Source organism: Streptomyces sp. NPDC042201 (assembly GCF_055582185.1).
The window spans coordinates 1-55540 of record NZ_JBVJDS010000018.1 but is presented as its reverse complement, the minus strand read 5'-3'; the positions used below and the strand labels follow the sequence as shown (position 1 = coordinate 55540).

Here is a 55540-nt window from a genome sequence, read left to right as displayed (position 1 = left end):
AGTCGACGGCTTCGAGGACAAGCTGGCGCTGCGGGGTCAGCCGGTAGCCGCGCTGCCGCAGATCGCTCTTCCAGTCGGTGCTCACCACGCCCCCAGTGTAGGCAGGCGGCCTACTTGAAGAAGGCGATTCCGTCGTCCGGGAGGTCACCGAGGTCCTTGGCCCATGCCGCGACCTGATCCGGGGAGACGACCTTCTTCAGATGCGCCGACATGTACGGCCGCAGCGGGACCTCCGGGGTGGACTTCTCGCCCACCCACATCAGGTCGCTCTTCACATAGCCGTAGAGCCGCTTGCCACCGCTGTACGGACCGGAGGCCGCGGTACGTGCCACCGCGTCGGTCACCAGGTCGATCTGCGGCTTCTGGGCGGCCAGCTCGCCGTACCAGACCTCCACGACGCCCTGGTCGCGGACCATCACGACCTCGACCTTGCGGTCCTTGTCGATCCGCCAGTAGCCGGCCTCGGACTCGATCGGCCTGATCTTCTTGCCGTCGGCGTCGAGCACCCAGGTGTGCGAGACGTACTCGATGAAGTCCCTGCCGTCATGGCTGAAGGTGACTTCCTGGCCGAAGTTGGCCTTCTCGTCACCGGGGAAGTCGAAGACGCCGACGCCCTCCCACTTGCCGAGGAGAAAAAAGAGGGGGACAAGGTCCGGGTGCAGGTCGGACGGAATCTCGATCATGAGAGCAGCTCAGGCGATCTGTAGGGGTTGAGGTGACCGGCGTGACGGACTGGCGCTGGCCCTGGTACTAGCGCTGGCCCTGGTACAGCTTCTTCACGGTCAGACCGGCGAAGGCGAGCGTGCCGACACAGACGAGGACCAGCAGGGAAGTGAAGAAAGCCTCAAGCACGGGGTGCTCCTCGGATGAGCGGGATGAGCGGTAAGGGCCGGGCCCCAGCCTAATGGGTGGGAGCCCGGCCCTCTCGGTGAGGTGCTCGCGGGCGCTTGCCGCCCCTCCGCGGGCCCTCTCCGTCGCTTCCGGCCGCTTCCGGCCGCTTCCCGCTCAGCCGAGCAGCTGGTTCTGCAGGGTCAGCGTCTGATGGAAGGCGACACGGGACGCGCCGCCCTTCTTCTCGTGCACGACCAGCGCGAGGGTGTCACCGGCCAGGACGTACGCCTGACGGACCTGCGTCGCGCCGTACGGCTTGGGCTCCGTGAAGACATACGTCGAGGTCTCCGGTACGCCCCCGGAAGAGGACGCCGGCCAGCTCTCGTCCAGCTCGGTCGTGGGAGCGCCGGCCAGCGGGGCGCCCGCGGTCAGCCCGGCGAGGATCCCCCTGTCCTTGAAATCCTCCGCCAACGCGACCGACTGGAAACGCAGCAGGTAGACGCGTGAGGTCGTGCCGTCCGGCATGGTCCAGCCGCGGGCCGCGATATGGCGTACGGCCTCGTCGCGCAGGCCCTGCCGCAGATCGGAACGCCTGTCCTCGGCGTACTCGGACAGATACTGGTCGGTGCTCACCCAGCCACCGGTCAGCTTCTTGTCGGCGGTCGCTCCTGCGGGGGCGGGCAGCAGCAGCTCGCGCAGGTCGGCGTGGTGGATCTCCGCCGCGTTGCCCTCGGTGAAGGGGCGCGGTGAGCCGGCCGGCAGGGCGGGCAGGGAGAGCCGCGGATACTCCCAGCGGCCGTCGCTCTGGGTGGCGAGCCCGGGTACGTCGGTGCGCTCCATCGCGCTGATGCCGTAGGCCGTGCCGGTGCCGAGGCCGCCGCAGACGAGCACGGCGACGGTCCAGCGGGCGACCGCGCGCAGCACCCGGCGGGGCGGCCGGGGCTGCTGGGGCATCAGCGGCGGCTGGAGGGGTGCGTGGGGAAGACCGGCGGGCGGTGCCTGCCACGGGTTGTCCGACGGCGGCATGGCGGACGGCACGGCGGGCGGCTGCTCGGGCGGCGGCGGCACGGCAGATGCCGCGGGTGCGGGCGCGGGCGTGGGCTCCGGCGCAGGCGTGGGCGTGGGCGTGGGCTCCGCCGGAGGGGTGGTCTGCTCGGTCATACGTACTTCCCCGGGGATGCGATGTGGCCGAGCTGATCCTTCATCAGTTCGGCTACGGCGGACGAGTCGAACGGCTTCGAGCCGTGCGCGATGACGTTGACGGTCAGCTCACCGTCGTACGCCACGCACTCCATCGCTTCGAGATCGACCTTGCTGTCCTTGGGCGCCAGGAAGCACTTGGCCTTCTTGTGGCCCTCGACGGCCGGTCCCTTGCGGGCGCCGGGACGCTGCGACTGCGTCTTGTACCAGTTGTGGACGGCCTCGCGGTCCGTCATCCGTACGAGATAGACCTCGACGACGAGATCGTTCGCGTCGGCGGTGTACGAGCGCGCGGCGAGGCCCTTGATGCCGAGCTTGTCGATCTCCTTGTTCAGCGCGCGGCGCAGCTTGCCCGAGAGGCCTTCGCCGACGGACTTCATGAGCGCCGTCGCCTGCTTGGAGGTCAGCTCACCGTCGTTGCCGAACTCGGCCGTGTCGGGGCCGAGGCGGTAGCCCTCGGGCACCGGCAGCAGCTTCCGGCTGAGATCGGTGTTCGTACGGCCCTTGCCGATGTCCCCGGCCGGATCCTTGCCCGGCTTGGCGTCCGTCTTCTTCCACACGGTGGTGGGAGCGGTCTTGTCGGCCGCGTCGACGGTGGTCTTGGTGTACGCGATCCCGCCACCGATGGCCCCGAGGACGAGGACGGCGGGCAGTACGGTGCCGAGGAGCCGGCGCGCGAGAGTGCCGCGCGGGGCGGCCGGGGCCACGGGCGTGGGCTCTCCTGCGGGCGTGGGCTCTTCCGCAGGTGTGGGCTCTTCCGCGGGCGGCTGTTCCGTCGTCAGCTCCTGCGCCTGACCGGCCGTCGGCTCCTGCGGCGTCGGGGTGTTCGGGTCGTCGTTCACAGGCGCTCCAGCTGCCGCTCGGCCAGCGTCCGGATGTCCTTCTTGCTGATCGGCTTGACGTCGAAAATGTTGATGTCGACCATGACGTCGCCCCGCTGGGCGATGGCACGGGCCCGGTAGAGCGGCATGTAGCCCGCCTCCCGCTTGACCTTGTACAAGTAGTAATGGCCGTTGCCGCTGCCCTTGATCGGCTCGCCGTTGTTACCGGCGCCGTCCTCCGCGTCCGGCATGTAGGAGTGCTGGCTGTCCGCGTGATCGAAGGCGCCCAGGCCCGAGTTGGCCCGGAACTGGACGAGCGAGATGTTCGTGTCGCGGTACTGGCCCTGTGTCCAGGCCACGGCCGCGACCCGGCGCAGATCGGTCCCCGCCAGCTCCTCGAACATGTAGTCCTCGCTCTCGAAGTCGAGGGCATAGGAGTTGAGCGAGACCCATCCGTCATTGATCCAGGGCGTCTCGGTCTTCCGTGCGCCGGAGGGCTTGGCGACCAGCAGCTTGCGCAGATCACCGTCCGTCTTGACCCGGCCGTCCTCCTTGGCGGAGAGCGGCTCCACGCCCTTCCCCTTGGGCAGGGACTTGGCGGGATACGCCAGGCCCGGCTGGGACAGGGCCGCCAGCGGCGTCGGCGGGCGATCGGCCTGGATCGTATAGCCGGTGGCGATCCCACCGACGATCCCGAGCACCGCGGCCGCGGCGATGATCAGCGTCGTACGGCCACGTCTGCGCGGCGGCCGGGCCGCGGCCGGCTGAGGCTCCGGAAAGCCCACCGGCTCCGGAGATGGCTGAGTTTCCAAAAAAGTCCCCCCACGAGACCTGAGGCGCAGATTCCGTTACCTGCGCACACACCTGACCCATGAGAGGAGGGGGTGGTTGTACCGCGGCGGATTACAGTTCGGCATATGCAATCGGCGAAGAAGCTCGTGATCAAAGTGACCGCCGGGGCCGACGCTCCCGAGCGGTGCTCCCAGGCCTTCACGGTGGCGGCGGTCGCCGTGGCCAGCGGGGTGGAGGTCTCGCTGTGGCTGACGGGTGAGTCGGCGTGGTTCGCGCTGCCGGGCCGCGCGGCGGAATTCGACCTGCCGCATTCGGCTCCGCTGCCGGATCTCATCGAGTCGATCCAGGCCGGGGGCCGGATCACGCTGTGCACGCAGTGCGCCGCCCGCCGCGACATCGCCGAGAAGGACGTGCTCGACGGGGTGCGTATCGCCGGCGCGCAGGTCTTCGTCAGCGAGATCATGGCGGACGGCGTCCAGGCACTCGTCTACTGATCCCGCCACGGATCCGGACTCGCGCCACGGATCCCGGCTACAGACCCCGGCTACAGATCCCGGTGGCGGTGTTCATCGGTGGGCGGCTGAGGCGGCCGGGGCGGCGGCTGGGGGCGCTTCTTGCCGTCCAGCTCGTCCCACCACTCGTCGGACTTGGGGTCTCCCGACGGATCGTCCCACCAGCGGTCGTCCTTGCCGCGCGCATTGCCTACCATGGCCGCGATCGGCGGAATGACCATGGCCACCACGCACAGCGCCACCGCGGCCGGGACCGACCAGAGCCGCACGTATGCCCACGCGGAGATGAAGAGGAAGAGGCATCCGCTCATCAGCACGAAATAACGGCGACGGCGTCGCGTGTACATGCCTCCAGCGTACGACTTTCCCGGCCCCCGGCACCCGCCCCCGGACGGCGCGAAGGGCCGCACCCCTTCCAGTGAGCGTCCAACCCCCTGGGGTGCGGCCCTTCGGCCGGTGAGAAACGGACTCAGACCGCGATGGCGACCTCGGAGAGGCCTCCGGTCTGGGCGACGACCGTGCGGTCCGCCGTGCCGCCGGGGACGAGCGCGCGGAGCGTCCAGGTGCCCTCGGCCGCGTAGAAGCGGAACTGTCCGGTCGCCGAGGTCGGGACCTCCGCGGTGAACTCGCCGGTCGAGTCCAGCAGGCGTACGTAACCGGTGACGGGCTCGCCGTCACGGGTCACGGAACCCTGGATGGTGGTCTCACCGGGCTTGATCGTCGAAGCGTCGGGGCCACCGGCCTGTGCTCCACACATACTGTTCAGTCCTCCAGGTCGGGGCGTGATTACTTGTTGGCGCCGAGCTCGATCGGCACACCGACGAGCGAGCCGTACTCGGTCCACGAGCCGTCGTAGTTCTTGACGTTGTCGACACCGAGCAGCTCGTGCAGCACGAACCAGGTCAGCGCGGAGCGCTCACCGATGCGGCAGTACGCGATGGTGTCCTTCGCCAGGTCGACCTGCTCGTCGGCGTAGAGCTCCTTGAGCTCGTCGTCCGACTTGAAGGTGCCGTCGTCGTTGGCGTTCTTGGACCACGGGATGTTGCGGGCGGACGGGATGTGGCCCGGACGCTGCGACTGCTCCTGCGGGAGGTGCGCCGGAGCGAGCAGCTTGCCGCTGAACTCGTCGGGCGAGCGCACGTCGACCAGGTTCTGCGTGCCGATCGCGGCGACCGCGTCGTCACGGTAGGCGCGGATCGAGGTGTCCTGGGCCTTGGCCTGGTACGAGGTGGCGGCGCGCTCCGGGACGGCCTCGACCAGGTCGCGGGAGTCGAGCTCCCACTTCTTGCGGCCGCCGTCGAGCAGCTTGACGGAGTCGTGCCCGTACAGCTTGAAGTACCAGTAGGCGTAGGACGCGAACCAGTTGTTGTTGCCGCCGTAGAGGACGACGGTGTCGTCGTTGGCGATGCCCTTGGCCGACAGGAGCTTCTCGAAGCCCTCCTGGTCGACGAAGTCACGGCGGACGGGGTCCTGGAGGTCGGACTTCCAGTCGATCCTGACGGCGTTCTTGATGTGGTTCTTGTCGTAGGCCGAGGTGTCCTCGTCGACCTCGACGATGACAACCTTCGGGTCGTCGATGTGGGCCTCGACCCAGTCGGCGTCTACCAGGACGTCACTGCGGCTCATTCTGTTCTCCTCCGGGGCAGTATGCGGCGGGATGATGCGGGGGCGGCTTCCTGGCACGGCAGGAGGCCTGCGTACGTCGCGGGGTGGCCCTGAGATACTCGAAGGGCCGGGAAAAACGGGACGCGAAAGTCCCGCTCAGACAGTGCGACAGAGCATGGCGGCGACGCGGCACAGGTCTACTGCCCGCCGCTTCGTGAGGTCCGCCTGTCGCTTCATACGTCCGATCGTAGGGACGTCCCGGCGAACATGTCACCGGTGTGTCGCATGGTGAGACGCGATCATCCACGAGGTGAGACGAAAGTATGGTCGGCCCGGTATTCACCGGCCGTACGCGTGTCCCCGCCCCGCATTCCAGCTGCGGAACGGACGCCGCCGTCTCACCATCCGGCCGTACGGCGTCCCGAGCTACGGAATCGCCCCGTTTCCGCGCGACTTTCCCCGCCTCTTTCCGCCGCCCGGAACCGTCCGTGGCGCGGTGGGTCGCCTCAGCCCGCGAGCGAGACGTCCGTCCCCGTGCCGGAGAAGCGGAGACCGTCCTTGCCCGCGACGACCTTGTCGAGCTTGATGCTCGACGGCAGCCCGTCGATCTTGAGGTCGTAGTTGATCAGGTCCCGCACCTGGTCGTTCAGACCCGGCACCGGCAGCTCGGGAAGCGACTCGGCCCGCAGCCGGACCGTGTCCGCGCCGTCCAGCGTCACCGAGCTGTACGCGGTGACGTTCCGGCCCTCCAGCAGGACCTTGACGGTGGCGGGCACCTCGATGCCCGCGCCCTCCAGCACGTCCGCCAGCGGGCCGGAGACCTTGACCTGCCCCTTGGCGGCCCGGTCAGGTCCCGCGTAGCCGACGGTCGCGCCCTTAGGCGCGGACTGGGCCAGATCCGCGTACGAGATGTGTGCCGAGCCGCTCGCCCGCGCGGCGGTCGCGGACGAGAAACTGCTGTTGATCTTGACGTCCCTGAGCTCGGCCTTGACCTCGCTCACCCGGACCGCGTGGCCGTCCGCGCTGGCGCTGACACCGTCGAGGCTGATGTCGACCTCGTCCAGCGAGGATGCCAGCACCTGGGTCAGGAACGGAAAGCCCTTGATGGAGACCTCGGGCGGGGAGCTCAGCCCCTGGCTCGACCTGACCTTCTCGGCGACCTGCCCCTCGGCGAAGTACACCGCCGCCCGGTCGGCGGCGACGAACAGCCCGCCGAGGACCACGACGAGTATCAGCAGTATTCGCAGTGCGCGCATTGCTCGGTGTCCCCACCCTGGTCGTTCCGGCCCCCTGACGACCGTGAGCGTAACGCCAGTGGGGATGCCGCGTGGCGGAGTGATCGACGTTCGGCGGAGGCGTACGGTTCCCGGCCCCCGCCGTGCTCCCGGTCACCACGCGGGTCGCGGCGCCGGTCTAAGCGCCGTTCGGAGCGCCGACCGAAGCCCCGATCGGAGCGCCGGTCAGGACAGCACGCGGCCCAGCAGACAGACGGCGGGCGCGGCGGCCGTGAGCGGCAGCGCCACCCCGGCCGTCATGTGCACGAAGCGGGACGGATAGTCGTAGCTCGCCGCCCGCAGCCCGATCAGCGCGCAGACGCCCGCGCCCAACCCCAGCAGCGCGCCCTGGGCACCGAGGTCCGTCAGCCCGCCGGCCACGAACCCGGCGCCCGCGCCGGCCAGCAGGGCGACGACGAAGGACACGATCCCCGGCAGCGGCAGCGCACGTGCCACCGTCGTCGCCGCGACCGCCAGCGCGCCGACGACCACCGCGTCCGGCACGGCCGCCAGATGTCCGGTGGCGAGGATGGCGAGCGCCGCGGAGGCGACGGTGGCCATCAGGCCCTGCATCCGCTCGTCGGCGCCGGCGCGGCTGCGCAGTTGCAGGACGACGGTGAGCAGCACCCACACGCCGAGTGTGCCGATGATCGCGGCGGGGCCGTTCTCCTCGCCGACGGCGAGCAGGGCGATATCGGCGGCGATCCCGCCGAGGAAGGCGAGCGCGATGCCCTGCCTGGCCGGCCACATCCCGTTCAGCCGGAACCAGCCGGCCGCGGTGACGGCCTGGAGCAGGACGAGCGGGACGAGCAGCGCGTAAGGACCGATGGCCGCGCCCCCGGCCAGCAGCAGGCCCAGCACGGCGGTCAGCCCGGCCGGCTGCATGCCCGGCGGGATGATCGGCGACCGGCCCTCGGCGCGGGCGCGCTGGGCGTCGGTGATGCGGGCGTTGCCCATGGTGGTGGGCGCGTTGTACCCGTCGACGGGGGCGGCGGCCTGCGCGGCGGCCGGCGCCGGGGCTTCGTACGGAGGCTCGTGCGACGCGGTCACGGGGGCCGGTACCTCCGGGGGCAGCGGATAGGCGCCCTGCGGCGGCAGATACGCGGCGGGGGCGGCGGCGGACCGCTGCCCGTGCTGGGCCGGGGCCTGGCCCTGGGGCTGGGACGGCTGCTGCTGGTACGGCACCTGCTGCGGCTGCTGCTGGTACGGCACCTGCTGCCCCGGCTGGAACTGCACCTGGGGCTGGTACTGGGTGTCCCAGGTCTGGCCCTCCCAGGTCTGCGCACCGGCGTCCTGGTGACCCTGTCCCGAGTGCGCGGGCTCGGACCAGCCCTGGGACGCGCCCGCGTCCTGGTACGCGTCGTAGGGCGACGGCTGCTGCGGCCGCCCGTACTGGTCGTACCGGCCCTGCTGCTCGCCCTGCTGACTCTGCCGGCCCTGCTGACCGTGGTCCCCGTGCTGACCGTACGGATACTGCTGATCGTTGCTCATGCTGTGCGGTTCACCCTCCTGCGAACGGCGGGAGCACCTCGACCGTGCCGCCCTCGGCAAGCCGTACGGTCTCATGGCCACGGGTTCCCACAGGGTCACCGTCGACGAGGAACGAACACCTCTGGAGTACGCGGACCAGCTCGCCCGGGTGCCTCACCCGCGCGGCGTCCAGCGCGCCGGCCAGATTCTCCGCGTCGTACGGCTCCTCCGCGATCCCCGCCGCGGCCTTGGCCGCGGCCCAGTAGCGGATCGTGCCCGCTGCCATAGCCGCACTCCTTTCGTCGGCTCCCATGATGGCCGACGCCCCGCGCGGCCCGGAGACCCCCCGGGTCCTCTGTGCCCTCCGTGCCCTCCGTGCCCTCTGAGCCGTATCAGGCCCTCTGTGCCGCGTCAGGCCGTCCGTGGAGCGTCGGGGGCCGCCGGACGCGGCCGCGCCGCCGCGTCCACCAGCCAGTCCGCGAGACGGGCCAGCAGCGGCTCGTCCGCGGCGTTCTCCGCATGGCCCATGCCCGGCTCCAGCCACAGCTCCGCCGCTCCGGCCGCGGCCAGCATGCGCGGATGGTCCAGCGGGAAGTACGGGTCGCGCTCGCCGTGCACGACGAGCAGCGGCGTCGGCGCTATCAGCGGGACCGACTCGACCGGCGAGAGCGGCACCGGATCCCAGTCCCGGTCATGGATGCGGGTACGGAATCCGTACCGCCCGACGAACCGTCCGGTGGGGCGGGTCACGACCCAGTGCAGGCGCCGCATCGGAGCCGTACCCCGGTAGTACCAGCGCGCGGGGGCGCTCACGGACGCCACCGCGTCGGTTCGCGCCTCTGTGCGCCCCCTGTGCAACGCCGCGTGACGCAGCGCCACCGAGCCGCCCATGGAGAACCCCACCGTCGCCACACCCGGATGGCCCAGGGAGCGCGCCCATTCCACCGCCGCCGCCGGATCGAGGACCTCACGGTCCCCGACCGTGGAGCGGCCACCCGAGCGGCCGTGCCCGCGGAACGAGAACGTGACGACGGCCGCACGCTGCGCGAAGACCCTCGCGGCCCGTCGTACGGCGGGCCGGTCCACCGATCCGGTGAAGCCGTGGGCGACCGCGATCGCGGTGCCGCCGGCCGCCGGGGAATTCCCCGCGAAACCCGCCGTACACGGCTCGTACACCGCCTCGACAAGGACGCCGTCCGCGGTCCTCAGCACCCGGCGCAGGGCGCCCGGTGAGAAAGTGGAAATGGGTGATCTGCGGGATTGACCCTCTGACGCGGAGCACATGTGGGTTATTCTGCTGCGAAGAGGATCCGGGCACCGTAGCCCCCGGGTCCTTTTGTGTTTCCCGTCCGTTGTTACAGACAGATGACACAGACGGAAGACACAGACAGAAGGAACAGAAGGTAAACGCGGACCCCTGGGACGGGGCCCCGTAAGCATCACCGCAGTACAGCAGTGCAAGCAGTGCCGCATACGTCCTCGCAGGGACCGAGGAGGAACCGACGTAATGGGCAAGCGAACCGTGTACGACCACAGCCCCACCCAGGCAGGTGAGCGGCGATGAGTTCTCTGCTGCTCCTGACCAATGCCCTCCAGCCCTCGACGGAGGTGCTTCCCGCGCTCGGGCTGTTGCTCCACAACGTGCGGGTGGCCCCCGCCGAAGGGCCCGCTCTCGTCGACACCCCTGGTGCCGACGTCATTCTGATCGACGGCCGGCGCGACCTCCCCCAGGTGCGGTCGCTCTGCCAGCTGCTGCGGTCCACCGGACCCGGCTGCCCACTGCTCCTCGTCGTCACGGAGGGCGGCCTCGCGGCCGTCACCGCGGACTGGGGCATCGACGACGTGCTGCTCGACACGGCGGGTCCTGCCGAGGTCGAGGCACGGCTGCGGCTCGCGATGGGCCGCCAGCAGATCTCGACCGACGACTCCCCGATGGAGATCCGTAACGGCGATCTGTCGGTCGACGAGGCAACGTACAGCGCGAAGCTCAAGGGACGGGTCCTCGACCTGACCTTCAAGGAATTCGAGCTGCTCAAGTACCTCGCCCAGCACCCGGGACGGGTCTTCACCCGGGCCCAGCTGCTCCAGGAGGTCTGGGGCTACGACTATTTCGGCGGTACGCGGACGGTCGACGTCCACGTACGGCGGCTGCGCGCCAAGCTCGGCCCCGAGCACGAGTCTCTGATCGGGACCGTACGGAACGTCGGCTACCGCTTCGTCACCCCGGAGAAGCCCGACCGGGGCGCCGAGGAGGCCAAGGCGAAGGCCGTCTCCGGGCCGCACCGTACGGACCCCCGGCAGGACGCCCGGCCGGAGAATGCCGAGCAGCCGGAGGACGACCGGACGGCCGCCGGACTGGACGCGGCACACGAAGCCGCCGGGCGGCCTACCAAGCGGTAGATCACCACGCGTAGACTGCCGCGCGTGGCCAAGGTGACGCGGGACGATGTCGCACGACTGGCGGGTACGTCGACCGCTGTTGTCAGCTATGTCATCAACAATGGACCCCGGCCGGTCGCACCGGCCACGCGCGAGCGGGTGGTCGCCGCGATCACGGAGCTGGGCTACCGGCCCGACCGGGTCGCTCAGGCGATGGCTTCGCGGCGGACCGACCTCATAGGGATGGTTGTGCCCGACGCCAGGCAGCCGTTCTTCGCGGAGATGGCGCACGCGGTCGAACAGGCCGCGGCCGAGCGCGGGAAAATGGTCCTCGTCGGCAACTCGGACTACCGCGACGAGCGCGAGGTCCATTACCTGCGGGCCTTCCTCGGCATGCGGGTCTCGGGGCTGATCCTGGTCAGCCAGGGTCCGAGCGAGCGCGCGGCCGCCGAGATCGAGGCCTGGGACGCCCGGGTCGTGCTGCTGCACGAGCGGCCCGAGGCGATCGACGACGTCGCTGTCGTCACGGACGACATCGGCGGCGCCCAGCTCGCCACCCGCCATCTGCTGGAGCACGGCCATCCGTACGTCGCCTGCCTCGGCGGAGTCGAGTCCACGCCGTCGGTGGGCGACCCGGTGTCCGACCACGTCGAGGGCTGGCGGCGCGGAATGCTGGAGTCCGGGCGGTCGGTGGAGGGCCGCCTCTTCCAGGCCCCGTACAACCGCTACGACGCCTATCTCGTCGCGCTGGAACTGCTCGCGGGCCCCGACAGGCCCCCGGCGATCTTCTGCTCCACCGACGACCAGGCGATCGGCGTACTGCGGGCCGCGCGCGAACTGCGGCTCGATGTCCCGGGCGAGCTGGCGGTGGCCGGCTTCGACAACGTCAAGGAAGCCGGCCTCACGGACCCCCCGCTGACCACGGTCTCCTCCGACCGGCCGGCGATGGCCCGGGCGGCGGTGGACCTGGTGCTGGACGAAGGCCTGCGAGTGGCGGGCTCACGCCGGGAACGGGTGAAGCAGTTCCCGTCCGCACTGATCGTGCGCAGGTCGTGCGGCTGCGAATAGGTCCTGTCCGGCCGGTCTTCGTGGGCCGGGGCACGATCGTCATCCGATCCTCATCTCGTAGCGCAGCCGCTGCCGGTGTGCGGGCATGGTCATCTTGTCGAGCTGGATGGGCCGGTCCTCCAGGTCGAGAGTGACGCGGGTCAGGCGAAGCACCGGCTCGCCGGGCTCGATGCGCAGGGCTTCGCGCTCTTCCTCGCCGGGCGTCCGGGCGGACACCTCCTCCCGGACGCGTACACCGACGTACCCCAGCTCGGCGAGGAGCGTGACGGCTCCGCCGGGGATCTTCGCCGTCCCGGCGAGACGCGTGCCGCGCGCGATGGACGTGGGGTAGTACGTGTCCGTCAGCTCACAGGGCAGGTCCTCCAGGAACATCACCCGCCTCCGCACCACGACCGCCTCGCCCGGGGCGAGCTCCAACAGTGCCGCCACCTCGTCCGACGCCGCCATCTCGCCCGCGCCGACGATTCGCTGCCCGCCCCGCCGCCCTCGATCGGCCAGCTCCTGTCCCCACGCGTCGGGTTGGCCCTCACCGCGCGGTGTCAGATACGGCATCGAAGTGCTGACCCATTCGCCGGCGCTCATGACGTCCTCCTGTGCTGCTGGTCTGGTCTTTATCTGGTCTGGTCTCGTCTTTATATGGGGCATACGCGGTTTTGTTGCCCTTCTCAGGGCGTCCTCAGGCTGTTCTCATGCGCGGCGCCGACAGTCGTTTCCATGACCGACTACTACCGCGGCAGCGGCGACGCAGACAGCACGCAGCAGCACCCCACCCAGGGGTTCCAGGGCTCGGCGTACCCGCCGCCGCCCCCGTACGGTCCCAGCATTCCCGCGGCGCCGGCCACCTCGCACCGTCGCGCCAAGCGGCCGGTGGCGCTGCTGGCCGCCGTGGCCCTCGCCGCCGCGGTCATCGGTGGCGGGTCGGCCGTGCTGGTCGGGCAGTACGCCGACAACGGTACGAGCAGTGGTGGCGCCGTCGTCAGCGGGACGACCGTCTCGCAGAGCAGCAAGGGCACCGTCGCCGGTGTCGCCGCGGCCCTCTCCCCCGCCATCGTGGAGATCAACGCGACCGCCAACGCCGGCGAGTCCACCGGCTCCGGCGTGATCATCACTTCCGACGGCGAGATCGTCACCAACAACCATGTGATCGCCGGGGCCTCGTCGATAAAGGTCCAGCTCAGCACCGGCAAGACCTACACCGCGCAGGTTGTTGGCACCGACGCGGACAAGGACCTCGCGCTGATCAAGCTGGAGGGCGCGAGCGGCCTCAAGACGGCCACGCTCGGCAACTCCGACCAGGTGAGGGTCGGCGACCAGGTCGTGGCGATCGGCTCGCCCGAGGGCCTGACCGGCACTGTCACCAGCGGCATCATCTCGGCCCTCGACCGGGATGTCACCGTGGCCAAGGACCAGGACCAGGGACAGCAGCAGCAACAGCAGCAGGGCCAGGGTGGCTGGCCGTTCGAGTTCGGCGGGCAGCAGTTCAACGGCGACACCGGGTCCTCGAAGACCACGTACAAGGCGCTCCAGACCGACGCCTCGCTCAACCCGGGCAACTCCGGTGGCGCGCTGATCAATATGAACGGTGAGATCATCGGCATCAACTCCGCGATGTACGCGCCGAGTTCGGCGGCCGCCGGCGCCGGATCCAGCGCGGGCAGCGTCGGTCTGGGCTTCGCCATCCCGGTCAACACCGTCAAGGCGGACCTCTCCGCTCTCCGCTCCGGCGGCAACAACAGCGCCGGCAACAGCGGCAGCAACAGCTGATCCGACGCGTGCCGCGCGCCGCCGCACCGGGGCCGTGCGACGCTGATAGCACCGGAGCACCACTGGCGCACCGGCTCACCCGTTCCGCCGAGCTGACGAGGTAGAAGCGACATGAGTCCCGCCGAAGGCGATCCCCAGCGGATCCTGATCGTCGACGACGAGCCCGCCGTGCGCGAGGCCCTCCAGCGGAGTCTCGCCTTCGACGGATACGGGACAGAGGTCGCCGTCGACGGTCTCGACGCCCTCACCAAGGCCGCGGCCTACGACCCGGATCTGATCGTCCTCGACATCCAGATGCCGCGGATGGACGGCCTGACCGCGGCCCGCCGGCTCCGGGCCGGCGGATCGAAGGTACCGATCCTGATGCTGACCGCCCGCGACACGGTCGGCGACCGGGTCACCGGACTGGACGCGGGCGCCGACGACTACCTGGTCAAGCCCTTCGAGCTGGACGAACTCTTCGCCCGGATCCGCGCGCTGCTGCGCCGCAGTTCCTACGCGACGGCGACCGGTCACCCGCCCGAGGACGACGTCCTCGCCTTCGCCGATCTGCGGATGGACCTCACGACCCGCGAAGTCACCCGCGGCAACCGGCGGGTGGAGCTGACCCGTACCGAATTCACTCTGCTCGAAATGTTCCTGGCGCACCCCCGGCAGGTGCTGACCCGGGAGCAGATCCTCAAGGCCGTCTGGGGCTTCGACTTCGAGCCGAGCTCCAACTCCCTCGATGTGTACGTGATGTATCTGCGCCGGAAGACGGAGAGCGGCGGCGAAGCACGGCTGGTGCACACGGTGCGGGGCGTGGGGTACGCGCTGCGCTCCGACGCGGGAACCGGCGGGACCGGCGGGACGGGCGGCAGCGGCGGCAGCGGCGTCGGGGCGGGCGGAAGCGGAGGCCCGGAGTGACCGGTCCGGTCAGCCGCTTCCGTACGCTGCCGCTCCGGTCCCGGCTCGCGCTGCTGGTCGCCACGGCGGTCGCGGTCGCCGTCGCCGCGGCGGCCGTCACCTGCTGGCTGCTGACCCGTGCCCAGCTCCGGAGCGAGCTGGACAACTCACTTCAGAACACGTCCGTCCTGGGCGCCGAGGTGCAGGCGGCGCTGCGCAACTGCGCCACGGGCAGCAACCCCGAGACGACGACCACCACCGCGTACCTCTTCATCCAGGTGGTCGACACCAACGGCAACCGCTGCGTCTTCCCCTACTCGGAGCCCGTGAAGGTCCAGGCACAGGACATCTCGGTCGCCCGGCACGTCATCGACGAGTCCCTGCACAACAGCACCACCGAGAAAGGTGCCGCGGTCCGCGTCCACACCGAACGTGTTTTCGTCGGTCCCGGCGCCCAGGCCGCCGTCTCCGTATCGCGTCCGCTCGCCGAGATCGACGCCTCCCTGAACCGGCTCGCCCTGCTGCTCACCGCCGTCGCGGGCCTCGGCGTCGTCGGGGCGGGCGCGGCCGGGCTCTGGGTCGCCAGGGCGGGGCTGCGGCCCGTCGACGGACTGACCCTCGCGGTCGAGCATGTCGCACGGACCGAGGACCTCACCGTCCGTATCCCCGTCGAGGGCGAGGACGAGATCGCCCGGCTGTCCCGCTCCTTCAACTCCATGACCGCCGCGCTCGCCTCCTCCCGGGACCGGCAGTCGCAGCTGATCGCCGACGCCGGGCACGAGCTGCGGACCCCGCTCACCTCGCTCCGTACGAACGTCGAACTGCTCGCGCGCAGCGAGGAGACGGGCCGGGCCATCCCGCCCGACGACCGCAGGGCGCTCATGGCCTCCGTCAAGGCGCAGATGACCGAACTGGCCTCGCTCATCGGGGACCTCCAGGAACTGTCCCGCCCGGACGCCACCGACCCGGGGCCCCTCCAGGTCGTCGCGCTCCACGCCATCGTGGACAGCGCGCTGGAGCGGGCCAGACTGCGCGGCCCCGATCTCGGCATCACGGCGGCGCTGCGCCCCTGGTACGTACGGGCCGAGCCGGCCGCCCTCGAACGCGCGCTGGTCAACGTCCTCGACAACGCCGTGAAGTTCAGCCCGCCCGGCGGGTCCGTGGAGGTCGCGCTGAGCGAGCACGGCGAGCTGACCGTACGCGACCACGGCCCGGGTATCCCGGCCGAGGATCTGCCGCATGTCTTCGAACGGTTCTGGCGCTCGCCGTCGGCCCGCGCGCTGCCGGGCTCCGGTCTCGGTCTTTCGATCGTGGCCCGCACCGTCCAGCAGACGGGCGGCGAGATCGCGCTGCGCCCGGCCGCCGGCGGGGGCACGGTGGCGGCGATCCGTATCCCGGGGGCACCGACCCCGCCGCCGGAGGCTCCCTGAGCTAGGCGAGTCATTCCGAAGTCCCGTGGTCCGGAGCGCAGGGGCGACGGGGGGTGTCCCTTCCGCCGCCCCTGCCCCCGTCAGCCGTTGTGGCGGATCAGCGACTCGACCAGTCCGGCCCGGGTGGCGGGGAAGTCCAGCGGTACGATCCCCAGCCCGCGCCAGCCGCTCGCCTCCGGCCCGTCGAGGAAGGTGTGCACCTTCGGGTTGAGCTGGTCGGAGTTCCAGCGGGGCGGCAGCAGCGCGGCCGTACTGACGTAGTTGATGTACATCTTGCCGGGCTGCTGGGCGGCCTTGCGGAAGTGGGCTTCGATCTTGGGGTACTTGGCGCCGGGCTCCGCCTGGTAGTCGTCCTGGATGTCGAACAGCCCCGCGTCCCCGTACCGCACCCCGGGCAGTCCCCCGTTGTCCGCGAGCAGCACGACCCGCCCGCGCGCCTCTCCGAGGGTGGGCAGGCCGGCGTCGAGCCGGAAGAGGGAGCGCCAGCCCTTGCCGTCGAGGTAGGTATCGAAGATCCGCCGGAACTCGGCGTCGTTCTCCTCGGAGTACTCCTGCTTGACCCGCATCAGCACGGTCTCGGAGGGGTGCGCCTGGAGGAAGTCCCGGCAGGGGCGCAGCACATCGTCGAAGTTGAGGTTCTGGTAGTACGCGGCGTGGTGGATGGTGAACGCGTTCTCGAACGCCCGGCAGCGGACGTCCAGGAAGCGGATGCCGCTGTTCAACTGGTCGGCGATGCTGGTCTCCTGGCAAGCCACCCAGAGCCCGCCGACCCGCGCGCCGGAGTTGTGCGTACCGGGGATGGTCAGCCGCTGCACGGGCGTGGTGTCGGCGAAGCCGCCCATCCAGTCCTGCGGGGCGAGCGCACGGCGGGGCGCGGCGGAGGCGGGCGGCGCCGCGCCGATGAGCGCGGCGCCGGAGAGTGCGAGGGCGCCGGCGAGAAAGCCGCGGCGCGTTGCGGAGTGTGTGCCGGGATGTGTGCCGGAGTGCGTGCCGGGGTGCGGACTCATGTGGGGGGTGCCTCCGTGGCCGTGGGGGGTCAACTGGATCAGCCCCAGGATTATGACCCGTACACATCACACGCGGAAGGCTGCCCAGGGGCGCCGGGCAGCGGGCAGCGAGGGGGCAGCGGGCATGCGAAAGGGCGGTGGGCTCGACGCCCACCGCCCTCCTTCGCCTGACCGGCCGGGCCTTACGGCCCACCCGCCCTACTTGATGATCGTGATCCGGTTCGCGGCCGGCGGGGCCAGCGGAGCCTGCGCCGTGGAGTTCGCCGCCAGGTACGCGTTGAACAGGTCCAGGTCGGACGGGCCCACGAGCTTGTTCTTGCCCTGGCCGAGCACCGCGAAGCCGTCGCCGCCGCCGCCGAGGAACTCGTTCATCGCGACCCGGTACGTCTTCGCCGGGTCGAGCGCCTCACCGTTCAGCCGCACCGAGTCCGTGACCACCCGGGCCGCGCCCGTCTTGGTCATGTCCAGGGTGTAGGTGAAGCCCTTCGAGACCTGAAGGATCTTCGGGGAGGCCTCGTTGGATCCGCTGACCTGCTGCTGCAGCGCCGTGACGATCTGAGCACCCGTCAGGTCGAGCACGTTCATCATGTTGGTGAACGGCTGGACCGTGAAGGCCTCGCCGTAGGTCACCACACCGGCGCCCTCACTGCCGGACGCCGCGTAGACCAGGTCGGACCTGATGCCGCCCGGGTTCATGAAGGCGAGCTGCGCGCCGCCCTTGTCGGCCGCCGTGGTGCCCGCGAGCTGGGCGTCGGCGATCAGATCGCCGAGCGGGGACTCCGGGGTCGTCGCGCCCCGGCCGTTGATGTCCGCGGAGATGAAGCCCTGCGGGGTGTTGGCGATCGGCGCGGCCATCTTGTTCCAGCGCGCGATCAGGTCGGTCATGTCCTGCGCCTTGGGCTGGTCACGTCGGACGACGTGGTTCGCCGACTTGACGCTCGTCCGCACGATGTCGTTGGTACGGCGGTCGTAGGTGAGCGTGGTGTCCGTGTACAGCTTGCCGAACGACGACGCCGACGTGACCAGACGCGGGTTGCCGGCCGGGTCCGCGATCGTGCAGGCGTACGCGTTGTGCGTGTGGCCCGTGACCAGCGCGTCGACCTTCGGCGAGATGCCCTTGGCGATGTCGACGATCGGACCGGAGATGCCGCCGCCGGGCGCCGGGCTGTCACAGTCGTAGTTGTACGAGGAGGAGGCCGGCAGCCCGCCCTCGTGGATCAGCGCGACGATCGACTTGACGCCCTGCCGGTCCAGTTCCTTGGCGTACTTGTTGACCGTCTCGATCTCGTCGTGGAACTTGAGTCCCTTGACGCCCTCGGCGGTCACGATGTTCGGGGTGCCCTCCAGGGTCACGCCGATGAAGCCGACCTTGACGCCGTTCTTCTTCCAGATCGTGTACGGCTTGAGTATCGGCTTGCCGGTCTTCTCCGACGTCACGTTGGCGGCGAGGTAGGGGAAGTCCGCGCCCTTGAACTTCTTCCCCTTCTCGAAGCAGCCCGCCGTCGGGTGGCAGCCACCGTTCTGGAGACGGGCCAGCTCGACCGCGCCCTCGTCGAACTCGTGGTTGCCGACGGCTGTCACATCGAGGTCGATCTTGTTGAGCGCCTCGATGGTGGGCTCGTCGTGGAAGAGGCCGGACAGCAGCGGGCTCGCGCCCACCATGTCACCGCCGGCCGCCGTGATGGAGTACGGGTTGCCCTTGCGCGCGGTGCGCAGCGAGGTCGCCAGGTACTCGACACCACCGGCGGGAATCGCCTTGACCGTACCGTCGGCCTGCGTCTCGTTGACGTTCCCGGCCGAACCGGCCGGCGGCTCCAGGTTTCCGTGCAGGTCGTTGAAGGAAAGCAGCTGTACGTCCACGGTGCTCGGCTTGTGCTGGCCGTGACCGCGGTCCTTGCCGTGTCCATAGCCGGAGCCATGGGCAGCGGCCGGCATCGCGGCGACAAGCGCGCCCACGGTGGCCAGACCGGCGGCGGTGGCGAGCACCCGCCGTGCCGCGCGGTTCTTCTGTGGTGTCGCTGACATCGGTCCCCTTGTGAATGGTGCGTGCGCATGCGCGCGGAGGGTTTGAGAGTCCTGAAAACTCCGGAGCCTGATGAAGGCTGCGAGCGGCAGCCTAGAGTCAACGCGCGTAGCGCACCAGTGGCTGCCGGGTTAACAATGCTTTGCATGAGAACTCGTGACCTTCGGCCGTGAAATGAAGCGCGGCGACGCATTGGGGCGAGGACCACGAAGAGCAAAAAACTCCCGCGCGTGATGAAATGGTAACCGATTGTAATACAGTCGCGCTGTGCAGCTTCGCCCGTAAGAGGGCGTATGAGTCAGGGCTGCCGTATGTGACATCGAGTGAGCTGTCCAAGCTGCACATCACGCAGGCAAAACGCACCGGGGAACGTTCATGGCTCGCCGAGGTATCGGCGGTGGCGCTCCAGCAGTCCCTTCGCGATCTTGATTCCGCCTACAAGAACTTCTTCGACTCGGCCAGAGGCAAGCGCAAATTCCTACGTCGCGCCGAGAAGAAGCTCAAGAGGCTCCAGCGCGACTTTTGCCGGAAGGCCAAGGGATCGAAGAACCGGGCCAAGGCCGGCATCAAGGTCGCGCGGCAGCACGCGCGCGTGGCAGACCGCCGTCGGGACTGGCATCACAAGGCATCCACACAGATCATCCGCGACAACCAAGCGGTGTACGTGGAAGACCTCGCGGCGTCCGGCCTCGCACGCACCTGGCTCGCCAAATCCGTTTATGCCGCCGGATGGTCAACGTTCGTCGCCATGAAGCAGGAAGCCACCGAGACGGTCGGACGACCGTGGCAGGAAACCCCGGCCCTCCGGCCGAGGTAGCACGTCAAAACCTGGTTGCCGTTGGGGGTGGCCTGGCTGTCGTCACGCCGTCCGTATCCCGCTCTCGCCGCGCCTCCGCCGTACCCTCGACGCATGACTGACGCAGCAGCCCGCGAGACCGGCCGGCAGATCCTGACCCTCGACGCGCTCACCCCTGAGCAGGCCGGGGCCGTCCTCGGGCTGCTCGCGGACGCCCATGCCTCGGACGGGGTGCAGGCCGTCTCCGAGCAGGGCCGGCTCCAGTTGCGCGGTGGGCATCGCGAGGGCGTGCGGCACTTTCTGCTCAGCGTCGACGGTGAACTCGTCGGGTACGGGCAGCTGGAGGACACCGACCCCGTCGAGGCGCCGGCCGCCGAGCTGGTCATCGATCCCGCGCGCCGGGGCCGTGGTCACGGCCGGGCGCTGGGGACCGCGCTGCTGGGGGCGTCCGGGAAGCGGCTGCGGGTGTGGGCGCACGGGGGCAAGTCGGCCGCCCGCCATCTGGCCCAGGTGCTCGGGCTGACGCTCTTCCGTGAACTGCGCCAGCTGCGCCGTCCGTTGAAGGCGGCCGCCATCGCCGAGCCGGTCCTGCCGGCCGGGGTCACCGTCCGTACCTTCGTACCGGGTCAGGACGACTCCGCCTGGCTCGCCGTCAACGCCGCCGCCTTCGCCCACCACCCCGAGCAGGGCACGCTGACGCAGCGGGACCTCGACGACCGCAAGGCCGAGCCGTGGTTCGACCCCAAGGGGTTCTTCCTGGCCGAGCGCGCCGGTGAGCTGATCGGCTTCCACTGGACCAAGGTGCACGCCGAGGAGCAGCTCGGTGAGGTGTACGTCGTCGGCATCAGCCCCGACGCGCAGGGCGGCGGTCTCGGCAAGGCGCTCACCGCGATCGGGCTGCGCCATCTGGCATCCCAGGGGCTGCCGACCGCGATGCTCTATGTCGACGCCGACAACACGGCCGCGGTGACGGTGTACGAACGGCTGGGCTTCAGCACGCACGAGGTGGACCTCATGTACCGCACGGAGTCCTGAACCGGCCTGCACGTCGGTAGACCGGCCGACACGTCCGTCGACCGGTCGGCAAGTCCGTAGATACGTGACGTAAGGGGCGGCGATCTTGACGTCGCCCCTTCCTTGCAGCATCCTTTCACTACTTCCTTAGTGAAAGGGTGGTTGCGGGTGATCGAGTACCGCATCGACCGGCGCAGCGGGGTGGCCACCTACCTCCAGATCGTCCAGCAGACCAAACAGGCCCTGCGCCTGGGCCTGCTGGAACCTGGCGACCGGCTGCCCACGGCCCGCGAGGTGGTGGAGGCCACCGCCATCAATCCCAACACCGTGCTCAAGGCCTACCGGGAGCTCGAGCGCGAAGGACTGGCGGAGGGGCGGCGCGGGCTCGGCACCTTTGTCCGGGGCACCCTCGGCCGCGGCTCCGCCGACAGCGCGCTGCGGGCGGAGCTGGCCGCCTGGGCCGACCGCGCCCGCGCCGAGGGCCTGGACAAGGACGACGTGGCCGCGCTTTTCACATCCGTGGTCGAAGAACGCTTCGAAGAAAGCTTCAAGGGGGACGACGCATGACAGCGGCGGCGATCGAGGCGACCGGCCTCGGCAAACGGTACGGAAGATGGGGAGACGGAAAGCGCTGGGCGCTGCGCGACTGTTCGTTCCGGATACCCGCGGGGCGCGTGTGCGCCCTCGTCGGCCCCAATGGCGCCGGCAAGTCCACGCTGCTCGCCCACGCGGCCGGGCTGCTGGTGCCCACAGAAGGTTCCGTACGTGTCCTCGGCACCGACGACCCGGCGGCGGCCCGTACACGCCTCGCGTACGTCGCGCAGGACAAGCCCCTGCACCCGCAGCTGACGGTCGGTGAGACGCTGCGGATGGGCCGCGAGCTGAACCCCGGGCGCTGGGACGCGGAGACGGCCGAGCGTGTGATCGAGGGCGGCGCGCTCGACCACGGCCTCCGGGTCCGTACGCTCTCCGGCGGGCAGCGCACCCGCGTCGCCCTCGCACTCGCCCTGGGCAAGCGCCCGGACCTGCTGCTGCTCGACGAGCCGATGGCCGACCTCGACCCGCTGGCACGCCATCAGCTGATGGGCACGCTGCTGGCGGACGCGGCGGTGAACGGCACCACTGTGGTGATCTCCTCGCACATCCTCACCGAGCTGGAGGACGCCTGCGACTATCTGCTGCTCGTGGACGGCGGACAGGTCAGGCTCGGCGGTGAGATCGAGGACATCCTCACCGCGCACACCCTGGTGACCGGGCCCGTACGCGACCTGGCACCGCACACCGTCGTCGAGTCGCGGGCGACGGGCCGCGGGCTCACCGCGCTGATCCGGCCCGACGGACCGCTGGACGACGCCTGGCAGGCGGCCGATCCCTCACTGGAGGAACTGTTGCTGGCGCATCTGCGCTCCCCCGGCGCGCCGGTCCTGTTCACCCCGAGCGCGGAGCTGCCGGGCCGTGACCGTACGGAGGTGACGGTATGAGCGCGCTGACCTTGCGCGGCCCGGCGTGGGTGGCGGTACGCCAGCACCGGCGCGCGCTGTGGGCGGGGCTGGCGCTCCTGGTGCTCACGATCGGCGTCCAGGCCGCGGCTCGGGTCTGGGTGAATTCGACGGAGGTCACCGGCACCTGCGGCAGCGTGTGGCGCGAGGCGTGCACCGCCTATTCGAACGCGGCCGGCTGGTTCGGCTGGGCGGAGACCTATGGCGGAGGGACCGTCGTCCTGCTGCCGCTGCTCGTCGCGGCGTTCGTCGCGGGCCCGCTGATCGCGCGGGAGCTGGAATCCGGGACGTACAAACTGGCCTGGACCCAGTCGGTGCCGCCCGCCCGCTGGCTCGCCTCGAAGCTCGCCGTGTCCGCCGCTGTCACCGTGGTGGCCACGGCCGTCCTCGTCATCACGTTCCGCTGGACCAGGTCGTATGTCCGGCCCGACTGGATCTTCCCGCGGGGCTGGCACGACGGTGGCTACCCCGCCCTCGGCCTGACCGCCGTCGCCCATGTCCTGCTGGCGGTCGCCGTCGGCGCGCTCGCCGGCCTGCTGGTGCGCCGTACCGTCGTGGCGATGGCCGTCGGCCTGCTCGCCACGGGTGCGGTCGTGGCCGTGTCCGCCTTGGTGCGGCCCTTCCTGTGGCCGACCGTCACGGCCTCGGGCGGGGTGCGGTTCCCGCATGATGCCTTCTTGGTGCAGCAGGGTGTCATCCTCGCCGACGGCAGCCGGATGACCCGCGGGGAATGCTGGGACATCGGACTCTCGAAGTCTCCGTGCGCGAACCCCCCGCGAGACGCGTTCTTCTACGACTACCACCCCGCCTCCCATTTCTGGCCCCTCCAGCTCATGGAGACCGGCATCGTCCTGGCCCTGGCCGCGATCGTCACCGTCGCCGCGTTCCAGGTCCTGCGCCGCCGCCACGCCTGACCCACCCGTCCCGAATCCGGCTCCCCGGGGGTGTCGTACCGCCCCCGGGGAGCCCCGCCCCGCTTTCCTCCACGTCATGTCTCCGTTACCGGCCATTCAGACGACCTTGCGACCCTCTCTGAATGCAGCCCGCTGTGCCCCCCACCCCGAACGGCAGGACCCACGGCAGGATCATCCTCGCCCCTGCTCTCTCCGACGCGCCTGTCGACCCTTCGGCGCGGAAGAATGGGGACATGAGCAAGCAGCCCGCCGAGGTCCCGGTCCAGCAGTCCCAGCCGTCCGTCGGTTTCATAGCCGCCCACCGGCCGCACACGGTCGCCACGGGCGGGTCCGACCTTGAGCCCGATCTCGACGCCGACCTCGACGCGTACGAGGAGGACGCCGGCCCGGACGGCGCGGAACTGCCCCTGGGGCGGTTCCTCGACCGTGAGCGCAGCTGGCTCGCGTTCAACGAACGGGTCCTGGAGCTCGCCGAGGATCCCGCGACCCCGCTCCTCGAACGGGCCAACTTCCTTGCCATCTTCGCGTCCAACCTGGACGAGTTCTTCATGGTCAGGGTGGCCGGCCTCAAACGGCGTATCGCGACCGGGGTCGCCACCCGCTCCGCGTCCGGCCTCCAGCCGCGCGAGGTCCTCGACCTGATCTGGACCCGCTCGCGCGAGATCATGGCCCGGCACGCCGCCTGCTACCAGCAGGATGTCGCCCCGGCGCTGGCCGACGAGGGCATCCACATCATCCGCTGGCCCGAGCTGACCGAGAAGGAGCAGGCCCGCCTCTTCACGCTCTTCCGCCAGCAGATCTTCCCGGTCCTCACGCCGCTCGCCGTGGACCCGGCGCACCCCTTCCCGTACATCTCCGGCCTCTCCCTGAACCTCGCGGTCGTCGTCCGCAACCCGGTCAGCGGCCACCGCCACTTCGCGCGGGTCAAGGTGCCGCCGCTGCTCTCCCGCTTCCTGGAGGCATCGCCGCAGCGGTACGTGCCGCTGGAGGACGTCATCGCCGCCCACCTGGAGGAGCTGTTCCCCGGGATGGAGGTGCTGGCGCACCACATGTTCCGGGTCACCCGCAACGAGGACCTGGAGGTGGAGGAGGACGACGCGGAGAATCTCCTCAAGGCGCTGGAGAAGGAGCTGATGCGGCGCCGCTTCGGGCCGCCGGTCCGGCTGGAGGTCGAGGAGTCCATCGACCCGTACGTCCTCGATCTGCTGGTCCGCGAGCTGAAGGTGTCCGACGCGGAGGTCTATCCGCTGCCGGGGCCGCTGGATCTGACGGCGCTCTTCGGGATCTCGGCGCTGGACCGGCCCGAGCTGAAGTTCCCCAAGTTCATCGCGGGCACGCACCGCGATCTCGCCGAGGTGGAGTCCGCGTCCGCGCCCGACATCTTCGCCGCGCTGCGCGAGCGTGACGTGCTGCTGCACCACCCGTACGACTCGTTCTCGACGTCCGTGCAGGCCTTCCTGGAGCAGGCCGCGGCCGACCCGGACGTGCTGGCCATCAAGCAGACGCTGTACCGCACGTCCGGCGACTCCCCGATAGTGGACGCGCTGATCGACGCCGCCGAGTCGGGCAAGCAGGTCCTCGTGCTGGTCGAGATCAAGGCCCGCTTCGACGAGCAGGCCAACATCAAATGGGCGCGCAAGCTCGAAGAGGCCGGCTGCCATGTGGTGTACGGCCTGGTCGGGCTGAAGACGCACTGCAAGCTCTCCCTGGTGGTCCGGCAGGAGGGCGAGAACCTGCGCCGCTACAGCCATGTCGGCACCGGCAACTACCACCCGAAGACGGCGCGGCTGTACGAGGACCTCGGTCTGCTCACCGCGGACCCGCAGGTCGGCGCGGACCTCTCGGACCTCTTCAACCGGCTGTCCGGCTACTCGCGCCGGGAGACCTACCGCCGGCTGCTGGTCGCGCCGAAGTCCCTGCGCGACGGGCTCGTCTCCCGTATCAACAAGGAAGCCGCGCACCACCGCGCCGGGCGTCCCGCCTATGTCCGTATCAAGGTCAACTCGATGGTCGACGAAGCGATCATCGACGCCTGCTACCGGGCCGCCCAGGCCGGTGTGCCGGTGGACATCTGGGTGCGCGGCATCTGTGCCGTACGCCCCGGGGTCGCCGGCCTCTCCGAGAACATCCGGGTGCGCTCCATCCTGGGGCGCTTCCTGGAACACTCCCGGGTCTTCGCCTTCGGCAACGGCGGCGAGCCCGAGGTCTGGCTCGGCAGTGCCGACATGATGCACCGCAATCTCGACCGCCGTATCGAAGCGCTGGTACGGCTCACCGACCCGGCTCACCGCGCGGCCATCACCCGGCTGCTCGAGGTCGGGATGTCCGACAAAACGTCCTCCTGGCACCTGGGCGCGGACGGCAACTGGACCCGGCACGCCACGGATGCGGAGGGCCAGCCGCTGCGGCATGTACAGGAAATGCTCATAGACGCCCGGAGGCGCCGGCGTGCAGCACCATGAAGTGGACACCGAAAGGCTTATGGCAGGCGAGGTCCTGGCCGGGTATCTGCACTCCCGCGCCGGTGATTTCCTGCGCGGCCTGCGGCTGTACGGCGAGAGCGGCTCGGACACCGCGGCGGCCGAGGCGGCGGCCCGTTCGCTGCGCGGCGCGGCCCGCAGGATCGGCGGCGGCCTGCATACGTTCCGGCCGCTGCTCGACCCGGTCTGGGCCGATCAGCTCCGTACGGAACTGGGCTGGCTCTCCGGCACCCTGGCCCAGGAGCAGGCCTGTACGGCCCGGCTGCACCGGCTCGTCGGGGCGCTGGCGCGGCTCTCCGGGCCGCCCCCCGGCTCCGTCTCGGCGCGCGCGGAAGCGGGGTCCGGCGGTCAGCCGCCCGGCACGCTCACCGTCGGGGCGTCCCGCGCCGGCGCCCTGCTGGAGCGGCAGCTGACGCTCGCCAGGACCCGCGCGCACTCCGCCGCGCTCCAGGCGCTCGGCTCGTCCCGCTTCCACGCGGTGGCGGACGCCGTGGCCGTATTGGCGTCCGAAGTGCCCCTGGCGCCGGTCGCGGCCGCCCCCGCCATCGAGGTGCTGGCCGGTCCCGGCGACAGCACCGAGCGGCAGCTGCTGGACGCGGTGGCCGGGCTGCCGCTGGCGCGCGCCGCGCATCCGTACAACGCGGAGGCGCTGGTCCACGGGCTGGCCACCGCGTCGGACGGCGAGGCGCAGGACGCCCCCTGGCACCACGTGCGCCAGCTGCTGCGGCTGCACCGGTACGCGCAAGAGGTGTGGTGCGCGGGCGGCGCCCCCGATCCGGTGCTGATGGCCGCGGGCCAGGCCCTGGACCGGCACCGCGACGCGGCCGAGGCGGCCGCGGCCGCGGCGAACGCGGCCCGTACACCGCGGATCGCGCCGACGACGGCGTACGCGCTGGGGGTGCTGCACGCCGACCAGCGTCATGAGGTGGAGGCGGCGCGCTTCGCCTTCCAGCAGGTGTGGCAGCGGGCGGCGGCGACCGCGCCGTGACGGGGAACGGGAGCCGGTCCATGCGCGGGGGCGGCCGGACGGACGTGGTGCTCGCGGCGGGCTGTGTGCTCTGGCGCCGCTCGGCGTCCGGCGACGGGATCGAACTGGCCCTGGTCCACCGTCCCAAGTACGACGACTGGTCCCACCCGAAGGGCAAGCTCAAGCGCGCGGAGGACGCGTTGGCGGGGGCCCTGCGCGAGGTGCTGGAGGAGACGGGGCACCACTGCGCGCCCGGGGCCCGGCTCGGCACGGTCCGCTATCTGGCCCAGGGCCGCCCCAAAGAGGTCAGCTACTGGGCGGCCGAGGCGACGGACGGCGCCTTCACCCCGAACGACGAGGTCGACCGCATAGCGTGGCTCGCCCCGCCGGCGGCCCGCGACCGCCTCACGCAGCCCCGCGACCGCCTCCTGGTGGACGCCCTGCTCAACGCGCTGCACGCGACGTAGCGGCCCCGGCGACAACCCGGGCACCGCACGCGACGTAGCGGCCCGGCGACAGCCCGACACCGCACGCGACGTAGCGGCCCGACGCCGCACGCAACGAAGCGCACGCAACGTAGCGTCCTGGCGACAGCCCGTACTGATCAGCCGCCCGCACCCCCGTCCCGCACGCCCCTTTCACCACCCGCACCCCGCCGGAGGCGCCCCCGCACCCAGCTGTCCGGCGAGGTTCACCTTCCGTTCACCCCCCTCCGTCGGCGGCTTCACCTGATCTGCCTAATTTCGGCCTTACACGGTGACCGGCACAGTGCCGCACCAGCCACCCCGACGCACGCCGCCGTAAGACTTCTCGGACCGGCGGCTCTTGGAAGGAAACACCCGAAGTGAAGCTTCAGCGCAAGAACGGGCTGCGCGCCACAGCGCTCGGTGCCCTCGCCGTCTCCGGCGCCCTGGTTCTCACGGCGTGCGGTTCGGACAACAACGCCGGCGACTCCGGCGACACGGGTACGAAGGCCACCGCCGCCTCCAGCGCGGTGTGCAAGGACGCCAAGGGCCAGCTGCTCGCGTCCGGCTCCAGCGCGCAGAAGAACGCCATGGACCTCTGGGTCAAGAACTACATGGCCTCCTGTACTGGCGTCGAGGTCAACTACAACAGCTCCTCCTCCGGTGAGGGCATCGCCAACTTCAACCAGGGCACCGTCGGCTTCGCCGGCTCCGACTCGGCGCTCAAGCCCGAAGAGGTCGCCGAGTCGAAGAAGATCTGCTCGGGCGGCCAGGGCATCAACCTGCCGATGGTCGGCGGACCGATCGCGATCGGTTACCACCTGGAGGGTGTGGACAGCCTCGTCCTGGACGCCCCCACGCTCGCCAAGATCTTCGACAGCAAGATCAAGAGCTGGGACGACGCGGCCATCGCGAAGCTGAACCCCGACGCCAAGCTCCCGAAGAAGCCCATCCAGGCCTTCCACCGCTCCGAGGACTCCGGCACCACGCAGAACCTCGGCAAGTACCTCGCCGCCACCGCCGCTTCCGACTGGAAGTACGAGGCCGAGAAGAAGTGGCCCGCCCCCGGCGGCCAGTCGGCGTCCGGCTCCTCCGGTGTCGCCACGCAGGTGAAGCAGGTCGACGGCGCGATCGGTTACTTCGAGCTGTCCTACGCCACCTCGCAGCAGATCTCGACGGTCTCCGTCGACACGGGCGCCAGCGCCCCGGTCGAGGCGTCGTCCGAGAACGCCTCCAAGGCCATCGCCGCCGCCAAGATCAAGGGCACCGGCAGCGACCTGGCCCTCGACCTGGACTACGCCACCAAGGCCGACGGCGCCTACCCGATCGTCCTCGTGACGTACGAGATCGCCTGCGACAAGGGCAACAAGCCCGAGACGCTGGCCACGGTCAAGTCCTTCCTGACCTACACCGCCAGCGACGAGGGCCAGAAGCTGCTCTCCGACGCCGGTTACGCGCCGATCCCGGCCGAGATCAACGCCAAGGTCCGCGAGACGGTCGCCTCCCTCTCGTAGTCCCTCAGCTCAGCAGGTGACGGCAGGCCGGCCCGGTGCACCCCTCCGGGCCGGCGGGCCGTCCACCCATCCGGTGCACCGCCGCCAGGGGAGCCCTCACTCCCCCACACAGACCGGAAAGACCATGGCTTCCACCACACCCACAGACACACCGCCCGCCCCGTCGCTCAGCCCCAGGTCGGGAACCTCCACGGGCCGCGCGGGCGACACGATCTTCTCGGGCCTCTCGCGGGGCTCGGGCATTCTGCTGCTCGTCGTCATGGCGTCGATCGCGGGGTTCCTCACCTACCGCGCCGCCATCGCCATCTCCAAGGACGAGGGCAACTTCCTCACCACCTTCGACTGGGACGCCTCCGCCACCCCGCCGGTTTTCGGCATCGCGGTCCTGCTCGTCGGTACGATCGTCAGCTCGATCGTCGCGATGGTCATCGCCGTCCCGATCGCCGTCGGCATCGCGCTCTTCATCTCGCACTACGCGCCGCGCCGCCTGGCCGCGCCCCTCGCGTACGTCGTGGATCTGCTGGCCGCCGTGCCGAGCATCATCTACGGCATCTGGGGCGCCATCGTGCTCGTGCCGTACCTCGCGGGCCTCAATCTCTGGCTCGACCAGTACTTCGCGTGGACATACCTCTTCGACCAGACCCAGCCCGGCGTCGCCCGCAACATGCTGACCGTCGGGATCCTGCTGGCGATCATGATCCTGCCGATCGTGACCAGCGTCAGCCGGGAGGTCTTCCTCCAGGTTCCGCGGATGAACGAAGAGGCGGCCCTCGCCCTGGGCGCCACGCGCTGGGAGGTCATCCGGCTCTCCGTCCTGCCGTTCGGACGCTCCGGTGTCATCTCGGCCTCGATGCTGGGACTCGGCCGGGCGCTCGGCGAGACGATGGCCGTCGCCACGGTTCTGTCTCCCAGCTATCTGATGTCGCTCCATCTGCTCGACCCGGGCGGCGGCACGTTCGCCCAGAACATCGCGGCGAAGTTCGGCGAGGCCAATCCGCTCGGGCGTGACGCCCTGATCGCCTCCGGCCTGGTGCTCTTCGTCCTGACTCTGCTGGTGAACGGTGCGGCCCGGCTGATCATCGCGCGCCGCAAGGAGTACTCGGGGGCCAACGCATGAGCCACACAGCCGTACAGCACACGCAGGCCCCGCTGCCGCCCGTGGGCGAACAGAAGAGCCTCAGCCACCGCGGTCTCCCTCGCTGGGCGCCGGCCGGCTTCGCCCTCGTCGGCATCCTGCTCGGCGTGGGCATCGGAGCCGCCGCCGGCCTCGACAGCAAGGTCCAGTGGGGCCTGATCGCCGTCCTCGCCTTCCTCGCCGTCTCGTACGTCACCACCTCGGTGGTCGAGAACAAGCGCCAGGCCAAGGACCGCCTCGCCACCAGCATCGTCTGGGTGTGCTTCGTCCTCGCCGTGATCCCGCTGTTCTCGCTGCTCTGGACCACCATCAGCCGCGGTGTGAAGGCGCTCGACCCGTACTTCCTGACCCACTCCATGGCCGGTATCCCCAGCGCGGAGCAGGGCGGCGGTGTCTACCACGCGCTGATCGGCACGCTGGAGCAGGTCGGCATCGCCACCGTGATCTCCACGCCGATCGGTCTGCTGACGGCCGTCTACCTCGTCGAGTACGGCAAGGGCGCGCTGGCCAAGGCGGTGACGTTCTTCGTGGACGTCATGACCGGCATCCCGTCCATCGTCGCAGGTCTGTTCATCCTGTCGATCGTGCTGATGTTCAAGATCGAGCCGTCCGGCCTGCTGGGCTCGCTCGCCCTCACGATCCTGATGATGCCGGTCGTGGTCCGCTCCACCGAGGAGATGCTCAAGCTCGTCCCGAACGAGCTGCGTGAGGCGGCGCTCGCCCTCGGCGTGCCGAAGTGGCGGATGATTCTGAAGGTGGTCCTGCCGACCGCGATCGGCGGTATCACCACCGGTGTGATGCTCGCCATCGCGCGTATCGCCGGTGAGACCGCGCCGATCATCCTGCTCGTCTTCGGCAGCCAGCTGATCAACACCAACCCCTTCGAGGGTGCGCAGTCCTCGCTCCCCTTCTACATCTACGAGCAGTACAAGGCCGGCGAGGTCGCTTCCATCGACCGTGCCTGGGCCGCGGCCCTGGTGCTGATCGCGTTCGTCATGATCCTCAATCTGGTGGCGCGCGGCATCGCCCGCTGGAAGGCCCCGAAGACCGGCCGCTGAGGCCTCGATATCCGGCTCCGCCGCGCGGGGCCACGAAAGAAGCAGTGATTGACATGGCCAAGCGAATCGACGTCAGCGGACTCTCCGCCTACTACGGCTCCCACCGGGCGATCGACGACATCTCGATGACCGTGGAGCCCCGCTCCGTGACGGCCTTCATCGGCCCGTCCGGCTGCGGCAAGTCCACCTTCCTGCGCACGCTGAACCGGATGCACGAGGTCACCCCCGGCGGCCGGGTCGAGGGCAAGGTGCTCCTGGACGACGAGAATCTGTACGGCGCGCATGTCGACCCGGTCGCCGTGCGCCGTACGGTCGGCATGGTCTTCCAGCGCCCGAACCCGTTCCCGACGATGTCGATCTTCGACAATGTCGCGGCGGGTCTGCGGCTCAACGGCAAGGTCCGCAAGAGCGAGCTGTCCGAGGTCGTGGAGAAGTCCCTCAAGGGCGCCAACCTCTGGAACGAGGTCAAGGACCGCCTGAACAAGCCCGGTTCCGGTCTCTCCGGCGGCCAGCAGCAGCGTCTGTGCATCGCCCGCGCCATCGCGGTCGAGCCGGAGGTGCTGCTGATGGACGAGCCGTGCTCCGCCCTCGACCCGATCTCCACCCTCGCCATCGAGGACCTGATCGGGGAGCTGAAGGAGCGCTTCACGATCGTGATCGTGACGCACAACATGCAGCAGGCGGCGCGTGTCTCGGACCGTACGGCCTTCTTCAACCTCTCCGCCGTCGGTCAGCCCGGGAAGCTCGTCGAAATAGACGAGACCGAGCGGATCTTCTCCAACCCGTCCGTGCAGGCGACCGAGGACTACATCTCGGGCCGCTTCGGATAGGGCGAAAGCCGTCCTGCGGTGCTGCATGGCGGTGCCACCGCAAGGCGAAGGGCCCGCCCCCTCTCTCAGGGGGGCGGGCCCCATTGCGTTTCCCGGCCGGTCAAAAGGTCACGCGGTCGTGGTCGCAGTCACGCGTCGTGGTCGTGGGCGCGGTCAGCCGAAGGCCAGGTTGACGATCCAGAAGCTCACCGCGGCCACCAGCGCGGCGGCCGGCATCGTGATGAACCAGCCGAGAATGATGTTCTTCGCCACGCCCCACCGCACCGCGTTGACCCGCTTCGTCGCCCCGGCGCCCATGATCGCCGAGGTGATGACATGCGTCGTCGAGATCGGCGCGTGGAACAGGAACGCCGAGCCGAACATGATCGACGCGCCGGTCGTCTCCGCCGCGAATCCCTGCGGCGGGTCCAGCTCGATGATCTTCCGTCCCAGCGTCCGCATGATGCGCCAGCCGCCCGCGTACGTACCGAGGGACAGCATCAGCGCGCAGACGATCTTCACCCAGACCGGGATCGCGTCGCCGGAGTCCTCCACATCGGCGATGACGAGGGCCATCACCACGATGCCCATCGTCTTCTGCGCGTCCTGCAGACCGTGCCCGAGGGCCATGCCCGCCGCCGAGACGGTCTGGGCTATCCGGAAGCCGCGCTTGGCCTTGTGCGGGTTGGCCTTACGGAACATCCACATGATCGCGACCATCACCAGATAGCCGACCAGCAGGCCGACGAGCGGCGAGATGAACATCGGGATGACGACCTTGTCCAGCACTCCGGACCAGATCACCTCGGTGCCGCCGGCCAGCGCCGCGCCCACCATGCCGCCGAACAGCGCGTGGGAGGACGAGGACGGAAGTCCGAAGTACCAGGTGACCAGATTCCAGACGATCGCGCCGACCAGCGCGGCGAAGAGGATGCCCATCCCCCTCGCCCCGTGCGGGGTGGCGATCAGACCCTCACTGACGGTCTTGGCGACCCCCTGGCCGAGGAACGCGCCCGCGAGGTTCATCACCGCCGCCATGGCGAGGGCGGCGCGGGGGGTCAGTGCCCGCGTGGACACCGAGGTCGCGATGGCGTTCGCGGAGTCGTGAAAGCCGTTGGTATACGTGAAGCCGAGCGCGACACCGATGGTCACGATCAGTGCGAAGGTGTCCACGAGGTTCAGGACTCCTTGACCGCGATGGTCTCCACCGTATTCGCGACGTGCTCGAACGCGTCGGCGGCCTCTTCAAGCACATCCACGATCTGCTTGAGCTTGAGCACCTCCATCGCGTCGTACTTGCCGTTGAAGAGATGGGCCAGCAGCTTGCGGTGGATCTGGTCGGCCTGGTTCTCGAGCCGGTTGACCTCGATCCAGTACTCGGTGAGGTTGTTCATCGTCCGCAGGTGCGGCATGGCCTCGGCGGTCAGCTCGGCCGCCCTGGCCAGGACCTCGATCTGCTGCTCGACTCCCTTGGGCAGCTCCTCGACGTTGTACAGAACGACAAGGTCGACGGCCTCCTCCATGAAGTCCATGATGTCGTCGAGCTGGGACGCGAGGTTGTAGATGTCCTCGCGGTCGAACGGCGTGATGAAGGAGGAGTTGAGCTGGTGGAAGATCGCGTGGGTGGCGTCGTCGCCCGCGTGCTCGGCTGCCCGCATCCGCTCCGCGATCTCGGCCCTGGCGGAGGAATCCGCCCCGAGGAGTTCCATGAGGAGCTTGGAGCCCGTGACGATGTTGTCCGCGGACGCGGCGAACATGTCGTAGAAGCTCGTCTCCCTGGGGGTCAGACGAAATCGCACGTGGGTTCCTCGGGTTACATGGGATTCGGTCAGGCTGATGCTAGGCGCATCATCCGGCCACGACTAACCGGCAAGTTCCCAGTGTCGCCCATGCGACATGGTGATATGCACAGGGCCCTGCCCCAAGGCTCACAGACAGGTATCATATACCCATGAGGGGTATATAGCCCTCTTTCGGACAGCACAACGGGAGGACGCGATGACGACCACCGAGGCGGCCGGCGCGGCGACGAGCGACGCGCCCTCCGTCACCACCGATCACGACCGCGGGGTGCACGGCTACCACAAGCAGAAGGACGAGCACCTCAAGAGGCTGCGCCGGATCGAGGGCCAGATCCGGGGCCTGCAGCGGCTGGTCGACGAGGACGTCTACTGCATCGACATACTCACGCAGGTCTCCGCCTCGACGAAGGCCCTGCAGTCCTTCGCACTCCAGCTCCTGGAGGAGCACCTGCGGCACTGCGTGGCCGACGCCGCGGTGAAGGGCGGGGAGGAAATCGACGCGAAGGTGGAGGAAGCGACCAAGGCGATTGCCCGTCTGCTCCGCACCTGACGGCCCCGGGAAAGCGGGTGCCGCGCCGACGGACGGCCGGGGCGCGGCGGGACCGCGCCCCTCAGGCCCTGTCCGGCGGACACTCGCGGCGGCACTCGGTCTGACGGGGAGGCCGGGGCGGGACGGGACGCTCGACCGTGACGTTCAGCACCTCGTCGATACGGGCCGGACTGAGCCGTTCCCCGTCCGCGGCCGACGCCGCGATCATCAACTCGCCGCACCACTCGATCTCGGCGAGGGCCACGTGGTCCTGAACGGTCGGCGTACGCAACGGAGCCACGTGCTATCACCTCTTCCTGCCGGTGTCGACTTCCTAGGGTAGGGAGCGTGATAGACCCCGCGCATGGCACGTCCGGACCATTTCCGCCTTGGTCCTCCATGGTTACGGCTTGATTTGATCTTGTTTTGATCCGGCGGGCTCACGCTTTGATCTTCCCGGTGAAGATATCGCCCCGGGGAGGCAGCGTGACGGTGACCCGGACACCGAACGCGTACAGCAGCGTCGTCGATGCGACAGCGACCGTACGCCCCTGGTTGAGATAGCTGAACTGGTGCCGGACTTTGCGCAATCGGCCCGATTCGTCCAGATACGCGTCGAACGGTACGGCGTCCTCGCTGAACCCTTCGGCCGCGGCGGCCAACGCCCCGCGCGCGTACGGCAGCGCCGCCTTCGCGGCCTGCCGGATGTCCGTGACCCCGCGGTAGTGCCACACCCTGGTCCCGGCCAGATCCTGTTCCGCGACAAACATCACATTCCGCGCGGTACGCAGCAGTTCGGCCGCGGCCAGCGGATCGGTCACCCCGCCCGTGACCAGATTCCCGTCCTCCAGGGCGGTCGAGTCCACCCTGACCCACTTGTCGGCCGGCACCCCGGCCCCGCGGTTCTTCATGTACAGCGCACCGGGCGACAGCAGTTCGGTGATGGGCCGGTGCTCGCTCGCGCCCGCGGGGTCCTTGGGCAGGACGACCTTGAGCTGCCCCATCCGCTTGCCGAAGTCGTACGTGCCCTCGCCCCGGATGGTCACGCGCGTCCCGCCGGCCGCCATCTCCATGGACGTACGGGCCTTCGAACTGCCGGACGCGAGCAGCACGTCGGCCGCCTTCCGCACCGCTCCCGGGTCACGGCCGGGCCGGTCGTCGGCCGCGGCGCCACTGCCCGCGGCGCATCCGCCGCTCGTGGCCACGAGCCCCGTCATGGCCATGGCGGCGAACGCCACGCTCCTGCGTCTGTGCTGCTGCACCACCATCGCCTGCCAACCCCCAACACCCGACCGCCGCTTGTCCGAAGCCCCACCCGTCCCGGATAACGACGCCCCGCGTTCCCCGTCACGCCGGGCCTGGTTACGGGGCGGCGACACCCCGGTACCGTGGAGGTGTGTGCGAGCAAGACACCTCCGGTCCCCCCACCGCCGCCTCACCCCGCACGGCGGCTCCCCACACCACCTCCACTGTCGAACGCGGCTCGTTCTGCCTGGCCCGCTGCACCTGCGGCTGGACGGGCGCGGCCCGCAGATCACGCGACCGCGCCCGTACCGACGCGGACTCCCACGCCGCGTCGCGCTGACGCGGACCGCCCCACCGCAGACAGTCCCACCGCGGCGCGGGCCGCCCTCAGGAGGTCGTCATATGGAACGGCGCAGACTGCTCACCGCCGCGGCCGCCGCCGTCACGGCCGCCACCGCGGCCGCCTGTTCCGGTGACGGTACGGGAAAGCCGGCGGACGGAGCGCCTCCCCACGACGGCACCACACCGCCCCGCCGCACCCCGCCGGCGAGCGGCTCCCCCGGAGCGAGCGGCTGGAGCGCGCTCGCAAAGGGGCTGGACGGAGAGCTCGTACGGCCGGACGACGCCGCGTACGCGACAGCCAGGCAGCTCTACAACACCCGGTTCGACACCCTGAAGCCCGCGGCCGTCGCCTATGTCGGCGGCGAGGACGACATAAAGGAGTGCCTCGACTTCGCCCGTACCCACCGCACCCCCGTCTCCATCCGGGGCGGCGGCCACTCCTACGCGGGCTGGTCCAGCGGCAACGGCCGTCTCGTCATCGACATATCGAAGCTCGACTCGCTCGAGGACGCCGCCTCGGACGGCACCATCGGCGCCGGCGCCAAGCTCGCCGACGTCTACCGCACCCTCGCGGATCATGGGCGTACGATCCCGGCCGGATCCTGCCCCACCGTCGGCGTCGCCGGCCTCACCCTCGGCGGCGGACACGGCGTCGCGGCCCGCGCGTACGGCCTGACCTGCGACAGCCTCACCTCAGCCACCCTCATCACGGCCGACGGCAAGCGACTGACCGCCGACGCCACGCAGAACCAGGACCTCTTCTGGGCGCTGCGCGGCGCGGGGAACGGCAACTTCGGCGTCGTCACCGAGCTCCGCTTCCGTACGCATCCCGCGCCCACCGGCATCACCGCCTTCCTCAGCTGGCCCTGGCCGAAGGCGGCGGCCCTGCTCGACGCCTGGCAGAAGTGGGGCCCCGACCAGCCCGACGAGATCTGGTCCTCGCTCCATCTCTCCGCGGGGCCCGGCGGCGTCGCCCCGACCGCCACCCTCTCCGTCTTCTCCCTCGGTGACGAGGCGGATCTCCATAACGCCGTCGACCGCCTCGCGGACGGCGTGGGCGGCCCCGGCCCCGCGCGCTCCGTCTCGCTGCGCCGCCGCGGCTACGAGGACGCGATGCTGGTGTACGCGGGCTGCTCCGGATTCACCGAGGAGCAGTGCCGGCTGCCCGGTACGACTCCCGGCCGCAGCGCCGGGGGCGCGCTCCGGCGTGAGACGTACGCGGCCGCCTCGGACTTCTTCGACCGGTCCCTCTCCCCGGCCGGCCTGCGCGTCCTGGTGTCGGCCGCCGAGGAGTTCACCCGGATCCCGGCGGCCCGGGGCGGCGGCGGCTCGCTCGTCCTGACCGCGCTCGGCGGCGCGGTCAACCGCGTGGATCCGCTCGCCACGTCCTTCGTCCACCGGCGTTCGCGGATGCTGGCGCAGTACATCGCCGCCTGGGAGCCCGGGACCTCGGGACCGGAACAGCGGGCGTGGCTTCAGCGCACCCACGCGTCGATGCGCCGCTACGCGTCGGGCGCGGCGTACCAGAACTACATCGACCCGGCGCTGACCGGCTGGCGTACGGCCTACTACGGCGCCGCCGCCGACCGGCTGACCCGGCTGAAGAAGCAGTACGACCCCGACCGGCTGTTCGATTTCCCGCAGGCGCTGTGAAGGTCGTTTCCCCGCAGGCGCCGTGACGGTCCTTGTCGCCCGTACGGCCCACAGAAGTGGCCGTACGGGCCGCCTGACGATGCTCTGTACATAGCGAAAACAGAACGGGGGGCAGAACCGACTCGCAAGGGCGGACACATGGACCGAACCGGACCCCGAATAGCCGCGCTCGCCACGGCCACCGTTCTCCTTCTCACCCTCGCCACCGGCCGCGCCACGGCGGTGGACAAGCCGACCGAGCCCGGTGAGCTGACGCTCATCACCACCGACGCGGGCAAGGTACTGGCCGACAAGAAGGGCAACCCGCTCTACCTGCGGGACGCCGACAAGCGGGATGTATCGGACTGCGCGGCCTCATGCGCCACCAGCTGGCCCGCCGCGATCGGCTATCCGACCAAGGCGCAGGGCGTCACCGGCGAGACCTCACAGACCGTGCTGAACGCGGTGAACAGTGACCATCCGCAGGTGATCTACAACGCGCACCCGCTGTACTACTACCGCAACGACCGGCCCAACCAGCCCAAGGGACACCGGATGCCGGGCTTCAGCCTGGTCGCCCCCGACGGCACGGCCATGCCGGACACGGGGTCGACGCCGACCGCGGCCTCGACGAAGACGGCGGCGCCGAGCCCGGCGAAGTCGGCGCCGGCATCCGCGAAGGCTTCGGCCAAGGCGACGGCCACCGCCACGGCGAAGGCGCCCGCCCAGACGGCGGACGCGAACAAGATCCCCGCGCCGCCGGCAGTGGCGACGAACAGTGCGGCGGCCACGGCCGGGACCGGCGCTGTCTCCCCGTCGGTCGGCGTTCTGCAGATCACCCCGTCCGGTGCGGCGAAGGGAGGCGCCGATCACCTGACCGCCGCCGACTCCTCAGGCCCGTCGGTCATGGCCGGACTCGCCCTCACCCTCGGGGCCACCGCCGCGGCCGCCGTCGGCACGATCCTCGTGGTGCGTCGCCACCAGCGCCGCGCCACGGGTGGCCGGCACTGACCGGGAAGGCGGGTCGCTCGCACGGGGCGGGCAGGTGGCTCACGGTGGATACGGCGGTCAGGAGCCTCTCCGCCTTCGCGGCGCTGTGCATTCTGATCGCCGTGGCGCTCAACCTGTTCCCGCAGCGGCCCGCGTCCTCGTCGGCCAACGCCGAACCCCGCGTCGTGCGTGTCACGGACGCGCCCACCGCTCCCGTACGGCTGCACGTCCCGGCGCTGGGACTGGCCGCGGACGTCCTGCCGCTCGCGCTCGACGCCCAAGGCGCCCTGGACGCGCCCGCCTTCCGGGACGCGATGAAGGTCGGCTGGTACGCCCTGGGCCCGCGCCCCGGCGAGCGCGGCCCGGCCGTGCTGGTCGGCCACCGGGACGCCCCCGCCGACTCCGGCAGCACCGTGGTGCGGACCGGCCGCGACACCATCCGCAACGCGGTCTTCGCCAAGCTGGGCCGGCTGCGCCTCGGCGATGTGGTCGAGACGGAGCTGGGGGACGGGCGCCGGGTGCCGTTCCGGGTGACGGCGGTCGATACGTACCCGACGAAGGACTTCCCCACGGCGCGGGTCTACGGTCCGGTGCCAGGCCCGGAGCTACGGCTGATCACCTGCGGCGGGGTGATCGACGCGAACGGCCACTGGGACTCGAATGTGGTGGTCAGCGCGGTAGCGGTGACCTGATCGAGAGCCTCAGGCGGCCAGGTTGTTGTCGTCGGGGCGCGGCTCGGGGATACCGAGCGGCCGCGTCCCGCCGACGGCGCCGGAGCCCGCCGTACCGTCCGTCTCACGCGCGGCCCGCGACCGTACGAGCCACCCCACCCGCGCCGAGCGGGAGATCGCCGACACCAGCGGCGTCAGCAGGGCGAGCGCGAGGGGCGTGAGCAGCAGGGCGACCGCCGTGCCGAGCGCGAAGCCGCCGATCACATCGGTCGGGTAGTGGACGCCCATGTAGACCCGGCAGAAGCCTTCGAGCAGCGCGAGCCCGAGGGCGACGAAACCGAACTTCCGGTTGGCGACGAAGACGCCGACGCCGATGGCCATCGCCATCGTGGCGTGGTCGCTGACGAACGAGAAGTCCGTCTTCCCCGCCACGAGGACCTCAAGGCCCTTGTGATCCATGAACGGCCTCGGCCGTTCGACGAACCCCCTGATCGGGATATTGATGAGCAGCGCCACCCCCGCGGCGAGCGGCGCCCAGACGAGCCCAGCGACGGCCGTGACCGAGTCCTCCGCCGACCCGCGCTTGCGCACGCTCCACCAGCACCAGAGGACGACGAGCACCATCGCGAGCATGATCCCGAACTCACCGACGAACTCCATGCCGCGGTCGAACCACGACGGAGCGTCCTTGGCCAGTCCGTTGATGTCATAGAGCAGGCTGACGTCGGGGTTCGACCCATCCAGTACGAGTCCAGCCATCTGCTGCGGCCCCTTGCCTTGTGTCCTGCCGCGCCACATCACCGTGGGCGCCGCCTCTACCAACCCCCGTGGTCAGTACGGCACATGCTGCGCGATCAATACGCAGCTGTCGTCCAGGGAACGGCCTACTCGCCGCGTACGTTCCACTCTCCACCGAACGATCACCATGACGTTATCGAAGAGTGACACATCGTCGCAGCTCAGGGCCTCGGCCCGACGGACAGTTCCGGCCACTCGACGGCTTTCGGCAGGTCCGTTTTCAGACGGCCGGCCGACTCCTCAGACGGTCGGCCGGCTCCCCGGGAGGTTCGTCGGCAGCGATTTGGCGCCGTCCTCGGTGACCCGGGTGGCTCCGAAGTAGTCGGGTGTATCGATCTTGTCGAACCGGATCACGGCCCCGGTGTACGGCGCGTTGATCATGTACCCGCCGCCCACGTACAACCCCACATGCCGGATCGCCCGCGAATTGGTCAGATCGTCCGAGAAGAAGACAAGGTCACCGGGGAGCAGCTCATCCCGCGAGGGATGCTCGCCGGCGTTGTACTGATCATTGGCGACCCGCGGCAGCTCGATCCCCACGGTCCGGTACGCGGCCTGCGTCAGCCCGGAACAGTCGAACCGCCCGTCCTGCTCCGGCGTCCCGTTCCCGCCCCACAGGTACTTCGTACCGAGCTGCTGCTGCGCGAAGTAGATCGCCCCGGCGGCCTGCCGCGACGGCTCGACCCGCCCGATGGGCCGGGCGAAGCTCTTCTCCAGGGTCCGGATGATCTTGACGTAATTCTGCGTCTCCCGGTACGGCGGCACGCCCGCGTACTTGATGACGGCGTACGCCCCCGCGTTGTACGAGGCCAGCATGTTGTTGGTGGCGTCCCCGGGCACGTCCTTGACGTATTCAGCCAATTCACAGTCGTACGAGGCGGCCGACGGAATCGCGTCAGCCGGATCCCAGATGTCCCGGTCCCCGTCCTTGTCCCCGTCGATCCCGTGCGCGGCCCATGTCCCGGGGATGAACTGCCCGATCCCCTTGGCGTCGGCGGGACTCTGGGCGGAGGGGTTCCAGCCGCTCTCCTGGTACAACTGCGCGGCGAGCAAGGCGGGGTTGATGGCGGGACAGAGATTGCCCCACTTCTGCACGAGCGGCTGATACGCCGCCGGCACGGCCCCCTTGGCCAGCCCCACCCGCCCGCCCCCACCGGCTCCCCCGATGAGCCCGGCGGCGGCGGAGTAGGTCCCGACGACAAGCAGAGCGACGAAGCTCATACACAGCCCACCGACAGCGGCCGCGACCAGCCATGCCTTACGCACCGTCAAACACCCCTCATGTCAGGGCCACCGTCTGCGCCAGTGTAGGCGCGGAGGGCCCTGATCAGGGGGCAGATGCCGAGGACGCCGAAAGAGGCGCCCCAGATGACCAGAAGTCGTCGTGCACGTCCGGGCGCTGGGGATAGTCGCCCTCGCGCTGCGGGGTGTTCGGCTCGGTCGCCGGGTCGGACACGGCGGATTCGGTGAAACACGGGGTGGTGATGGAGAAGAAGAACTGACCTCCCCCTCCAACGGCCACCCTTATACGGAAGTCGTCCGGCGTCGAAGCGTAGACGGCAGGCAGTTCGCGACTCGCTCGCACGCTGGTGATCCGATATCCCCGAGCGTTCCAGTCGCGCTCCACGACTCCGAGCAAACTTCCACGCCGCTCTTTGGAGACAACAGTCATGACGGAAATTCTGCGTTTCACTGAACCGGTCCCCAGGGAGTCATTCTTGGAGTCGGTGCAGATGCTGTCGTTCGAAGGCCCGTGATTCCATCGAAGCTCCGGCTTAATGGCCGACAGCGTCCGCTGCATGATCGCGTCGGCCTTCGCAGCGGCCTGCTGCATATCCATGTCAGATGTTTTCCCTTCTGGGGGAGCAGCATCGGATAGAGCGCCGCATCCAGTCGCCATCACAAGCAGGAGCGCAGTGAGGACGAGACGTGGATTGGTCATCGGTGCTCCTGAGTACTGATCTCACGACCTCGTCCGGCAACAATCAAGGCAATATTATCGGCAGATTCTTCGTCTTCCGCAGGATTGAAGTAGTTGGAGTGCGCCGCAAAGCCTCCGCCGTCTCCGATCGGACGTGGCCCGTCCCCCACTCGGAAACGCTGGGCACCGAACGCCTCGTGCGCCGGATCCGTCCCGTACCAGATCTCTCTGTCGTCTGCCTGCGCGTCTTGTGCGAAGTACGCGGCCGCGCCCGCCCCGACACTTCCGACCGCCGCGCCGACCGGACCACCCATCGCCATCCCCACCGCCGCCCCGCTGCCCGCGCCCATCGCCATGCCACGTGCCTCGATCTTGGCGGGCATCGCCGTCACCGGGTCGTTCTCCGCGGCGCCGACGAACACATGTTTCCTGCCCACGCCCAAATCGTCCGCAGAATCTGCTCCAGTACCGGGGCTGCCGAGCAGAACAATGTCGTCGGCGCCCGGAACACCGCCCGGCCGCTGTGCGGCTTGACCGACGGTGAGCGAGCCATAGGAATGCCCGATGGCGGTGACGTGCGGATCCTCGTTCTGATTCGTCGCCGAGATGCCGGACATGAATTCGTTGTATGCGGTGGCCCCGACCTGCGCCTGATCAGCGGACATCACATCCGCGTTTCCCGTGATGTCATCAGCGGAAAGCTGCGGAGCGTCGTATCCGAGCCACACGATCGCCGCGCTGGAGGGATCGTACTCCCGCGCACCGACGGCCGTGTCCCGCGCGCGCTTCAGATCGTTCTTTGCGAAATCCTCATCCAGCGCCGTCCCCAGCCCCGGCACATACGCCGAAACATTCCTCGCCGTATCCGGATTCCCGTACGCGACAATCGCCCGCCCATTCCCCTCGTCCCCAATACCCAGCAGATACATCGGCGGATTCCCCCCTGCCCGCAACTGCTCGTCGATCGATCTCAGCCCCGCCAGCCGCGTCTGTGACTTCTCGTCCCCTCGTCCCTCCAGCTTCCCCATCAGCAGCTGCAGGTTGTCCCTGTTGGCCGCGTCCCTCACCTCCGCCGGGATCCCGTCCATGTTCCCGATCCGGTCCGGGTAGACCGCCAGGTACTCCTCCCGTTCCTCCTGTGTCAGGCCGTCCCACCACGCCTTGCGCTCCGCGGGGGTCTTGGCCCCAGGGATGGCGTCCGCCAGGTAGTCCGACGCCAGGTCCCGCACCGCCGTCGCGTCCCCGCTCGCGTCCGTCCACATCGCGTCGGTGACCTTGAGGCCGTCCTGCGCCGTCAGCTTGCGCAGCGTCCCGGTGTACTGGAGGTCGACCGCCCTCGCCTCGCTGACCGCCCGCGCGATGCGGTCGGCGATGTCCTGGGCCTTCGCCGCGTTCGGGTTGGGGCTCGGGCCCGTGAACGCCGGCGGCGGGGCCAGCAGGGGTGGCACCGCGCTGCCGGCGGCCTTGCCGCCCGGCAGCTCCTCCCGCGTGAGCGCGTTCTCGCCCCCGGCGGGGAAGCTCACCGAACCGTCCTCGTGGACCGTGAACTTCAGGACCTCCGCGTCATCCAGCGCGTCCACCAGCTTGCGCTGCGTTCCCCGCAGCTCGAACGCGAAACTGTTCAGCGTCGTACGGACCAGCCCGCACTCGGTGTAGACGTACTGGAAATTACGGCTCAGCTCCCGCAGCCGCGTCACCGCGGCCTCCGCCGCCTCGCCCTCCTGCGAGGCCGCGAGACCCGCCAGCAGCTGCTTGTCGATCCGGTCCCGCGCGGCATCCGCCCGGTTGCTCGCCCTGCCCCAGCCGTCGGCCGCGTCCTCCAGCTCGGAGCACTTCACCTCACGTAACTGAGCCCACGTCAGCACCCCGCTCACCACCCACCACCGGCGCCGACGCCGGACCCGGCGCCAGGCCCGACCCCCGTCCTCGCGGAGGACCCTGCGGAGAGCTCCGCGGAGGACCCCGTGAGGGACGACCTGAAGGACGACCTGATCGCCGCCTCGACCTCGCCCTGGTCCTTCGCGACCGCCCGCAGCTTCCCCGCCAGGCTCCCGCACTCCCTCGCCGCGGTCTCGATGCGCCGCTCCCACGACGTACGCACCGTCCGCAGCACCGCCCCGGCCCGCAGGCCCGCCGTGCCGGACGCCAGCCCCTCGTGCGCGGCCCCGAAGTCGCCCTTCACCTGGCCCATGTCCGTACGCAGCGCCTCGGCCGCTCCCGCCGCCCGGGTCCACGGACCTCCGTTGTGCTTCAGGCGTCCGCCGTGCGGAGCTGGAACTCCGCCGCCGGCCATATCAATCAACTGCTGCCAGCTGTCCGAATACCCGGTCATCCCCGTCATGCCGCACGCCCCTGTTCCTCAACCCTCTCAACCGCACTGTCCCAAAGACGGATACGCGGCATTTCCACCCCCCAGCGGGGCGCGAGAGGGGGCGCATACGGCGAAGACGCCCGCAGGCAAAGGCATGCGGCCGGCGGACCGACCGCACGACGGGGGCGCCAAGTTCACCCGTACGAAAGAGGCCGGCGCAGGCACAACCACCAGCAGCAGTCGGCTTGTTCGACGATCAGAACGGCGGTCGGCTAGGTTCCCGGAAGCATTTTGTTGGCTCGCTACGGGGGACAGGCGCATGGCGCTCAACGAGAAATGGGCGGAGCTGTTCGGCCACGACAGCCCCGGCACCGGAATGAACCTGGCCTCGGCCGCAACGCCGGTCGACGGCGGCGGAAGAGGCGGAAACAGCGGAAGCGGCGGAAGCGGCGAACCGGACCTCAAGGTCGGCCAGGGCCCCTGGACCACCGCCTCCGCCATCGCCAACGGCCTGCACACCTCCTCCGCCACCGCCCTGACCGACATGAACACCGCCTCCGAAGGCGTCACCGGCGCCACGGAAGGCTTCACCAGCACCGCCGCGCTGAACGAGATACGCACCTCCTGGAAGGAACGCCTCACCGCCGTACGCGACGAATGCGCACGGCTCGAAGGCGCCCTCAAGATCGCGGGCAAGGAGTTCGGCGAGCAGGAAGCCAGGACCAAGCAGCGCTTCGAGGGCGAGAGCCCGAAGTGACCACCTGGCAGCAGCTGCGCGATGTGAGGCGTTCGGAGTACGAGGACGCGGCGGACGGCTGGGGCAAGGTCTCCGGCCGGGCCAACGCCGCCAAGCACCGCGTCGACAACGAGATGCTCGGCACGCTCCGCGAGACCCAGAAGGGCGAGACCGCCACCAAGGCCCTCGGCGACCTGTCCCAGTTAAGCCGTAACTACCAGTACATCCACACCGAGTGCGGACTGATCCGTACCGCGCTGAACGGACTGGCCGCCGAGCTGGCCGCGCCGCAGAGGAAGCTGAAGCAGGCACTGGAGGACGCCGAGAGCCTCAAGTTCACGGTGAAGCCCGACGGCTCGGTCGAGTACCCCGTCTCGCCCATCGCCCCGCTCGCACCCGGCAGCGGCACGGCCACCCCCGGCGCCCCCATCCCCCTCCTGCCCGGCAGGGCGGAGGGCGGCGCCGACGTCAACAAGGGCAAGGCCGAGGACATCGCGGAGCGGATCTCCGCCGCGGTCCGCGACGCCGCGGAGATCGACGGCCGGTACGCGAGCGCCCTGCGCCGCCTCAAAACGACCGGCGGGCTCACGGTCACGGACGCGATGCTCGCCGACGCCGCCCAGGACACCCGGGCGCTGCAGAAGGCGGCAGGGAAGTACGCTGACGACTCGAAGATCCCCCAGGGCAAGTCCCCGGCCGACAACGCCGCCTGGTGGAACGGCCTCACACAGGAGCAGCGCGACGAGTACGCCACGCTCTATCCGGCCTCGGTCGGCGCCCTCGACGGCATCCCCAGCACCGTCCGGGACGATGCCAACCGCATGGTCCTCGCCGAGACCCGCGCCCAGGCCCAACTGGATCTGGACAAGCTGGGCCCCGAGCCCCCCAGGATGATCCAGGACCCGAACGGAGGCCCTTACGGGGTCTCCATGAAGAACCCGGCCTGGGAGAAGTGGGACGAGAGCCGCAGCCGCCTCCAGGCCCAGATCAAGGGCATGGACGCGATCCAGGAGAGATTCGACCGAACGGGCCAGGTCAGCCGCGCCGGCGAGCGCCCGCTGCCCGAGGCGTTTCTGCTCGGCTTCGACACGAAGGGCATCGGCCACGCGATCGTCGCCAACGGCAACCCCGATACGGCCACCCACACCGCGGTGCATGTGCCGGGCACGACGTCGAACCTGGAAGGCATCGGCGGTGAGATCAAGCGGATGGAGGCACTGTGGCGCTCCAGCGACAACCTGGCCCAGGGACAGAGCGTCTCCACCATCACCTGGCTCGGCTACGACGCTCCGCAGAGTCTGGTCTTCGATTCGCCCAAGAGTGGCTATGCCAACGACGGCGGACCCAAACTGAACGACTTCCTCGGCGGGCTGCGCTCCTCGCACGAGGGCGACGCGGGGCATCTGACCGCCATGGGCCACAGCTACGGCAGTACGGTGGTCGGCGCCGCGGCCCGCCAGGGCACTCTTCCGGTCGACGACGTCTTCGTGGCGGGAAGCCCCGGCATGCAGGTCGGCAGCGCCAAGGAACTCGACGTTCCCGCCGGCCATGTCTTCGCCGCCGAGGCCGACAGCGATCCGTATCTCAAGGGCAGCCATATCCCGTACATCGGCGACGACACGTACGGCGGCGTCAACATCCCCTTCGTCACCAGCGACCCCGTCCCGGAAATCGGCGGCTGGAAGCACGCTCCGGTCAAGCTGGACATCGACCTGCTCCCGTCGTTCCTCGACGGGGACGGCACCAGCGTCGCGAAGCCCCTCACTCCCACCAACCCGGACTTCGGGGCGACGATCGTCTCGACGGACGGTTCGCGCGGGCACAGCGGCTACTGGGACGAGGGCACGGAGAGCCTCAACAATCAGGCCCGGGTCGTCACAGGCCGGTACGACGACGTAACGACAAGGTGAGCCAGATGAGTCCCACGGCAACAGGGGAGAAGAGCGCCGGCCGGTCAGCCGTACGGCTCATGGCTCTCGCGACCTCCACTCTCTTCCTCTCGACAGGATGCTCCACCATGAACAACGGCGGTCTGGACTACGAACCGCAGCGCATGTCCGTCTCCGACGCGAAGGATCTGGTACGCGAGCGGTCCAGCGCGCTCTTCGCTGTGTCGGGCCTGCCGGAGGCGAGCAACGGCGCCCCTGACGCGTCGCCCTGCGCGGGCGTGGACCACGGGTTCCTGGTGCGTCACTTCTGGTCCATGTACAGCCCGTCCAGCGACGATCTGAAGCAGGCCATGGACAGGCTTCACACGGAGCTGCCCGCGAAGGGCTGGAAGGTCGTGCGTTTCGAGCCGGCCAAGTCCCGGGCCAAGCAGCTCCAGCTCGACGTCGAGCACGAGAAGGACCACCACACGGCGACGATCGAGCTGCTGCTCCCCTCGACGTCCAAGAACCCCTCCAAGTGGGAGAAGGAGTACCGCGACAGCCTGTCCGTCTCGCTGACCTCGCCCTGTTATGTCGATCCGGAGTACAAGGTCGGCGACTGACCACCGAGGACAGCCCGACGAGTCGTCATATCGCCAGCCCCCGCACGGTCTTCCGCAGAGGTGTAACAACGACAGTCATTGCCCGGAGTCACGCTCCGTGATACACAGAGTAACCAAATGCGTACGCGCACACCCCGGTCCGCGCCTGGTCAGGGCGCCGGATCGGTCATATGTGCGGGGATCGGGTAAAGAGACCCGCCAAGCGGCGCACGAGGGCGGTTCCATCAGCGAAGATAGAGCGTGACCCGTGCCATGGGGGCATGGGCGTGAACGACCCAACAGGGGCGGTGAGTTACATGTACCTGGCGGCCGAAAAGGGCGACATCACCACCATCATCGGTGGCATCGCCCCGAACTGGGGGCCCTTCGGAACACTGGGGAGCGAGGCCCGGGTGATGATCGAGGTCGTGATGGCCGTGGCCATCCTTCTCTGCCTCGGCATCGCGATCTGGGGCGCGGCCAAACAGCGGATCGGGGCGACAGCGCTCAGGGACACGTTCAGCGCGGAGCAGGGCAAGGGTCTGATCGTCGCCGGGCTGACCGGTGTCTTCATCATCGGCTCGCTGGGCACGCTTTTCACCATCGTGTACGGGATGGCCGTCTAGCCCCGCCGCCCCGTCTGTCCGCACCGGGGCGTGCCCCGGACCACTCCAACACCACCTGTCCGTCGCACCCACCGGCTGAGGTTGCGTCTCCCTGATGTCGAGTCACCACACCGCGCCCGCGCGGGAACCAGCACGGCTACCGTCGTACTACGCGTACTCCGCGGAACTGCAAACGGCTGAGGGGGCCCACGCGGCATGAGCTTCGGTGACGAGCACGGCTACGGCGGCGACTCGGGCCGTACGGACGAGAGCTTCGGCGGTACGGGCCAGACCCGTACCCGCCTGCCCGACGGCAGAAGCGGCGACATGTACGGCGGCCCCCGCCGCCCGGCACGCGGCTCGCGCTCGCTCATCACCGTGGTGGGCGTGGTGGTCCTCCTCATCGCGGCTATCGCGTTCGCGAACCGCGGCGGCGGGGACGACGAGGCCTCGGGCGGCGGCGGCAAGGGCGCGTCGTCGGGCCCGGGAGCGGACCCGACGACGGCGACGGGCGTAAAGCCGGTAACGGGCAAGAACGGCGCGATTCCCTCGGGCTTCGCCCAAACCGAACAGGGAGCGGCAAGCGCAGCGGCAAACTACGCGGTGGTCCTCGTCTCCGCCGACATCCTGAAGGCCGACCGTCGGCGGGAGATCATGCGCCGACTGTTCGTCACGGAGACTGCCCAGGAACTGGGGACCAAGTTCGATGCGGCCTACAACAAAGAGTTCCTGGCCAAGATCGGGCTTGATGAAAACGGTAACGCGGCCGAAGGGCTGACGTACGTCTCGCGTACCGCCCCCGTCGGCACCAAGCTCACGCAGTACACAAACAGCTCCACCACCGTGGAAGTCTGGTGCACAGGCGTGTTCGGGACCGCCGGCGTCAGCTCGACGAATCCGGTGACCAACGACTGGTTCACCATGACTCTCGAGCTCCAGTGGGTGAACCAGGACTGGAAGGTCAAGAGCTTTGCCCAGAAGGATGGCCCGGCGCCGGTGAACGCCGACCGTACGGCCTCCAGTGCTGATGAGATCGCCAAGGCAGTCGAGGAGTACGGAGGGTTCACGTATGCCCGGTAGGCCACATCTCGCGCTCAAACTCGGCACCGTCCTCGCCACCGTACAAGCCGCGGCCGTGCTGCTGGCCACCCGTGCCGTGGCAGCTCCGACGCCCTCGCCGTCGGCAACGGGCGACTGCGGCCTCATCGTCGGCCCCGCCCGCGACTACTGCGACGGCGACGCCGGGTCCGCACGGTCCGGGCCTTCTTCCGACCCCGCCGACGCCCTCGATCCCCTCTCCTCCCTCGCCCGCGGCTGCGCCGACGCCGCCGCCTGGATCGTCGGCAAGCTCAGCGACGCCGTGAAGGACACCGCCAACGTCGACTTCACCAACGCCGCCTTCCTCCGCCAGTACGCCGTCGTCTTCGCCGCCTCCACCGTCCTCACCCTCGTCCTGTGGCTCCTCGCCGTCGCCAAGCGCGCCATCCGCGGCGTGCCCCTCGCCACCGCGCTGTCCGAGGCCATCGGCTTCCTCTGGCTGACCGTCCTCGCCTCCGCCTTCACGCCGCTCATCCTCTATACGATCGTCTCCGCCACCGACGGCGTCACCGAAGTCATCTCGACCTCCACCGGCGGACAGACCGACGTCTTCTTCGGCGGCTTCTCCGAAGCCCTGAAGAAGGGCGACAACATCGGCGGCGGCCCGATCATGCTGATCGTCGTCGCCCTCGTGTCGATCCTCGCCGCCGGCGTGCTCTGGCTGGAGCTGGTCATAAGGGCCGCGCTCCTCTACGTCGGCGCGCTGCTCGGCACCGCCGTCTACGCCGGGCTCGTCGACAAGAACATGTGGGGACACGTCCGCCGCTGGGCCGGCATCATGATCGCGGTCATCATGGTCAAACCCGTGATAGTGATCGTGCTCGGCCTCGCCGGCGCGCTCTCCGCCGACGAAGGCCCCGACGCCTTCTCCGCCGTGGTGTCCGGCCTCGCCATCATCCTGCTCGCGATCTTCGCCTCCGCGATGATCTACCGCTTCGTGCCCGGCTTCGGCGACGAGATCGCCTCCTCCCGCAGCAACCGCAAGCAGGCCACGGACGGCTCCCAGGCCGCCGCCGTCATCAGCTCCCCCGCCGCCCTCGTCTCCCAGGGCATCAAGACCCACAGCAGCCGCAACCACCAGCAAGGCGGCGGAGGCGGCGGCGCCAGGCCCGCCAACCCCATCGCCGGGGGCGTCGCCGCGCACAGCTCCCGCGGCTCCACCTCCGGCGGCGGAGCAGGCGGCGGACATATCCCCGCCGCCCCGCCCCCGCCCCGTAACAGCGGCCCGACCAGCGGCCCGCACAGCTCACGCGGCAACAGCACCGGCAACAACAGCACAGGAGGTGGCGGGCGTTGACGACCCACTCCCAACCGATGGCGCCCCGCCGTACGTATCTCGTCGGCCGCGCCCGGCCCAACGCGATCGTCGGCAAGAACCGCGAGACCGGCGAGATCGCGCTGATCATCGCCGGCGCGTTCATCGGCATGATGTGCGGCCTGCTGGTGCCCGTACTGTCCCTGCGGATCGTGACGCTGACCGGGTTCCCGCTCATCGCGCTGGCCGCGGTGTACGTGCCGTACAAGCACCGCACGTTCTACAAGTGGTACGAGATCAACCGCAGCTTCAAGCGCACCCTGCGCGGCGGCGCCGTCTACCGCTCCGGCGCCATGGAGTCCGGTACGCACTTCGACGGCCGCGAGGTCGAGATCGGCCCGCCCCCCGCCATCGGCCGCATCAACTGGCTGGCCGCGCCCTTCGGTCCGGACGAGATCGCCGTCCTGCTCCACGCCGACCGCCGCACCGTCACCGCCGCCATCGAGATCGAGGGCCCCGGCGTCGGCCTGCGCGACAGCGAGGACCAGGAAGCCCTCGTCGACCGCTTCGGCACGCTCCTCAAGCATGTCGCCAACGGCGACGGCTTCGTCACCCGGCTCCAGATGCTCGCCCGTACGCTGCCCGCCGACCCCGACGCGCACGCCAAGGACGTGGCGCAGCGCGGCGACGGCTCGTCCCCCGGCTGGCTCCAGGAGTCGTACGACCAGCTCCAGTCGATGGTCTCCACCTCCAGCGAGCAGCACCGCGCGTATCTCGTCGCCTGCATGCACTACACCCGTGAACTGGCCGCCGAGGGCCAGGCCATGGCCCGCGCCGCCCGCCAGGCCGCCGGTACGAAGAAGCTCGACCGGGACGCCGGCCTCGCCGTCGTCATGGCCCGCGAGCTCACCGACATCTGCGCCCGCCTCGCCGAGGCGGACATCCGCGTACGGCAGCCGCTCGGGCAGAGCCGGCTCGCCTCCCTCGTGCACTCGATGTACGACCCGGACCACCCCATCGACCACATCCAGGCCATGACGAAACGAAACGCCTGGCCGGCCGAGCTGGACGCGATGGAACCGACGTATCTGCAGGCCAAGACCCGGGAGTCGTCAACCCGGGCGCCCTGGTGCCACTCCACCGCCTGGGTCAAGGAATGGCCGATGACCCCCGTCGGCGTGAACTTTCTCGCGCCGCTACTCGTCCACACCCCCGACGTGATCCGCACGGTAGCGGTCACCATGGATCTCGAACCCACCGAGATCGCCATCGAGCGGATGCTGACGGAGAAGACGAACGACGACGCGGAGGCGAGCCGCGCCGCCAAGATGAACCGCACCGTCGACCCGCGCGACATCGCCGCGCACGGCCGGCTGGACCAGCGGGGTGAAGATCTCGCCAGTGGGGCAGCGGGGGTCAACCTCGTCGGGTACATCACAGTGTCGTCCAGGTCGCCCGAGGCGCTGGCCAGGGACAAGCGGACGATCAGGGCCTCGGCCGGCAAGTCGTATCTGAAGCTGGAGTGGTGCGACCGCGAGCACCACCGTGCCTTTGTGAACACCCTGCCGTTCGCGACCGGCATACGCCGATAGCCGAGGACAGCGCCGAGGGCGGACCGACAGCCGCCACGTGGAGCGAGGTGCGGCCAGATGCGGCCGTCGACAGTCCCGCCGCCAGCCATCGATAGCCGCCGAGCCGAAAGGGGCCAGTGATGCGAGATCCACTGTCCGTCCTCACGGATGCCTTCACCAGCTTCCTCTTCGGGAAGGTGGAGACGACCCGGCTGCCCGTCCGTACGTCGACGGGCCAGGCCCAGGCCGTCTATCTCCCCACCGCGGCCCCCGGCCTCGGTGACTCGGGTGTGATCATCGGCCGCGAGGTCTACAGCGGCAAGGGCTATATCTACGACCCCTTCCAGCTGTACGGGCAGCAGCTCCCGGCTCCGCACTGGCTGGTCCTCGGCGAGTCCGGCAACGGTAAGTCGGCGCTGGAGAAGACCTACGTCCTGCGCCAACTGCGCTTCCGTGACCGCCAGGTCGTCGTCCTCGACGCCCAGGGCGAGGACGGCCACGGCGAGTGGAACCTCATCGCCCAGGAGCTGGGTATAACCCCTATCCGGCTGGACCCGATGGCCGCGCTCGACGGCGGTATCCGCCTCAACCCCCTCGACCCGGCGATCACCACGACCGGGCAGCTCGCCCTGCTCCGTACGATCATCGAAGTCGCCATGGGACACGGCCTCGACGAGCGCTCCGGCTTCGCGCTGAAGGTCGCGCACGCCTATGTCAACGAGACGATCACCCAACGCCAGCCCGTGCTGATGGACATCGTCGAGCAGCTGCGCCATCCGAAGCCCGAATCGGCCCAGGCCATGAACGTCGACCTGGACGACGTACGGGCCTGGGGCCTGGACGTGGCGCTGGTCCTGGACCGGCTGGTCGACGGTGACCTGCGGGGCATGTTCGACGGACCGACAACCGTCGGGATCGACCTGGACGCCCCGCTGATCGTCTTCGACCTCTCGCACATCGACCGCAACTCGATCGCGATGCCGATCCTGATGGCGATCGTGGGCGTCTGGCTGGAGCACACCTGGATCCGCCCCGACCGCAGGAAGCGCATCTTCCTGGTCGAGGAGGCCTGGCACATCATCAACTCGCCCTTCGTCGCCCAGCTCTTCCAGCGGCTGCTGAAGTTCGGCCGGCGGCTCGGCCTGTCGTTCGTGGCGGTGGTCCACCACCTGTCGGACGTGGTCGACGGGGCGGCCGCGCGGGAAGCCGCGGCCATCCTCAAGATGGCCTCGACCCGGACGATCTACGCCCAGAAGGCGGACGAGGCGAGAGCGACCGGCCTGGTCCTCGGCCTGCCCCGATGGGCGGTGGAGATCATCCCGACGCTCACGCCGGGCATCGCGGTCTGGGACGTCAACGGCAATGTCCAGGTCGTCAAACACCTGGTGACGGAGGCGGAACGGCCCCTGGTCTTCACGGACCGGGCGATGACGGAGAACTCCGAGGCGTCGGACGCCGCCGACGCCCTGGAAGCCGGCCTGCTGCCCGAGGACCTGCGGGCCGCGGAGTGGGAGGCGGAGCAACGGGCCGTCCTCCTGGAGCGACAACGGCGGTTGAACGAGTCATCCGAGTCGACGGTGGCGTGACATGGCGCGTCACCACGAGGGTCAGGAGCAGCGGGGCGTCCCGGACGGGCTGCTGCTGGGCCTGCTGGCCTTCCTGCTCGGGCTGAGCCTGCTGGTCTGGACGGCCACGGGGTTGTCGGGACTGTTCGCGCACGGCGCCTGGCCGCAGGCCGTGACCTACGCCCGTACGCCGCTGGCCATACGGCAACTGGCGTCGACGCCGCACGACCTGGCGGCGGCCTGGCCCGACACCCCGCCGGGGCAGCTGTCCGGATACGGTCTGTTCTGGGGCCTGTTGATAAGCCAGCTGATGATACTGACCGTGCTCACGGTGTTCGCGCTGGGTGTGACGGCCCGCTATCGGGCGGTACGAGCCCGACGGCGGGAGCAGCTTCTTCAGGAGCGGTACGAACGGGATGCCGCGGCCGCGGCCCCGTCCGGCGTCGTGGCCACGGCCGCGCCTGTCCCCGCACCGGCTCTCCCACAGCAGTCACGGCAGTCGCAGCAGTCCGTGGTCGAGTCCGCACCCGTACCCGTGGCCGCCGTTGCCGGCCCCACGGTCCACGCGGTCCCCGCCGTCCGTAACGCGCCGCGCGTGCGGTACGGCGACCCCCTCAGCCGCCGCCCAGCCGCCGTTCAGGCCATCCTGGAGGCCGAAGGACCCGCCCTTGTCGTCACGTCCGACCCCACCGTCTGGGCCGAGACCAAGGACGCGCGGGCCAAGCTCGGCCCCGTCCTCGTGTACGACCCCGGGCACCTCTGCGACACCCCGGACCGCCTCCACTGGTCCCCCGCCGCCGGCTGCGAGGACGCCGGCACCGCCGCCGCCCGTGCGGCCGCGCTGCTCGCCCCCGTACGCCCGCACGCCCTCCTGGACGTCGCCATGGCCGACACCGCGGAAACGCTCCTGCGGTGCTGGCTGCACGCCGCTGCCGTGGACGCGCGGCCGTTCAAGCAGGTGCACCGCTGGACGCAGGGCGGGGGCGCCCAGGAGGCCGTACGGATCCTCCGTACCCACCCCAAGGCCGCCTCCGGCCTCGCCGGGCTGCTGGAGTCCGCGCTCACCGCACACCCCGAACGCCGCGAGGTCGCCCAGCAGTTGACGGCCCGTGCGCTGTCGGCTCTCTCCTCGGTCCATATCCGGGAAGCCTGCACACCGAACAGAACGGATTCCCTCACTCTGGATTCTTTTGGGAACGAGGGGGGCACGCTCTATGTGGTGGGCGAGCCTATCGAGGACCCTCGCTCCCGCCCGGGTGCGATGCCGCTGCTCACCGCACTCGCCTCAAGCGTGGTCGAGCACGGCCGCCGCATGGCCGCACGGTCATCTGACGGTCGGCTCGACCCACCAATGTCCCTTGTCCTCGACGACGTCGCCGCGGTGGCACCGCTCCCCCTTCTTCCGGAGCTGCTGGCCACCGGCCAGGACCAGGGACTGCCGGCCCTGGTCCTGCTCCGCTCGCGGGAACAGGGCCGGGACCGCTGGCCGGACCACGAACTGCCCGCCTCCTAGCCCCTTAAGACCTTTGGGCCGTGTCCGGTTAGGCCTCGTCCGGGCGCTCGACGGCCAGCTCCAGTTCCTTGAAGGCGGGGTCGAGTTCGAAGGGGACGACCTTCCCGGTCGGTACGAACCCGATCTTGCGGTACGCGGCCTGCGCCCGGCCGTTCCCCTCGTGGACATAGAGCCGTACCCGCTCGAGGCGGGGCTCCTCCACCGACCACGCCCAGTCGAGGGCCGCGGCGATCAGAGCGCCGATCAGTCCGCTGCCGCGCTGCTCGGGACGTACGTAGACACCGACCAGATGCCCCTGGGCCTGCTCGACCGAGGTCCCGAGAAAGTCATCACCGCCCGGCTTCTCGATCAGCAGGGCCACCGAGCCCGACCAGCTGCCGTCCGGCGCCTCGGCGATGAACTGACCGGCCCTGGTCCCGTGCCGCGGCGAGGAGCCGGCGGCGCGCTCCTGCCAGTACGCGTCGCTGTACTGCCGGGCTTGCTCGTACGTATCCAGGAAGGCCAGCGGCGCTGCCGGATCCTGGAGCGACTCCAGCCGGATCTGCTTGACCTTGGCCCATTCGTCGGGCCGTACGGCGCGTATCACGTGGTTCATGAACCGATCCTCCGCGCGCCGCGCCCCCAGCCGCAAGGCGATTTAACCCAGCTGCCTCGCCCCGAACGGGTCTGAGAAAACAGGCCGTGAACGCAGAAATGCCCCGCACCATACGGTGCGGGGCATTCCCACAAAGGTTGTTCGGCGGCGTCCTACTCTCCCACAGGGTCCCCCCTGCAG

57 protein-coding genes and 1 pseudogene (1 of these 58 cut by a window edge) are annotated in these 55540 nt (G+C 69.9%); 32 read left to right on the top strand and 26 right to left on the bottom strand.

From position 1 onward, the window contains the following. The 5 genes from ACZ6MZ_RS31770 to ACZ6MZ_RS31750 all read right to left on the bottom strand — a co-directional run. Positions 1–88: the start of a Fur family transcriptional regulator gene (locus ACZ6MZ_RS31770; RefSeq protein ID WP_469355922.1), read on the bottom strand. It extends 350 nt beyond the left edge of the window; the window shows 88 of its 438 coding nt (coding positions 1–88); the start codon lies at positions 86–88; the stop codon falls past the left edge of the window. Between the two features lie 22 nt (positions 89–110). Further along, positions 111–683: a heme-binding beta-barrel domain-containing protein gene (locus ACZ6MZ_RS31765; protein ID WP_469355921.1), complete on the bottom strand. Its 573-nt coding sequence runs from the start codon at positions 681–683 to the stop codon at positions 111–113. Positions 684–1005: 322 nt separating this feature from the next. Next, positions 1006–1992 (bottom strand): hypothetical protein, encoded by a 987-nt coding sequence (locus ACZ6MZ_RS31760; RefSeq protein ID WP_469355919.1) that lies wholly within the window; start codon positions 1990–1992, stop codon positions 1006–1008. Next, positions 1989–2873, bottom strand: coding sequence for a hypothetical protein (locus tag ACZ6MZ_RS31755; protein WP_469355918.1), 885 nt, complete (start codon positions 2871–2873; stop codon positions 1989–1991). Before ACZ6MZ_RS31755 ends, ACZ6MZ_RS31760 begins: the two co-directional genes overlap by 4 nt. Further along, positions 2870–3637 (bottom strand): hypothetical protein, encoded by a 768-nt coding sequence (locus ACZ6MZ_RS31750; RefSeq protein WP_389787013.1) that lies wholly within the window; start codon positions 3635–3637, stop codon positions 2870–2872. The genes ACZ6MZ_RS31755 and ACZ6MZ_RS31750 overlap by 4 nt, the downstream gene beginning before the upstream one ends. A gap of 132 nt (positions 3638–3769) precedes the next feature. Here ACZ6MZ_RS31750 and ACZ6MZ_RS31745 point away from each other — a divergent pair, with 132 nt between their 5' ends. Further along, positions 3770–4138, top strand: a complete 369-nt coding sequence (locus ACZ6MZ_RS31745; RefSeq protein ID WP_384185206.1) for a DsrE family protein — start codon at positions 3770–3772, stop codon at positions 4136–4138. Positions 4139–4188: 50 nt separating this feature from the next. On the opposite strand, the gene ACZ6MZ_RS31740 is transcribed toward ACZ6MZ_RS31745, so the two are convergent. From ACZ6MZ_RS31740 to ACZ6MZ_RS31705, 8 genes are all read right to left on the bottom strand, one after another. Beyond that, positions 4189–4503: a DUF3099 domain-containing protein gene (locus tag ACZ6MZ_RS31740; RefSeq protein WP_469355915.1), complete on the bottom strand. Its 315-nt coding sequence runs from the start codon at positions 4501–4503 to the stop codon at positions 4189–4191. A 122-nt stretch (positions 4504–4625) separates the two neighbouring features. Further along, positions 4626–4913 carry a DUF1416 domain-containing protein gene (locus ACZ6MZ_RS31735; protein WP_014047432.1) on the bottom strand — a complete coding sequence of 96 codons (288 nt, stop codon included), beginning with the start codon at positions 4911–4913 and terminating at the stop codon, positions 4626–4628. Between the two features lie 29 nt (positions 4914–4942). Further along, a complete protein-coding gene (locus ACZ6MZ_RS31730) occupies positions 4943–5782 on the bottom strand; it encodes a sulfurtransferase (protein ID WP_469355913.1) in 840 nt (279 codons plus the stop codon). Positions 5783–5917: 135 nt separating this feature from the next. Beyond that, a complete protein-coding gene (locus ACZ6MZ_RS31725; RefSeq protein WP_350203226.1) occupies positions 5918–5998 on the bottom strand; it encodes a putative leader peptide in 81 nt (26 codons plus the stop codon). Positions 5999–6267: 269 nt separating this feature from the next. Next, positions 6268–7017, bottom strand: coding sequence for an LmeA family phospholipid-binding protein (locus ACZ6MZ_RS31720; RefSeq protein WP_469355911.1), 750 nt, complete (start codon positions 7015–7017; stop codon positions 6268–6270). Between the two features lie 204 nt (positions 7018–7221). Then, positions 7222–8526, bottom strand: a complete 1305-nt coding sequence (locus tag ACZ6MZ_RS31715; protein WP_469355909.1) for a hypothetical protein — start codon at positions 8524–8526, stop codon at positions 7222–7224. A 10-nt stretch (positions 8527–8536) separates the two neighbouring features. Beyond that, positions 8537–8791, bottom strand: coding sequence for a MoaD/ThiS family protein (locus tag ACZ6MZ_RS31710; protein WP_383914363.1), 255 nt, complete (start codon positions 8789–8791; stop codon positions 8537–8539). A 125-nt stretch (positions 8792–8916) separates the two neighbouring features. Further along, positions 8917–9789: an alpha/beta hydrolase gene (locus ACZ6MZ_RS31705; protein ID WP_469355908.1), complete on the bottom strand. Its 873-nt coding sequence runs from the start codon at positions 9787–9789 to the stop codon at positions 8917–8919. A 276-nt stretch (positions 9790–10065) separates the two neighbouring features. On the opposite strand from ACZ6MZ_RS31705, the gene ACZ6MZ_RS31700 reads away from it, so the two are divergent. Then, positions 10066–10905 carry a winged helix-turn-helix transcriptional regulator gene (locus tag ACZ6MZ_RS31700; RefSeq protein ID WP_384336696.1) on the top strand — a complete coding sequence of 280 codons (840 nt, stop codon included), beginning with the start codon at positions 10066–10068 and terminating at the stop codon, positions 10903–10905. Positions 10906–10929: 24 nt separating this feature from the next. Then, positions 10930–11952 carry a LacI family DNA-binding transcriptional regulator gene (locus ACZ6MZ_RS31695; RefSeq protein WP_389787004.1) on the top strand — a complete coding sequence of 341 codons (1023 nt, stop codon included), beginning with the start codon at positions 10930–10932 and terminating at the stop codon, positions 11950–11952. A gap of 39 nt (positions 11953–11991) precedes the next feature. On the opposite strand, the gene ACZ6MZ_RS31690 is transcribed toward ACZ6MZ_RS31695, so the two are convergent. Then, complete coding sequence (locus ACZ6MZ_RS31690; protein ID WP_469355906.1) at positions 11992–12534, bottom strand: GntR family transcriptional regulator; 543 nt, start codon at positions 12532–12534, stop codon at positions 11992–11994. Positions 12535–12666: 132 nt separating this feature from the next. On the opposite strand from ACZ6MZ_RS31690, the gene ACZ6MZ_RS31685 reads away from it, so the two are divergent. The 3 genes from ACZ6MZ_RS31685 (at position 12667) to ACZ6MZ_RS31675 (ending at position 16031) form a co-directional block, all read left to right on the top strand. Then, positions 12667–13716 (top strand): S1C family serine protease, encoded by a 1050-nt coding sequence (locus ACZ6MZ_RS31685; RefSeq protein WP_469355904.1) that lies wholly within the window; start codon positions 12667–12669, stop codon positions 13714–13716. Positions 13717–13827: 111 nt separating this feature from the next. After that, a complete protein-coding gene (locus ACZ6MZ_RS31680) occupies positions 13828–14622 on the top strand; it encodes a response regulator transcription factor (protein WP_469355902.1) in 795 nt (264 codons plus the stop codon). Then, positions 14619–16031 carry a sensor histidine kinase gene (locus ACZ6MZ_RS31675; protein ID WP_469355900.1) on the top strand — a complete coding sequence of 471 codons (1413 nt, stop codon included), beginning with the start codon at positions 14619–14621 and terminating at the stop codon, positions 16029–16031. The genes ACZ6MZ_RS31680 and ACZ6MZ_RS31675 overlap by 4 nt, the downstream gene beginning before the upstream one ends. Positions 16032–16111: 80 nt before the next feature. On the opposite strand, the gene ACZ6MZ_RS31670 is transcribed toward ACZ6MZ_RS31675, so the two are convergent. Further along, the gene (locus ACZ6MZ_RS31670) at positions 16112–17038 is read right to left on the bottom strand and encodes a phosphatidylinositol-specific phospholipase C (RefSeq protein WP_469355898.1); all 927 of its coding nucleotides are present in this window, start codon (positions 17036–17038) and stop codon (positions 16112–16114) included. A 198-nt stretch (positions 17039–17236) separates the two neighbouring features. Then, positions 17237–19063, bottom strand: coding sequence for a bifunctional metallophosphatase/5'-nucleotidase (locus tag ACZ6MZ_RS31665; RefSeq protein WP_389786990.1), 1827 nt, complete (start codon positions 19061–19063; stop codon positions 17237–17239). Between the two features lie 236 nt (positions 19064–19299). Between ACZ6MZ_RS31665 and ACZ6MZ_RS31660 the strand changes: the two are divergent. The 12 genes and pseudogenes from ACZ6MZ_RS31660 to pstB all read left to right on the top strand — a co-directional run. Continuing rightward, a pseudogene (locus ACZ6MZ_RS31660) lies at positions 19300–19872 on the top strand (RNA-guided endonuclease InsQ/TnpB family protein); the annotation flags it as partial. Between the two features lie 99 nt (positions 19873–19971). Continuing rightward, positions 19972–20892: a mycothiol synthase gene (gene mshD, locus ACZ6MZ_RS31655; protein WP_389786989.1), complete on the top strand. Its 921-nt coding sequence runs from the start codon at positions 19972–19974 to the stop codon at positions 20890–20892. A gap of 147 nt (positions 20893–21039) precedes the next feature. Continuing rightward, positions 21040–21438: a GntR family transcriptional regulator gene (locus tag ACZ6MZ_RS31650; RefSeq protein WP_469355896.1), complete on the top strand. Its 399-nt coding sequence runs from the start codon at positions 21040–21042 to the stop codon at positions 21436–21438. Continuing rightward, positions 21435–22352 carry an ABC transporter ATP-binding protein gene (locus tag ACZ6MZ_RS31645; protein ID WP_384185155.1) on the top strand — a complete coding sequence of 306 codons (918 nt, stop codon included), beginning with the start codon at positions 21435–21437 and terminating at the stop codon, positions 22350–22352. Before ACZ6MZ_RS31650 ends, ACZ6MZ_RS31645 begins: the two co-directional genes overlap by 4 nt. After that, positions 22349–23284, top strand: coding sequence for an ABC transporter permease (locus tag ACZ6MZ_RS31640; protein ID WP_469355894.1), 936 nt, complete (start codon positions 22349–22351; stop codon positions 23282–23284). Before ACZ6MZ_RS31645 ends, ACZ6MZ_RS31640 begins: the two co-directional genes overlap by 4 nt. Before the next feature lie 233 nt (positions 23285–23517). Further along, positions 23518–25746 carry an RNA degradosome polyphosphate kinase gene (locus ACZ6MZ_RS31635; protein ID WP_389786982.1) on the top strand — a complete coding sequence of 743 codons (2229 nt, stop codon included), beginning with the start codon at positions 23518–23520 and terminating at the stop codon, positions 25744–25746. A gap of 19 nt (positions 25747–25765) precedes the next feature. Next, positions 25766–26752 (top strand): CHAD domain-containing protein, encoded by a 987-nt coding sequence (locus tag ACZ6MZ_RS31630; RefSeq protein WP_389786979.1) that lies wholly within the window; start codon positions 25766–25768, stop codon positions 26750–26752. Between the two features lie 20 nt (positions 26753–26772). Then, positions 26773–27198, top strand: a complete 426-nt coding sequence (locus ACZ6MZ_RS31625; protein WP_469355893.1) for an NUDIX hydrolase — start codon at positions 26773–26775, stop codon at positions 27196–27198. Between the two features lie 377 nt (positions 27199–27575). After that, positions 27576–28709, top strand: coding sequence for a phosphate ABC transporter substrate-binding protein PstS (pstS, locus tag ACZ6MZ_RS31620; RefSeq protein ID WP_469355891.1), 1134 nt, complete (start codon positions 27576–27578; stop codon positions 28707–28709). Positions 28710–28833: 124 nt separating this feature from the next. After that, a complete protein-coding gene (gene pstC, locus ACZ6MZ_RS31615) occupies positions 28834–29826 on the top strand; it encodes a phosphate ABC transporter permease subunit PstC (RefSeq protein WP_469355889.1) in 993 nt (330 codons plus the stop codon). Beyond that, positions 29823–30902, top strand: coding sequence for a phosphate ABC transporter permease PstA (gene pstA, locus ACZ6MZ_RS31610; protein ID WP_389786970.1), 1080 nt, complete (start codon positions 29823–29825; stop codon positions 30900–30902). The genes pstC and pstA overlap by 4 nt, the downstream gene beginning before the upstream one ends. Before the next feature lie 53 nt (positions 30903–30955). Beyond that, positions 30956–31732, top strand: a complete 777-nt coding sequence (gene pstB / locus ACZ6MZ_RS31605) for a phosphate ABC transporter ATP-binding protein PstB (protein WP_386878520.1) — start codon at positions 30956–30958, stop codon at positions 31730–31732. Positions 31733–31885: 153 nt separating this feature from the next. Here pstB and ACZ6MZ_RS31600 read toward each other — a convergent pair whose 3' ends face one another. Continuing rightward, the gene (locus tag ACZ6MZ_RS31600; RefSeq protein WP_389786968.1) at positions 31886–32884 is read right to left on the bottom strand and encodes an inorganic phosphate transporter; all 999 of its coding nucleotides are present in this window, start codon (positions 32882–32884) and stop codon (positions 31886–31888) included. Between the two features lie 5 nt (positions 32885–32889). Next, positions 32890–33510, bottom strand: coding sequence for a DUF47 domain-containing protein (locus ACZ6MZ_RS31595; RefSeq protein WP_384185130.1), 621 nt, complete (start codon positions 33508–33510; stop codon positions 32890–32892). 199 nt (positions 33511–33709) lie between these two features. Here ACZ6MZ_RS31595 and ACZ6MZ_RS31590 point away from each other — a divergent pair, with 199 nt between their 5' ends. Further along, entirely contained in the window at positions 33710–34063 is a 354-nt protein-coding gene (locus ACZ6MZ_RS31590; protein ID WP_384185127.1) for a metal-sensitive transcriptional regulator, read from the top strand. Between the two features lie 61 nt (positions 34064–34124). Here ACZ6MZ_RS31590 and ACZ6MZ_RS31585 read toward each other — a convergent pair whose 3' ends face one another. Beyond that, positions 34125–34343, bottom strand: coding sequence for a hypothetical protein (locus ACZ6MZ_RS31585; protein WP_389786965.1), 219 nt, complete (start codon positions 34341–34343; stop codon positions 34125–34127). Between the two features lie 139 nt (positions 34344–34482). Next, entirely contained in the window at positions 34483–35310 is an 828-nt protein-coding gene (locus ACZ6MZ_RS31580; RefSeq protein ID WP_469355885.1) for an SCO4651 family lipoprotein, read from the bottom strand. A gap of 128 nt (positions 35311–35438) precedes the next feature. Here ACZ6MZ_RS31580 and ACZ6MZ_RS31575 point away from each other — a divergent pair, with 128 nt between their 5' ends. From ACZ6MZ_RS31575 to ACZ6MZ_RS31560, 4 genes are all read left to right on the top strand, one after another. Continuing rightward, the gene (locus tag ACZ6MZ_RS31575; protein WP_389786959.1) at positions 35439–35627 is read left to right on the top strand and encodes a hypothetical protein; all 189 of its coding nucleotides are present in this window, start codon (positions 35439–35441) and stop codon (positions 35625–35627) included. Between the two features lie 62 nt (positions 35628–35689). Further along, the gene (locus tag ACZ6MZ_RS31570; RefSeq protein ID WP_469355883.1) at positions 35690–37282 is read left to right on the top strand and encodes an FAD-binding oxidoreductase; all 1593 of its coding nucleotides are present in this window, start codon (positions 35690–35692) and stop codon (positions 37280–37282) included. A 138-nt stretch (positions 37283–37420) separates the two neighbouring features. After that, entirely contained in the window at positions 37421–38272 is an 852-nt protein-coding gene (locus tag ACZ6MZ_RS31565) for a COG4315 family predicted lipoprotein (RefSeq protein WP_389786953.1), read from the top strand. Between the two features lie 44 nt (positions 38273–38316). Beyond that, on the top strand, positions 38317–38943 hold the full coding sequence (locus ACZ6MZ_RS31560; protein ID WP_469355880.1) for a sortase domain-containing protein: 627 nt from the start codon (positions 38317–38319) through the stop codon (positions 38941–38943). Between the two features lie 9 nt (positions 38944–38952). Here the strand turns inward: ACZ6MZ_RS31560 and ACZ6MZ_RS31555 are convergent, their stop codons facing one another. The 5 genes from ACZ6MZ_RS31555 to ACZ6MZ_RS31535 all read right to left on the bottom strand — a co-directional run bounded on the left by ACZ6MZ_RS31555 (position 38953) and on the right by ACZ6MZ_RS31535 (position 43982). Next, on the bottom strand, positions 38953–39681 hold the full coding sequence (locus tag ACZ6MZ_RS31555; protein WP_384185108.1) for a phosphatase PAP2 family protein: 729 nt from the start codon (positions 39679–39681) through the stop codon (positions 38953–38955). 279 nt (positions 39682–39960) lie between these two features. Continuing rightward, positions 39961–40941 carry a C40 family peptidase gene (locus ACZ6MZ_RS31550; RefSeq protein WP_389786947.1) on the bottom strand — a complete coding sequence of 327 codons (981 nt, stop codon included), beginning with the start codon at positions 40939–40941 and terminating at the stop codon, positions 39961–39963. 106 nt (positions 40942–41047) lie between these two features. Continuing rightward, positions 41048–41560 carry a hypothetical protein gene (locus ACZ6MZ_RS31545; protein WP_469355877.1) on the bottom strand — a complete coding sequence of 171 codons (513 nt, stop codon included), beginning with the start codon at positions 41558–41560 and terminating at the stop codon, positions 41048–41050. 98 nt (positions 41561–41658) lie between these two features. Beyond that, the gene (locus ACZ6MZ_RS31540) at positions 41659–43515 is read right to left on the bottom strand and encodes an alpha/beta hydrolase (protein WP_469355875.1); all 1857 of its coding nucleotides are present in this window, start codon (positions 43513–43515) and stop codon (positions 41659–41661) included. Further along, positions 43512–43982, bottom strand: coding sequence for a hypothetical protein (locus tag ACZ6MZ_RS31535; RefSeq protein WP_469355873.1), 471 nt, complete (start codon positions 43980–43982; stop codon positions 43512–43514). Before ACZ6MZ_RS31535 ends, ACZ6MZ_RS31540 begins: the two co-directional genes overlap by 4 nt. Before the next feature lie 289 nt (positions 43983–44271). Here ACZ6MZ_RS31535 and ACZ6MZ_RS31530 point away from each other — a divergent pair, with 289 nt between their 5' ends. The 9 genes from ACZ6MZ_RS31530 to ACZ6MZ_RS31490 all read left to right on the top strand — a co-directional run bounded on the left by ACZ6MZ_RS31530 (position 44272) and on the right by ACZ6MZ_RS31490 (position 54765). Further along, the gene (locus tag ACZ6MZ_RS31530) at positions 44272–44709 is read left to right on the top strand and encodes a hypothetical protein (protein WP_469355872.1); all 438 of its coding nucleotides are present in this window, start codon (positions 44272–44274) and stop codon (positions 44707–44709) included. Continuing rightward, on the top strand, positions 44706–46598 hold the full coding sequence (locus ACZ6MZ_RS31525) for an alpha/beta hydrolase (RefSeq protein ID WP_469355871.1): 1893 nt from the start codon (positions 44706–44708) through the stop codon (positions 46596–46598). The genes ACZ6MZ_RS31530 and ACZ6MZ_RS31525 overlap by 4 nt, the downstream gene beginning before the upstream one ends. Before the next feature lie 5 nt (positions 46599–46603). Further along, positions 46604–47179 carry a hypothetical protein gene (locus tag ACZ6MZ_RS31520; protein ID WP_469355870.1) on the top strand — a complete coding sequence of 192 codons (576 nt, stop codon included), beginning with the start codon at positions 46604–46606 and terminating at the stop codon, positions 47177–47179. 296 nt (positions 47180–47475) lie between these two features. Beyond that, the gene (locus ACZ6MZ_RS31515; protein ID WP_384185342.1) at positions 47476–47784 is read left to right on the top strand and encodes a hypothetical protein; all 309 of its coding nucleotides are present in this window, start codon (positions 47476–47478) and stop codon (positions 47782–47784) included. Positions 47785–47979: 195 nt separating this feature from the next. Continuing rightward, positions 47980–48843, top strand: coding sequence for a DUF8175 domain-containg protein (locus ACZ6MZ_RS31510; protein WP_469355869.1), 864 nt, complete (start codon positions 47980–47982; stop codon positions 48841–48843). Then, entirely contained in the window at positions 48833–50158 is a 1326-nt protein-coding gene (locus tag ACZ6MZ_RS31505; protein WP_469355868.1) for a hypothetical protein, read from the top strand. Before ACZ6MZ_RS31510 ends, ACZ6MZ_RS31505 begins: the two co-directional genes overlap by 11 nt. Next, entirely contained in the window at positions 50155–51708 is a 1554-nt protein-coding gene (locus ACZ6MZ_RS31500; protein WP_384185084.1) for an SCO6880 family protein, read from the top strand. The genes ACZ6MZ_RS31505 and ACZ6MZ_RS31500 overlap by 4 nt, the downstream gene beginning before the upstream one ends. 119 nt (positions 51709–51827) lie before the next feature. Next, positions 51828–53273, top strand: coding sequence for an ATP-binding protein (locus ACZ6MZ_RS31495; RefSeq protein ID WP_384185081.1), 1446 nt, complete (start codon positions 51828–51830; stop codon positions 53271–53273). Position 53274: 1 nt separating this feature from the next. Next, complete coding sequence (locus ACZ6MZ_RS31490; protein ID WP_469355867.1) at positions 53275–54765, top strand: type VI secretion protein; 1491 nt, start codon at positions 53275–53277, stop codon at positions 54763–54765. A 28-nt stretch (positions 54766–54793) separates the two neighbouring features. On the opposite strand, the gene ACZ6MZ_RS31485 is transcribed toward ACZ6MZ_RS31490, so the two are convergent. Next, entirely contained in the window at positions 54794–55360 is a 567-nt protein-coding gene (locus tag ACZ6MZ_RS31485) for a GNAT family N-acetyltransferase (RefSeq protein ID WP_469355865.1), read from the bottom strand. Positions 55361–55540 lie beyond the last annotated feature (180 nt).

Coding starts and splice junctions, on each gene's coding strand:
- ACZ6MZ_RS31765 (WP_469355921.1), bottom strand. CDS start 683: ATGATCGAGATTCCGTCCGACCTGCACCCGGACCTTGTCCCCCTCTTT.
- ACZ6MZ_RS31760 (WP_469355919.1), bottom strand. CDS start 1,992: ATGACCGAGCAGACCACCCCTCCGGCGGAGCCCACGCCCACGCCCACG.
- ACZ6MZ_RS31745 (WP_384185206.1), top strand. CDS start 3,770: ATGCAATCGGCGAAGAAGCTCGTGATCAAAGTGACCGCCGGGGCCGAC.
- ACZ6MZ_RS31740 (WP_469355915.1), bottom strand. CDS start 4,503: ATGTACACGCGACGCCGTCGCCGTTATTTCGTGCTGATGAGCGGATGC.
- ACZ6MZ_RS31735 (WP_014047432.1), bottom strand. CDS start 4,913: ATGTGTGGAGCACAGGCCGGTGGCCCCGACGCTTCGACGATCAAGCCC.
- ACZ6MZ_RS31730 (WP_469355913.1), bottom strand. CDS start 5,782: ATGAGCCGCAGTGACGTCCTGGTAGACGCCGACTGGGTCGAGGCCCAC.
- ACZ6MZ_RS31725 (WP_350203226.1), bottom strand. CDS start 5,998: ATGAAGCGACAGGCGGACCTCACGAAGCGGCGGGCAGTAGACCTGTGC.
- ACZ6MZ_RS31720 (WP_469355911.1), bottom strand. CDS start 7,017: ATGCGCGCACTGCGAATACTGCTGATACTCGTCGTGGTCCTCGGCGGG.
- ACZ6MZ_RS31715 (WP_469355909.1), bottom strand. CDS start 8,526: ATGAGCAACGATCAGCAGTATCCGTACGGTCAGCACGGGGACCACGGT.
- ACZ6MZ_RS31710 (WP_383914363.1), bottom strand. CDS start 8,791: ATGGCAGCGGGCACGATCCGCTACTGGGCCGCGGCCAAGGCCGCGGCG.
- ACZ6MZ_RS31705 (WP_469355908.1), bottom strand. CDS start 9,789: ATGTGCTCCGCGTCAGAGGGTCAATCCCGCAGATCACCCATTTCCACT.
- ACZ6MZ_RS31700 (WP_384336696.1), top strand. CDS start 10,066: ATGAGTTCTCTGCTGCTCCTGACCAATGCCCTCCAGCCCTCGACGGAG.
- ACZ6MZ_RS31690 (WP_469355906.1), bottom strand. CDS start 12,534: ATGAGCGCCGGCGAATGGGTCAGCACTTCGATGCCGTATCTGACACCG.
- ACZ6MZ_RS31685 (WP_469355904.1), top strand. CDS start 12,667: ATGACCGACTACTACCGCGGCAGCGGCGACGCAGACAGCACGCAGCAG.
- ACZ6MZ_RS31680 (WP_469355902.1), top strand. CDS start 13,828: ATGAGTCCCGCCGAAGGCGATCCCCAGCGGATCCTGATCGTCGACGAC.
- ACZ6MZ_RS31670 (WP_469355898.1), bottom strand. CDS start 17,038: ATGAGTCCGCACCCCGGCACGCACTCCGGCACACATCCCGGCACACAC.
- ACZ6MZ_RS31665 (WP_389786990.1), bottom strand. CDS start 19,063: ATGTCAGCGACACCACAGAAGAACCGCGCGGCACGGCGGGTGCTCGCC.
- mshD (WP_389786989.1), top strand. CDS start 19,972: ATGACTGACGCAGCAGCCCGCGAGACCGGCCGGCAGATCCTGACCCTC.
- ACZ6MZ_RS31645 (WP_384185155.1), top strand. CDS start 21,435: ATGACAGCGGCGGCGATCGAGGCGACCGGCCTCGGCAAACGGTACGGA.
- ACZ6MZ_RS31640 (WP_469355894.1), top strand. CDS start 22,349: ATGAGCGCGCTGACCTTGCGCGGCCCGGCGTGGGTGGCGGTACGCCAG.
- ACZ6MZ_RS31635 (WP_389786982.1), top strand. CDS start 23,518: ATGAGCAAGCAGCCCGCCGAGGTCCCGGTCCAGCAGTCCCAGCCGTCC.
- ACZ6MZ_RS31630 (WP_389786979.1), top strand. CDS start 25,766: ATGGCAGGCGAGGTCCTGGCCGGGTATCTGCACTCCCGCGCCGGTGAT.
- ACZ6MZ_RS31625 (WP_469355893.1), top strand. CDS start 26,773: ATGCGCGGGGGCGGCCGGACGGACGTGGTGCTCGCGGCGGGCTGTGTG.
- pstC (WP_469355889.1), top strand. CDS start 28,834: ATGGCTTCCACCACACCCACAGACACACCGCCCGCCCCGTCGCTCAGC.
- pstA (WP_389786970.1), top strand. CDS start 29,823: ATGAGCCACACAGCCGTACAGCACACGCAGGCCCCGCTGCCGCCCGTG.
- pstB (WP_386878520.1), top strand. CDS start 30,956: ATGGCCAAGCGAATCGACGTCAGCGGACTCTCCGCCTACTACGGCTCC.
- ACZ6MZ_RS31590 (WP_384185127.1), top strand. CDS start 33,710: ATGACGACCACCGAGGCGGCCGGCGCGGCGACGAGCGACGCGCCCTCC.
- ACZ6MZ_RS31580 (WP_469355885.1), bottom strand. CDS start 35,310: ATGGTGGTGCAGCAGCACAGACGCAGGAGCGTGGCGTTCGCCGCCATG.
- ACZ6MZ_RS31570 (WP_469355883.1), top strand. CDS start 35,690: ATGGAACGGCGCAGACTGCTCACCGCCGCGGCCGCCGCCGTCACGGCC.
- ACZ6MZ_RS31565 (WP_389786953.1), top strand. CDS start 37,421: ATGGACCGAACCGGACCCCGAATAGCCGCGCTCGCCACGGCCACCGTT.
- ACZ6MZ_RS31555 (WP_384185108.1), bottom strand. CDS start 39,681: ATGGCTGGACTCGTACTGGATGGGTCGAACCCCGACGTCAGCCTGCTC.
- ACZ6MZ_RS31550 (WP_389786947.1), bottom strand. CDS start 40,941: ATGAGCTTCGTCGCTCTGCTTGTCGTCGGGACCTACTCCGCCGCCGCC.
- ACZ6MZ_RS31545 (WP_469355877.1), bottom strand. CDS start 41,560: ATGGATATGCAGCAGGCCGCTGCGAAGGCCGACGCGATCATGCAGCGG.
- ACZ6MZ_RS31535 (WP_469355873.1), bottom strand. CDS start 43,982: ATGACGGGGATGACCGGGTATTCGGACAGCTGGCAGCAGTTGATTGAT.
- ACZ6MZ_RS31530 (WP_469355872.1), top strand. CDS start 44,272: ATGGCGCTCAACGAGAAATGGGCGGAGCTGTTCGGCCACGACAGCCCC.
- ACZ6MZ_RS31520 (WP_469355870.1), top strand. CDS start 46,604: ATGAGTCCCACGGCAACAGGGGAGAAGAGCGCCGGCCGGTCAGCCGTA.
- ACZ6MZ_RS31515 (WP_384185342.1), top strand. CDS start 47,476: ATGTACCTGGCGGCCGAAAAGGGCGACATCACCACCATCATCGGTGGC.
- ACZ6MZ_RS31510 (WP_469355869.1), top strand. CDS start 47,980: ATGAGCTTCGGTGACGAGCACGGCTACGGCGGCGACTCGGGCCGTACG.
- ACZ6MZ_RS31505 (WP_469355868.1), top strand. CDS start 48,833: ATGCCCGGTAGGCCACATCTCGCGCTCAAACTCGGCACCGTCCTCGCC.
- ACZ6MZ_RS31495 (WP_384185081.1), top strand. CDS start 51,828: ATGCGAGATCCACTGTCCGTCCTCACGGATGCCTTCACCAGCTTCCTC.
- ACZ6MZ_RS31490 (WP_469355867.1), top strand. CDS start 53,275: ATGGCGCGTCACCACGAGGGTCAGGAGCAGCGGGGCGTCCCGGACGGG.
- ACZ6MZ_RS31485 (WP_469355865.1), bottom strand. CDS start 55,360: ATGAACCACGTGATACGCGCCGTACGGCCCGACGAATGGGCCAAGGTC.